The 55,390-nt window shown below is 60.8% G+C and carries 57 protein-coding genes, 1 tRNA gene and 1 pseudogene (1 of these 59 cut by a window edge); 27 read left to right on the top strand and 32 right to left on the bottom strand.

The window, feature by feature from the left end; all coding sequences use genetic code 11:
* Positions 1–135: nicotinate-nucleotide--dimethylbenzimidazole phosphoribosyltransferase (locus tag EOC94_RS28740; protein ID WP_185928343.1), on the top strand; the 135-nt coding region annotated here is incomplete at its 5' end.
* Between the two features lie 4 nt (positions 136–139).
* Here EOC94_RS28740 and EOC94_RS28745 read toward each other — a convergent pair.
* Positions 140–1,660 carry a HAMP domain-containing sensor histidine kinase gene (locus tag EOC94_RS28745; RefSeq protein WP_127294862.1) on the bottom strand — a complete coding sequence of 507 codons (1,521 nt, stop codon included), beginning with the start codon at positions 1,658–1,660 and terminating at the stop codon, positions 140–142.
* A 75-nt stretch (positions 1,661–1,735) separates the two neighbouring features.
* Between EOC94_RS28745 and EOC94_RS28750 the strand changes: the two genes are divergently transcribed.
* From EOC94_RS28750 to EOC94_RS28765, 4 genes and pseudogenes are all read left to right on the top strand, one after another.
* On the top strand, positions 1,736–2,359 hold the full coding sequence (locus tag EOC94_RS28750) for a thermonuclease family protein (protein ID WP_127294863.1): 624 nt from the start codon (positions 1,736–1,738) through the stop codon (positions 2,357–2,359).
* A gap of 44 nt (positions 2,360–2,403) precedes the next feature.
* Positions 2,404–3,015: a glutathione S-transferase gene (locus tag EOC94_RS28755; protein ID WP_127294864.1), complete on the top strand. Its 612-nt coding sequence runs from the start codon at positions 2,404–2,406 to the stop codon at positions 3,013–3,015.
* Positions 2,955–3,649, top strand: a pseudogene (locus EOC94_RS28760) (uracil-DNA glycosylase family protein). The gene EOC94_RS28755 and the pseudogene EOC94_RS28760 overlap by 61 nt, the downstream one beginning before the upstream one ends.
* A gap of 119 nt (positions 3,650–3,768) precedes the next feature.
* The gene (locus tag EOC94_RS28765) at positions 3,769–4,260 is read left to right on the top strand and encodes an Lrp/AsnC family transcriptional regulator (RefSeq protein ID WP_006333679.1); all 492 of its coding nucleotides are present in this window, start codon (positions 3,769–3,771) and stop codon (positions 4,258–4,260) included.
* 11 nt (positions 4,261–4,271) lie between these two features.
* Here the strand turns inward: EOC94_RS28765 and EOC94_RS28770 are convergent, their stop codons facing one another.
* From EOC94_RS28770 to moaA, 11 genes are all read right to left on the bottom strand, one after another.
* Positions 4,272–4,844, bottom strand: a complete 573-nt coding sequence (locus EOC94_RS28770; RefSeq protein WP_245465675.1) for a DUF3299 domain-containing protein — start codon at positions 4,842–4,844, stop codon at positions 4,272–4,274.
* 44 nt (positions 4,845–4,888) lie between these two features.
* Entirely contained in the window at positions 4,889–5,470 is a 582-nt protein-coding gene (locus EOC94_RS28775) for a GNAT family N-acetyltransferase (RefSeq protein ID WP_127294866.1), read from the bottom strand.
* The gene (locus tag EOC94_RS28780; RefSeq protein ID WP_127294867.1) at positions 5,430–6,134 is read right to left on the bottom strand and encodes a DNA alkylation repair protein; all 705 of its coding nucleotides are present in this window, start codon (positions 6,132–6,134) and stop codon (positions 5,430–5,432) included. Before EOC94_RS28780 ends, EOC94_RS28775 begins: the two co-directional genes overlap by 41 nt.
* An 8-nt stretch (positions 6,135–6,142) precedes the next feature.
* Positions 6,143–7,012 carry an NAD(P)-dependent oxidoreductase gene (locus EOC94_RS28785; RefSeq protein WP_127294868.1) on the bottom strand — a complete coding sequence of 290 codons (870 nt, stop codon included), beginning with the start codon at positions 7,010–7,012 and terminating at the stop codon, positions 6,143–6,145.
* Between the two features lie 64 nt (positions 7,013–7,076).
* Positions 7,077–7,892 carry an ABC transporter permease gene (locus EOC94_RS28790; protein ID WP_127294869.1) on the bottom strand — a complete coding sequence of 272 codons (816 nt, stop codon included), beginning with the start codon at positions 7,890–7,892 and terminating at the stop codon, positions 7,077–7,079.
* On the bottom strand, positions 7,889–8,602 hold the full coding sequence (locus EOC94_RS28795) for an ABC transporter permease (RefSeq protein ID WP_127294870.1): 714 nt from the start codon (positions 8,600–8,602) through the stop codon (positions 7,889–7,891). Before EOC94_RS28795 ends, EOC94_RS28790 begins: the two co-directional genes overlap by 4 nt.
* 117 nt (positions 8,603–8,719) lie before the next feature.
* Positions 8,720–9,502, bottom strand: a complete 783-nt coding sequence (locus tag EOC94_RS28800; protein ID WP_127294871.1) for an ABC transporter substrate-binding protein — start codon at positions 9,500–9,502, stop codon at positions 8,720–8,722.
* Positions 9,503–9,705: 203 nt separating this feature from the next.
* Positions 9,706–10,215 (bottom strand): molybdopterin-guanine dinucleotide biosynthesis protein B, encoded by a 510-nt coding sequence (gene mobB, locus EOC94_RS28805; protein ID WP_095486847.1) that lies wholly within the window; start codon positions 10,213–10,215, stop codon positions 9,706–9,708.
* On the bottom strand, positions 10,212–10,838 hold the full coding sequence (gene mobA, locus EOC94_RS28810; protein WP_095486845.1) for a molybdenum cofactor guanylyltransferase MobA: 627 nt from the start codon (positions 10,836–10,838) through the stop codon (positions 10,212–10,214). Before mobA ends, mobB begins: the two co-directional genes overlap by 4 nt.
* Positions 10,839–10,897: 59 nt before the next feature.
* Positions 10,898–11,818, bottom strand: a complete 921-nt coding sequence (locus EOC94_RS28815; RefSeq protein ID WP_095486843.1) for a DMT family transporter — start codon at positions 11,816–11,818, stop codon at positions 10,898–10,900.
* A gap of 149 nt (positions 11,819–11,967) precedes the next feature.
* Positions 11,968–12,963: a GTP 3',8-cyclase MoaA gene (moaA, locus tag EOC94_RS28820; protein ID WP_127204547.1), complete on the bottom strand. Its 996-nt coding sequence runs from the start codon at positions 12,961–12,963 to the stop codon at positions 11,968–11,970.
* A gap of 193 nt (positions 12,964–13,156) precedes the next feature.
* On the opposite strand from moaA, the gene EOC94_RS28825 reads away from it, so the two are divergent.
* From EOC94_RS28825 to EOC94_RS28840, 3 genes are all read left to right on the top strand, one after another.
* Positions 13,157–13,516: a DUF971 domain-containing protein gene (locus tag EOC94_RS28825; RefSeq protein ID WP_185928347.1), complete on the top strand. Its 360-nt coding sequence runs from the start codon at positions 13,157–13,159 to the stop codon at positions 13,514–13,516.
* Between the two features lie 183 nt (positions 13,517–13,699).
* Entirely contained in the window at positions 13,700–14,338 is a 639-nt protein-coding gene (locus tag EOC94_RS28830; protein WP_127204546.1) for a glutathione binding-like protein, read from the top strand.
* A 422-nt stretch (positions 14,339–14,760) separates the two neighbouring features.
* Positions 14,761–15,372 carry a pyridoxamine 5'-phosphate oxidase family protein gene (locus EOC94_RS28840; protein ID WP_095486833.1) on the top strand — a complete coding sequence of 204 codons (612 nt, stop codon included), beginning with the start codon at positions 14,761–14,763 and terminating at the stop codon, positions 15,370–15,372.
* Between the two features lie 20 nt (positions 15,373–15,392).
* Here EOC94_RS28840 and EOC94_RS28845 read toward each other — a convergent pair whose 3' ends face one another.
* Complete coding sequence (locus EOC94_RS28845; protein WP_091590958.1) at positions 15,393–15,845, bottom strand: MarR family transcriptional regulator; 453 nt, start codon at positions 15,843–15,845, stop codon at positions 15,393–15,395.
* A gap of 47 nt (positions 15,846–15,892) precedes the next feature.
* Here EOC94_RS28845 and EOC94_RS28850 point away from each other — a divergent pair, with 47 nt between their 5' ends.
* Positions 15,893–16,804, top strand: coding sequence for an alpha/beta fold hydrolase (locus EOC94_RS28850; protein ID WP_127294873.1), 912 nt, complete (start codon positions 15,893–15,895; stop codon positions 16,802–16,804).
* A 63-nt stretch (positions 16,805–16,867) separates the two neighbouring features.
* Here EOC94_RS28850 and EOC94_RS28855 read toward each other — a convergent pair whose 3' ends face one another.
* Entirely contained in the window at positions 16,868–17,482 is a 615-nt protein-coding gene (locus EOC94_RS28855; protein ID WP_127294875.1) for a TetR/AcrR family transcriptional regulator, read from the bottom strand.
* 101 nt (positions 17,483–17,583) lie between these two features.
* Here EOC94_RS28855 and EOC94_RS28860 point away from each other — a divergent pair, with 101 nt between their 5' ends.
* Together EOC94_RS28860 and EOC94_RS28865 are read left to right on the top strand one after the other, a co-directional pair.
* Complete coding sequence (locus tag EOC94_RS28860; protein ID WP_127294877.1) at positions 17,584–18,330, top strand: 3-oxoacyl-ACP reductase family protein; 747 nt, start codon at positions 17,584–17,586, stop codon at positions 18,328–18,330.
* Positions 18,331–18,541: 211 nt separating this feature from the next.
* On the top strand, positions 18,542–20,494 hold the full coding sequence (locus EOC94_RS28865; RefSeq protein ID WP_127294879.1) for a murein L,D-transpeptidase: 1,953 nt from the start codon (positions 18,542–18,544) through the stop codon (positions 20,492–20,494).
* Between the two features lie 23 nt (positions 20,495–20,517).
* Here the strand turns inward: EOC94_RS28865 and EOC94_RS28870 are convergent, their stop codons facing one another.
* The 7 genes from EOC94_RS28870 to EOC94_RS28900 all read right to left on the bottom strand — a co-directional run bounded on the left by EOC94_RS28870 (position 20,518) and on the right by EOC94_RS28900 (position 27,613).
* Positions 20,518–20,994, bottom strand: coding sequence for a hypothetical protein (locus EOC94_RS28870; protein WP_127294881.1), 477 nt, complete (start codon positions 20,992–20,994; stop codon positions 20,518–20,520).
* A 164-nt stretch (positions 20,995–21,158) separates the two neighbouring features.
* Positions 21,159–21,410, bottom strand: coding sequence for a PepSY domain-containing protein (locus tag EOC94_RS28875; protein ID WP_127294883.1), 252 nt, complete (start codon positions 21,408–21,410; stop codon positions 21,159–21,161).
* A gap of 130 nt (positions 21,411–21,540) precedes the next feature.
* Positions 21,541–22,611, bottom strand: a complete 1,071-nt coding sequence (gene ugpC / locus EOC94_RS28880; protein ID WP_127294885.1) for a sn-glycerol-3-phosphate ABC transporter ATP-binding protein UgpC — start codon at positions 22,609–22,611, stop codon at positions 21,541–21,543.
* A gap of 150 nt (positions 22,612–22,761) precedes the next feature.
* The gene (locus EOC94_RS28885; protein ID WP_127294887.1) at positions 22,762–23,637 is read right to left on the bottom strand and encodes a carbohydrate ABC transporter permease; all 876 of its coding nucleotides are present in this window, start codon (positions 23,635–23,637) and stop codon (positions 22,762–22,764) included.
* 1 nt (position 23,638) lies between these two features.
* Complete coding sequence (locus tag EOC94_RS28890; RefSeq protein WP_127294889.1) at positions 23,639–24,706, bottom strand: sugar ABC transporter permease; 1,068 nt, start codon at positions 24,704–24,706, stop codon at positions 23,639–23,641.
* Between the two features lie 69 nt (positions 24,707–24,775).
* The gene (locus tag EOC94_RS28895; protein WP_127294891.1) at positions 24,776–26,038 is read right to left on the bottom strand and encodes a sugar ABC transporter substrate-binding protein; all 1,263 of its coding nucleotides are present in this window, start codon (positions 26,036–26,038) and stop codon (positions 24,776–24,778) included.
* A gap of 678 nt (positions 26,039–26,716) precedes the next feature.
* Positions 26,717–27,613, bottom strand: coding sequence for a hypothetical protein (locus EOC94_RS28900; RefSeq protein ID WP_127294893.1), 897 nt, complete (start codon positions 27,611–27,613; stop codon positions 26,717–26,719).
* Between the two features lie 262 nt (positions 27,614–27,875).
* On the opposite strand from EOC94_RS28900, the gene EOC94_RS28905 reads away from it, so the two are divergent.
* Genes EOC94_RS28905 through EOC94_RS28915 form a run of 3 tightly spaced genes read left to right on the top strand, consistent with a single transcriptional unit; the run spans position 27,876 to position 29,254 of the window.
* Entirely contained in the window at positions 27,876–28,556 is a 681-nt protein-coding gene (locus tag EOC94_RS28905) for a DUF5343 domain-containing protein (protein WP_127294895.1), read from the top strand.
* Complete coding sequence (locus EOC94_RS28910; protein ID WP_127294897.1) at positions 28,553–29,029, top strand: TIGR02391 family protein; 477 nt, start codon at positions 28,553–28,555, stop codon at positions 29,027–29,029. The genes EOC94_RS28905 and EOC94_RS28910 overlap by 4 nt, the downstream gene beginning before the upstream one ends.
* 30 nt (positions 29,030–29,059) lie before the next feature.
* On the top strand, positions 29,060–29,254 hold the full coding sequence (locus tag EOC94_RS28915; RefSeq protein ID WP_127294899.1) for a hypothetical protein: 195 nt from the start codon (positions 29,060–29,062) through the stop codon (positions 29,252–29,254).
* Between the two features lie 97 nt (positions 29,255–29,351).
* On the opposite strand, the gene EOC94_RS28920 is transcribed toward EOC94_RS28915, so the two are convergent.
* Both EOC94_RS28920 and EOC94_RS28925 read right to left on the bottom strand, forming a co-directional pair.
* Positions 29,352–29,426: transfer RNA gene (locus EOC94_RS28920), tRNA-Val, on the bottom strand.
* Positions 29,427–29,552: 126 nt separating this feature from the next.
* Positions 29,553–30,236 carry a phosphoglycolate phosphatase gene (locus EOC94_RS28925; RefSeq protein ID WP_095486814.1) on the bottom strand — a complete coding sequence of 228 codons (684 nt, stop codon included), beginning with the start codon at positions 30,234–30,236 and terminating at the stop codon, positions 29,553–29,555.
* Between the two features lie 154 nt (positions 30,237–30,390).
* Here EOC94_RS28925 and rpiA point away from each other — a divergent pair, with 154 nt between their 5' ends.
* From rpiA to gor, 3 genes are all read left to right on the top strand, one after another.
* The gene (gene rpiA / locus EOC94_RS28930; RefSeq protein WP_126106582.1) at positions 30,391–31,119 is read left to right on the top strand and encodes a ribose-5-phosphate isomerase RpiA; all 729 of its coding nucleotides are present in this window, start codon (positions 30,391–30,393) and stop codon (positions 31,117–31,119) included.
* Positions 31,106–31,672 carry a DUF2059 domain-containing protein gene (locus EOC94_RS28935; RefSeq protein WP_127204534.1) on the top strand — a complete coding sequence of 189 codons (567 nt, stop codon included), beginning with the start codon at positions 31,106–31,108 and terminating at the stop codon, positions 31,670–31,672. Before rpiA ends, EOC94_RS28935 begins: the two co-directional genes overlap by 14 nt.
* Before the next feature lie 153 nt (positions 31,673–31,825).
* Positions 31,826–33,214, top strand: a complete 1,389-nt coding sequence (gor, locus tag EOC94_RS28940; RefSeq protein ID WP_127294901.1) for a glutathione-disulfide reductase — start codon at positions 31,826–31,828, stop codon at positions 33,212–33,214.
* A gap of 55 nt (positions 33,215–33,269) precedes the next feature.
* Here gor and mgtE read toward each other — a convergent pair whose 3' ends face one another.
* From mgtE to EOC94_RS28960, 4 genes are all read right to left on the bottom strand, one after another.
* Entirely contained in the window at positions 33,270–34,634 is a 1,365-nt protein-coding gene (mgtE, locus tag EOC94_RS28945) for a magnesium transporter (protein WP_127294903.1), read from the bottom strand.
* 356 nt (positions 34,635–34,990) lie between these two features.
* Positions 34,991–36,877: an ABC transporter ATP-binding protein/permease gene (locus EOC94_RS28950; RefSeq protein ID WP_185928345.1), complete on the bottom strand. Its 1,887-nt coding sequence runs from the start codon at positions 36,875–36,877 to the stop codon at positions 34,991–34,993.
* Between the two features lie 606 nt (positions 36,878–37,483).
* Positions 37,484–38,164, bottom strand: coding sequence for a DsbA family protein (locus EOC94_RS28955; RefSeq protein WP_127294907.1), 681 nt, complete (start codon positions 38,162–38,164; stop codon positions 37,484–37,486).
* A gap of 116 nt (positions 38,165–38,280) precedes the next feature.
* Positions 38,281–40,101, bottom strand: a complete 1,821-nt coding sequence (locus tag EOC94_RS28960; RefSeq protein WP_127294909.1) for an extracellular solute-binding protein — start codon at positions 40,099–40,101, stop codon at positions 38,281–38,283.
* 231 nt (positions 40,102–40,332) lie between these two features.
* Between EOC94_RS28960 and EOC94_RS28965 the strand changes: the two genes are divergently transcribed.
* Positions 40,333–40,962, top strand: coding sequence for an invasion associated locus B family protein (locus tag EOC94_RS28965; RefSeq protein WP_095486806.1), 630 nt, complete (start codon positions 40,333–40,335; stop codon positions 40,960–40,962).
* A gap of 99 nt (positions 40,963–41,061) precedes the next feature.
* On the opposite strand, the gene hspQ is transcribed toward EOC94_RS28965, so the two are convergent.
* Together hspQ and EOC94_RS28975 are read right to left on the bottom strand one after the other, a co-directional pair.
* The gene (gene hspQ, locus EOC94_RS28970; protein ID WP_164547210.1) at positions 41,062–41,385 is read right to left on the bottom strand and encodes a heat shock protein HspQ; all 324 of its coding nucleotides are present in this window, start codon (positions 41,383–41,385) and stop codon (positions 41,062–41,064) included.
* 206 nt (positions 41,386–41,591) lie between these two features.
* Positions 41,592–42,803 carry a UbiH/UbiF family hydroxylase gene (locus EOC94_RS28975; protein ID WP_127294911.1) on the bottom strand — a complete coding sequence of 404 codons (1,212 nt, stop codon included), beginning with the start codon at positions 42,801–42,803 and terminating at the stop codon, positions 41,592–41,594.
* Positions 42,804–42,866: 63 nt separating this feature from the next.
* Here EOC94_RS28975 and EOC94_RS28980 point away from each other — a divergent pair, with 63 nt between their 5' ends.
* The 8 genes from EOC94_RS28980 (at position 42,867) to EOC94_RS29015 (ending at position 51,152) form a co-directional block, all read left to right on the top strand.
* Positions 42,867–43,805 carry a DUF2182 domain-containing protein gene (locus EOC94_RS28980; protein ID WP_095486804.1) on the top strand — a complete coding sequence of 313 codons (939 nt, stop codon included), beginning with the start codon at positions 42,867–42,869 and terminating at the stop codon, positions 43,803–43,805.
* 14 nt (positions 43,806–43,819) lie between these two features.
* Positions 43,820–44,434: a DUF1326 domain-containing protein gene (locus EOC94_RS28985; RefSeq protein ID WP_095486803.1), complete on the top strand. Its 615-nt coding sequence runs from the start codon at positions 43,820–43,822 to the stop codon at positions 44,432–44,434.
* The gene (gene pcsA / locus EOC94_RS28990; RefSeq protein WP_164547211.1) at positions 44,431–45,249 is read left to right on the top strand and encodes a phosphatidylcholine synthase; all 819 of its coding nucleotides are present in this window, start codon (positions 44,431–44,433) and stop codon (positions 45,247–45,249) included. Before EOC94_RS28985 ends, pcsA begins: the two co-directional genes overlap by 4 nt.
* A 35-nt stretch (positions 45,250–45,284) precedes the next feature.
* Positions 45,285–46,262: a quinone oxidoreductase gene (locus tag EOC94_RS28995; protein WP_095486801.1), complete on the top strand. Its 978-nt coding sequence runs from the start codon at positions 45,285–45,287 to the stop codon at positions 46,260–46,262.
* A 164-nt stretch (positions 46,263–46,426) separates the two neighbouring features.
* Positions 46,427–48,004 (top strand): ABC transporter ATP-binding protein, encoded by a 1,578-nt coding sequence (locus EOC94_RS29000; RefSeq protein WP_164897464.1) that lies wholly within the window; start codon positions 46,427–46,429, stop codon positions 48,002–48,004.
* A complete protein-coding gene (locus EOC94_RS29005) occupies positions 48,001–49,113 on the top strand; it encodes an ABC transporter permease (RefSeq protein WP_127294915.1) in 1,113 nt (370 codons plus the stop codon). The genes EOC94_RS29000 and EOC94_RS29005 overlap by 4 nt, the downstream gene beginning before the upstream one ends.
* Positions 49,113–50,033, top strand: a complete 921-nt coding sequence (locus EOC94_RS29010; protein ID WP_095486799.1) for an ABC transporter permease — start codon at positions 49,113–49,115, stop codon at positions 50,031–50,033. The genes EOC94_RS29005 and EOC94_RS29010 overlap by 1 nt, the downstream gene beginning before the upstream one ends.
* A 51-nt stretch (positions 50,034–50,084) precedes the next feature.
* Entirely contained in the window at positions 50,085–51,152 is a 1,068-nt protein-coding gene (locus EOC94_RS29015; protein WP_095486798.1) for a BMP family ABC transporter substrate-binding protein, read from the top strand.
* 96 nt (positions 51,153–51,248) lie between these two features.
* Here EOC94_RS29015 and EOC94_RS29020 read toward each other — a convergent pair whose 3' ends face one another.
* Positions 51,249–52,442 (bottom strand): beta-propeller fold lactonase family protein, encoded by a 1,194-nt coding sequence (locus tag EOC94_RS29020; RefSeq protein WP_164897465.1) that lies wholly within the window; start codon positions 52,440–52,442, stop codon positions 51,249–51,251.
* A 224-nt stretch (positions 52,443–52,666) separates the two neighbouring features.
* Between EOC94_RS29020 and EOC94_RS29025 the strand changes: the two genes are divergently transcribed.
* Complete coding sequence (locus EOC94_RS29025; protein WP_185928346.1) at positions 52,667–53,575, top strand: LysR family transcriptional regulator; 909 nt, start codon at positions 52,667–52,669, stop codon at positions 53,573–53,575.
* A gap of 129 nt (positions 53,576–53,704) precedes the next feature.
* On the opposite strand, the gene rimO is transcribed toward EOC94_RS29025, so the two are convergent.
* Both rimO and EOC94_RS29035 read right to left on the bottom strand, forming a co-directional pair.
* Complete coding sequence (rimO, locus tag EOC94_RS29030; RefSeq protein ID WP_127294917.1) at positions 53,705–55,018, bottom strand: 30S ribosomal protein S12 methylthiotransferase RimO; 1,314 nt, start codon at positions 55,016–55,018, stop codon at positions 53,705–53,707.
* A 136-nt stretch (positions 55,019–55,154) separates the two neighbouring features.
* Positions 55,155–55,390 carry the end of a TerC family protein gene (locus EOC94_RS29035; protein WP_095486794.1) on the bottom strand. Its footprint extends 424 nt past the window's final position, so 236 of the gene's 660 nt are visible here — the last part of the coding sequence; the start codon falls outside the window, past its right edge; it ends in the stop codon at positions 55,155–55,157.

A 55,390-nucleotide genomic window follows, 5' to 3' on the forward strand; every position in this document is an offset into this window, starting at 1 on the left:
GCCGGACGGCTCGACCTGCGCCCGCTGCTTGATCTCGGCGTGAGCCACGGCGAGGGGGCAGGGGCGGCCCTTGCCGCGGGTCTGGTCAAGGCAGCCGCGCTCACCAGTTCGGGCATGGCGGCGGCGGTTCGTTAGGCGACTAGCGCCGCCGGGCGGCAACCGCCTTGGTCGGCAGTGCAGGCAATTCCTCCATTACCCGGCTCAGCGGGAAGATGGCGATGGCCTCGGTGCCTTCACGCAGTTTGGAATGGAGTTCGAACTCGCCGCCATGCAATGCGAGCAGGCTCTGGACGATCGGCAGGCCGAGCCCGGTGCCCTGTTCGGCGCTCTTGATGGCGATCGAGCCCTGGCCGAAGGCGGACAGCACGACCGGAATCTCGTCTGCCGGTATACCGGGCCCATTGTCCCTAACGGAGAGGTATTGACCGCCGCCCGCCGTCCAACCGACACGCACGCGGACTTCGCCGCCAGTCCCGGTGAACTTGATGGCGTTCGACAAAAGATTGAGCGCGATCTGTCGCACCGCGCGTTCGTCGGCGAACAGGCGCGGCAAGGCGCTTTCGAAATCCTGGACGATACGGATGTCCTTATTGCGCGCCTTCAGCTCCATCATGTGACAGCAATCCTCGACGACGGAGAGGAGCATCATCGGCTCCTCGTTGAGCTGGTAGCGGCCCGCCTCGATGCGCGAGAGGTCAAGGATTTCGTTGATCAGATCGAGCAGATGCTGGCCAGAGTCGTGTACGTCACGAGCATAGTCGCGATAGGTCGGATTGCTCATCGGTCCGAGCACCTCGTTCGCCATTACCTCGGAGAAACCGAGAATGGCGTTGAGCGGCGTCCGCAGCTCGTGGCTCATCGAGGCCAAAAACCGCGACTTAGCCAGATTGGCGTCTTCCGCCCGTCGCCGCGCTTCGTCCGACATCGATTTCGCCGTGTCCAATTCGGCGATAAGCGCGTCTTTTTCGGAGCGGAACGAGAGCAACATCAAGGACGAGCGATTGAGTTGGCGCGCCACATAGACGAAGAAGGGCAGCGAGACGATTAGCAAACCGGCCATGATCAGCTCGACCGGAATCCACTGCCTCGCACCGGCATAGGCATAGACCGCCACCGGAACGGCAAAGGTCGACAGCAGCGCACCGCGCAGCGATGACGCAGTAATCGCGGTCGCCGCCATGGCAAGCAGCAGCACCACCGCCTTGATCAGCTGGAACTGATCTACCTGGCAAGCGTCGCAACCGAGCCAGGCGAACCAGGCCCAGCCCAGGCCGCAAAGGAAGTGGCCGATCAGGAAATCACTGTGCGTTTGCAGCGGGTTGAGTTCGGCAGCTTCCGTTTGGTCGACGCGCCTCGCCATGAACACGACGATGGTGTAGCAGATGAGCGTAAAAAGCGCCCAAACGCCAATTTCGTTACCCACCCCAGCAAACAGACCCGTCGCAGCGGTCGCCAGGACGAGAATCGGAACGATGGTCGCGCTGCCTATCATCGCACGGGCGTGGAGTTTTAAGAGCTCGCGGTCGAAATCAAGATTTCCGACCTGCTGCGAAAGACGGTCGCGCGTCTTGCGCACCGCGCGCGCCACATCGCTGTTGCGGTGGGGTTTCCTGCGGTCCACAATAAACTTGTCCGCTGTGGTCGAGCGTTGCGAGGGCATGGAGACTTCAATTTATGCGGGCAGCGGTTTCAAATTGTTAAGCTACGTTCGAATGATTAACCAACGGTTTGCCATATGAGCCGTTCGTGGTCGTGGCGGCCGCCACAGCGATACGTGCCGCCGCGGCCGCGAAGCCTTTGGCGCCGGCTGGTGGACTACGCACTGGCCGTCATCGTCCTCGGTCTGCTGATCCTTCTGGCAGCGCGCCTTGACCCGATCGAGACGCGCAAGGCGGAGGGTGCCGCCGTCGTCAATGACGGCGATACGATCACGCTTGGTACCGACCGCATCCGCATGCGTGGCATTGACGCGCCCGAATATTCGCAAATCTGCCGCAGGGACGGCGCCGACTATGCCTGCGGCAAGCTGGCGCGGCAGTCGCTGGTGAGGCTGATATCAGGCAAACCCGTCTCCTGCACCGGCTGGCAGCGCGATCGCTACGGCCGGCTGCTCGGCGATTGCAAGGCCGGCGGCAAGGATCTCAACCGCGCCCAGGTCGAGGCCGGCTGGGCGGTTGCCTATGGCGATTTTGAAACCGACGAAGCCGCCGCTCGTTCCGGCAAGGCCGGCATCTGGGCCGGCACTTTCGACGAGCCGCACAATTGGCGCGAGAGCCATGGTCACGAGGTTGTCGAAAGAAAGCACGGTAGTTTGGCTTCGATCGGCGATGCCTTGCGAGAAATTTTTCGCTTCTGGTGAGCAGCAACGTATAATTTGTCGGATCAACCCGGAGGATGGATGGAATGAAACTCTTCGACGGCGGCCGCGCTCCCAATCCACGGCGGGTACGCGTCTTCCTCGCCGAAAAGGGTATTCAGGTTCCGCTGGTGCCCGTCGATATGGGCGCGATGGAGCACAAAGAGCAGACGATCAGCTCGCGCAACCCGCTGCAGCGCCTGCCGGTGCTCGAACTCGACGACGGCACCGTCATCACCGAATCCGTAGCCATCTGCCGCTACTTCGAGGAACTCCATCCGGAACCGGCTTTGTTCGGGCGCGGCGCGCTTGGCAAGGCGCTGGTCGAGATGTGGCAAAGACGCATGGAGCTCAACCTGCTCGGTTGCGTCGCCGCCGCGTTCCGGCACATCCATCCGGCGATGAAGGAATGGGAAGTTCCGCAGATTCCCGAATGGGGCGAGGCCAACAAGCCGAAAGCCATCGAATTCCTGAAAATCCTCGATGAGGAACTGGCGAACAGGGAATTCATCGCCGGCGAAACCTATTCGATCGCCGACATCACCGGGTTGATCGCTATCGACTTCATGAAGCCGGCGCGCATCAGGGTGCCGGAGGAGTGCAGCAATGTATTGCGCTGGCATCAGGCAGTCTCCAGCCGGCCGAGCGCCGCCGCCTGACAATGAGTCCCGGAGAATGAGCGAGGAGCTGGAAAACTTCGCGGCGACGGTACGCGCCTGCCGTATCTGCGTCGAAAACCCGATCGGCCGGCCGTTGCCGCACGAGCCGCGCCCGGTGCTCAGGCCGTCGTCGAGCGCCCGCATCCTGATTGCCAGCCAGGCACCGGGTACCAAGGTGCATGTCACCGGCATGCCGTTCACCGACGCCTCCGGCGATCGATTGCGAAATTGGCTGGGCGTCAGCAGCGAAGAATTCTACGACACGACAAAGTTCGCCATCGTGCCGATGGGTTTTTGCTTTCCCGGCCAGGATGCCAAGGGCAGTGACCTGCCGCCGCGCCGCGAATGCGCACCGGCCTGGCGCGCGCCACTGATGGCACTGATGCCCCAGGTCGACGTGGTGCTGACGATCGGCCTCTATGCGCAATCGTGGCACATGGGCGCCGCGCGTCGTCCGTCGCTGACGGAGACGGTGATGGATTGGCGCACCATTTGGGATGCGCCCGGCAACCCGAAAGTGCTGCCGTTGCCGCATCCGTCGTGGCGCAACACCGGCTGGCTGAAGCGCAATCCGTGGTTTGAAATGGATTTGCTGCCATTTCTGAGATCGGAAATCCGCTATCGCCTCGGTTGAGGCGATAGCAAGAAATCACTCGCTTTTCCGCCATTTGGCAGAATTTCTTTCTTGTGAACGGCCTAAATAAGAAGGACTATAGCCAATCTATTCCTAATCTATTCCCGTGGGAGCACCCAATGGACCGCCTTGACAGAAAAATCCTCCGCCTCTTGCAGGAGGACGCGACGCTCGCGGTCGCCGATGTCGCCAAGAAAGTCGGGCTGTCGACCACGCCCTGCTGGCGGCGCATCCAGAAGCTCGAGGAGGAAGGCGTCATCAAGCGGCGCGTCGCCATCCTCGATCATGAAAAGGTCAATGTGCGCGTCACCGTGTTCGTGTCGATCCGCACCAATTCGCACAGCCATGAATGGCTGCGGCGCTTTTCGGAGGTCATCCAGGAATTTCCGGAAGTGGTCGAGTTCTACCGCATGAGCGGCGACGTCGACTATCTCTTGCGGGTGGTGGTGCCCGATATCGCGGCTTACGACGCCTTCTACAAGCGGCTGATCGCCAAGATCGAGATCCGCGACGTGTCGTCGTCGTTTGCCATGGAGCAGATCAAGTACACGACCGAAATGCCGCTGGACTATATGGTGCTGGACAAGGAATCGGGCGCGAACGCTGCCTGAGGAAATTTTCCTTAGTTCTTCTTTTTGTTTAGGAAACTCCAGGGCGAGTTTACTGGCAGCGTGATGGTGTCCGGCACCTTATCGACGCCCATCACCTCCGCCTTGCGCACGGTGTAGCCAGACTGGATGACGCTGGCGCCGTCGAGGATGAAGAGCTGACTTTTTTCCATGCCCGGCTCCAATGCGCCGGTCACGGAAACGGGCTGGTAGGCCTGCGACATCCGATACGGCTGGGCGGGCGTGACGAGCACGATCTGGTTGGGCGGCGGCGTCGGCATGTGGCTGCACGCACCCGTCCACGGCACCAGAAGGAACTGGTAGACGAGATCGCCCTCGCGATCGACCGGCAGCGCATATCCCGCCAGTTGGATGGTCTTGTCCTGCAGATTGAGAGACAGCGTCTCGCCATGATCAGGCATTTTTGCCGCGATCATCGGCAATCCGACACTTTCGGCAGCGGGCTGGGTTGCCGGGCGCAGGTCCTTCCAGAATATGTGCGCGGTTTCGCCGGAAGCGCTGCCCGCCGCGATGGAAATCAGCACGGCCGCCAGCGCCGCTGTCGATTTGAGACGATTGCTCATCATGTGCTCTCCATTTGACAGGAGTTAAGCTGCCGTCGCCGACAGCGTCAACGTTCAAGCCGCATCACATGGCGGCGCGAGCCGGCCATGCCGATCTCGTGGAATCCGCGGGCGACGAACATGTCTCGAAAGCCCATGAAACGGTAACTCGGCGATTCCTGGTCGACCGGATAGGCCTCGATCGTCCTGGCGCCTTTGGCGAAGGCGTGATCGATGGCCGCGTCGAGCAGTGCGGCCGCCAGCCCGCGGCTGCGCAATGCCCTCGGCACATAGAAGCAGGCGATCGACCAGATGCCCGTCTCGCTGTCGTCCTGCTGAGGCGACAGTTTGCGGTAGGTTTCGCGTGGTGCCACCGAGCACCAACCTATGGTCTTGCCTTCCGCATGAGCGACAATGCCGACCGGTGTGCCGGCCGCGATGAGCGCCATCATCGCCCGTTTCCTCTCATCGTTGGACACATGCTCGCGGTTTTCGAGATGGCGCCAGGCCATGCACCAGCAGTATTTTGGTGCGCCATGCTGCTCGAACAGGTTCTCGAAATCGGCGCGCGTCGAACGCGTCACCTCCGCAAAGCGAATCTCGGTCCGATCAAACTTTTCTGGCGGCGAGCCGCTCGAGCGTTTTGGCATCGGAAAGTTCCCTTGCAGCATCCTTGCCGATCCAGCGTGCCGTCTTGTCGGTCGAGGCAGCCAGCTTTTGTGCCAGCGCAAGGGCAGGGCCGTGCAAATTTGTCGATCGTTTGCCGATCGAACGAAGCGCCCAGTTCACCGCCTTCTTCACGAAATTACGGCCGTCGGTGGCATGCGCTTCAATGGTCGGCAGGAAGTCGATAAAGGTCGCCTCTGGTTCCTTCTTCCGGTGGACCACCGACCAGGCCATCATGGCAAAAGCCGTGCGTCGAACGAATTCCCGTTCGTCGGCCGCGAACTCCTCTATCAGCTCCCTCCAGCAATCCGTGTCGACAAAGAGATCGGAGACGCCGTCGACGATATCCCATGAGTCGAAGGTCGCCGCCCATCGCCTTGCATCCGCGGCAGAAAACCGCTTCGGGTCGGCCGTGACGGAAGCGATGAACTGCGCTTCCATGATGCCCGACTGCCATAGCTCGAAGGCACGTTCATGGTTGCGCTTGATTTTCTTGGCAATCTGCCTCTGCACGCCGTGCGAGATACCGAGCGCACGTTCGATCTTGATGCCGTAGCGCAGCATGCCAAGGCGATTCTCCTCCGAGCCGATCGAGCGCAGATGGGCGACAATTTCCTCGGCGCTGGACTGAGGCGACAGCTCGGCCACGACAAAGCCTATTTTTCCAATCGCGCCAGCAGCGAAGACGTATCCCAGCGCTTGCCACCCATCCCCTGCACATCCTTATAGAACTGATCGATAAGTGCCGTCACCGGCAGCTTGGCGCCGTTGCGATCGGCCTCCGCCAGGCAGATGCCGAGATCCTTGCGCATCCAGTCGACAGCGAAGCCGAAATCATACTTGCCGGCATTCATCGTCTTGTGGCGGTTCTCCATCTGCCACGAGCCGGCCGCGCCCTTGGAAATCACCTCGATGACCTTTTCGATGTCGAGTCCGGCTTTTTTGCCGAAATGGATACCCTCGGCCAGCCCTTGGACAAGACCGGCGATGCATATCTGGTTGATCATCTTGGTGAGCTGACCGGAGCCGGCCGGGCCCATTAGCCCGACCATGCGGGCATAGGCATCGATGGCGGGCTTTGCTTTATCGAAGGCTTTCTGCTCGCCGCCGACCATAACCGTCAGCACGCCGTTTTCGGCGCCGGCCTGACCGCCGGAAACCGGTGCGTCGAGGAACGAGAACCCGCGCAGTTGCGCCTTCTCCGCCAGTTCGCGCGCGACTTCAGCCGACGCTGTGGTGTTGTCGATGAAGATGGCTCCCGTCTTCATCGTCTGGAACGCACCCTCGGCCCCGATCGTCACCGCACGCAGGTCGTCGTCATTGCCGACACAGGAAAAGACAAAATCCTTGCCGTCGGCGGCTTCGGCCGGCGTGTTGGCGACACTGCCGCCATGCTGGGCAACCCATTGCTCGGCCTTTGCTTTGGTGCGGTTGTAGACGGTAACGTCGTGGCCGCCCTTGTTCCTGAGATGCCCGGCCATTGGATAGCCCATGACGCCAAGACCGAGAAATGCCACCGATGCCATGTTTTTCGAATCCCTTATAAGCCTGCTTCCGGCCTTCTTAGCGGATCAGGCAGAGCTATGGGAGTCAGCGGTGCAGATGTATCGTGATGCGCCGTTCTATCCACTCGACCGCGTGGCGCAGTATCTCGACAATGATCAGATAGATGATCGCCGCCCAGACATAGGACTGGAAGTCGAAAGTGCGCGAATAGGTGAGTTTCGTGATGCCCATCAGATCATAGACGGTGATGATCGCGACAATCGCCGAGCCCTTGATCATCAGGATGATCTCGTTGCCGTAGGGTCGCAGCGCCACGATCAGTGCTTGCGGCAGTATGACCTTCCACATCGTCTGCAATTTGTGCAGGCCGAGCGAGGAGGCGCCCTCCCACTGGCCCCTGGGCACGCTTTGGATCGCGCCGCGCAGGATTTCCGCCTGATAGGCGGCAGTGTTGAGCGAGAAGGCGAAGATTGCGCAGTTGAACGCCTCGCGGAAAAAACCCCAGAGGCCGACCATCTCGAGTTGCGGCCTGAAGGAGCCTACGCCGTAATAGACAAGGAAGGTCTGGGCCAGCAGCGGCGTGCCGCGGAAGAAATAGACATAGGCATAGGCAAGACCTGAAAGAACCCGGTTCTTCGACATGCGGGCATAGGCGATCGGCACCGACAGGATCGCACCGAGCACGATCGAGATGGCGACAAGCAGCAGAGTGATGCCAAGTCCCGATACATAGCCGGGCGCGTATTTCGCGAAAAGCTCGCCGTTCCAGGCGAGAATGAGGTAGGCGGCGATCCCGGCGAGAAAAGCGATCCACAGACAGACCAGCGCGTAGCCGAGAATACGTTGCCGGGACCAGCCGCGTGGCAGAGCCGGCGGTCGGTCGATGGCGGCTACGCTCATCGCTGCACCTGCTGGCGGCTGACCGCACGTTCGATCGCGTTTATGCCGAAGGACGATATGATGGCGAGGAGCAGATAGATGAGGGCGGCGACACCGAAAAACAGGAAGGCGTGCTTGGTGACGCGGGCGGCGACGCCCGCTTGCCGCAATATGTCGGTAAGACCTATGGCGGACACCAGGGCCGTGTCCTTGAGCAGGATGAGCCACAGATTGGCAAGGCCCGGTAGCGAGATACGGATAAGCTGAGGTAGGACCACAAGTCGCATCGTCTGCCAGCCCGACAGGCCAACAGAATAGCCGCCCTCATACTGTCCCTTCGGGATGGCGCGGAATGCGGAGAGGAAGACCTCGCTGGCGTAGGACGAGAAGACGACGCCGAGCGCGATCATGCCGGAAACAAAAGCGTTTACTTCGACCGCGGCGGTCGGGTCATACAGGCGCATCACTTGCTGGATGCCGATTTGCGCGCCGTAAAAGATGATGAACAGCGTCAGCAGCTCGGGCAATCCGCGAAAGATCGTGGTGTAGATGTTGCCGGCCAGCCGCAGCGACGGCTCGTCGGATTGCTTGGCCAGTGCGACCAGAAAGCCGATCACCAGACCGACAGGCAGGGTCGCGGCTGCAAGCGAAACGGTGATGAAAACGCCATAGGCAATGTCGTCGAGCCAGCCTTCGGGGCCCCAACTGAGCAGCGTCCAAACGCTTTGCATCCGCCTGCCTGTTCTCCTTTATGGGCTCTTTGAGAGCAGCGCGGCGTCACCCCTCGTGCGCCGCCCCTTGTGCGAACGGCGGGAATGTCCCGCCGTTCGCTATCAGATCCATAAGGATCAGGACTCGCCGCCGTAGACGTCGTACTTGAAGTACTTGTCGTTGATTTCCTTGTACTTTCCGTTGGCGCGGATGGCGTCGATCGCCGCATTGAACTGGTTGACCAGCTCGGTCTCGCCCTTACGCACCGCGATGCCGGCGCCCGGACCATGGATCTTGATGTCAGGCCTGATCGCACCGATCACCTTGCAGCAGGCGCCCTCAGGCGTGGCAAGCCAGCCTTCGAGAACAGTGATATCGTCGTTGACCGCATCAACGCGGCCATTGGCGAGATCGAGCTGGTATTCCTGCGCGGTGGGGTAAGGCTTGATCGTGCTGTCGGTGTAGGTTGCGGTCGAATAGTTGAAATGCGTGGTCGAACCCTGCACGCCAATCGTCTTGCCGGCCAGGTCCTCCTTGGTCACGCCCTTGATGTCGCTGTCCTTGGGCGCGACGATTGCCGGTGGCGTGTTGTAGTATTTGTGGGTGAAGTCGACCTTCTCGGCACGCTCCGGGGTGATCGACATCGATGCGACGATTGCATCGAACTTGCCAGCCTGGAGCGCCGGGATGATGCCGTCCCAATCTTGCGCGACGAATGTGCACTTCACCTTCATCTCGTCGCAGAGTGCCTTGGCGATGTCGATGTCGAAGCCCACGAGCTGGCCGTCGGCGGTCAGGTTGTTGAACGGAGGGTAAGCGCCTTCGGTGCCGATCCTCAAAGTCTTTTCCTGAGCCTGGGCAACGCCCAGCGTCAGCAGCGCGGCCGATGCGGCGAGCGCTATACGCAATGCAATACGCATGATGGTCCTCTCTGTATGTCCCGGCCGTCGTTCCAAACGGCTCTGTGGGCGGTGCTTTTGACCGCCCGCTGGCGCGATACTCCCACTCTTTCCCCAAAAAAAGCAACTGCAAAAACCGTTGCTTCCGGGATTTGCATTCGTGGATAATGATGACGTTGGGGCAGGCCTAATAGCGGCGAAATAGGGCCCCTTCGCAAATGCCCTCAGCGCTTCATGCCTGTCGCGCGCTCGATGAAGTCGGCTATCGATTTCGTGTCGTCGAGATCAAAGACAGGCAGGCTTTCGCCCGCTATGGCGAAGTCGGCGGCGATGGCGACGATATGCGGATCATTTGCCGAAAGCGGTGCCCGGTCCTTGGCCTCCAGCCGCCGTGTTTCGATCTTGCTGTGCGCCTCGCGCTTGTAGCCTTCGACCAGCACGATGTCGAAGGTGCCGAGCCGCGACAGGATCGTGTCCAGCGTCGGCTCGTCCTCGCCGCGCAATTCATGCATCAGGGCCCAGCGCCTGTCTGACACAATGGCGACTTCCGTGGCTCCGGCCTGCCGATGGCGAAAGCTGTCCGCTCCCGGCTTGTCGATGTCGAAATCATGATGGGCGTGTTTTACCGTCGAGACTTTCCAGCCACGCCGGACAAGTTCGGCGACCAGCTTTTCGGTCAGCGTCGTCTTGCCGGAATTCTTCCAGCCCGTGATGCCGAAGACGCGTCTCATCATGGCCTCATGGTCTGCAACAGACGTTCGGCTTCGGCAAGGTCGTCGGGCGTATTGATGTTGAAGAAAGGATCAATCTCGTGCCCACCGGAGTTCCACATCGGAAATTCGACATCGACAAAGCCGTGCCGCTCGATGAAGGCGAAAACCCGCCTATTGTCTTCATTGACCAGGAAACGTCGCAACGCGTCGTGCAGACCAAGCGGCCAGAGCGCGAACGTCGGATGCCGCTTGCCACCCGAACTGGCGACAGCGATCGCGCCGGGACGTTCCTTGACCACCGCGGCCAGCCGCCCGACCACATCCTCGGGAAAGAACGGCGTGTCGCCAGCGACAGTGACGACCACACTGCAAGCCATGGACGCCCACTCGAGGCCGGCAAGGATGCCGGCAAGCGGTCCCGCGTAACCCTCGACCGTATCGGCAAGCACCGGCAGTCCGAACTTGGCAAAGCGTGTCGGATCGCCGTTGGCGCTCAGCGCCAGCGGTCCGACTTGCGGGGCAAGGCGCGCGACGACATGGTCGAGCACGCGGCGGCCTCCCAGCGCAAGCAAGCTTTTGTCGCCACCACCCATTCGCCGCGACTGGCCACCGGCCAGAATGATCCCTGCAATATCTCGGTTCATCGTCTGCTGTCTTCTCGCCGGCCCCAAATCGTCAGGTTCTAGCGACCCTCGGGGCTCGTCTATATGCCGTCCGGCGCCATATCAGGTCCAGCGCTTTCGGCGGCTGTCTTTCGCCGGCCGACGATCCGTTCGCGGTAAAGTGTGTAGAGGCCGGAGCCGACGATGACGGTGGCGCCGAGTATCATCGGCAGGTCGGGGACGTCACCGAAGATGAACAGGCCAAGCAGGATCGACCAGAGCAGGGCTGTGTAGCGGAACGGCGCGACGAACGAGATGTCGCCCACCCGCATCGCCATGATGATGAACTGGTAACCGATGACCACGAGCACTGCCGCAAGCGCTAGCAGCGCCGTGCTTTTTCCCGTCATCGGTGTCCACCCACCCATTGGCGAAAGCAGTGCCGCGCCCAGCACTGTCATGGCAAGTGCTGTGGCGGTAGACACCAGCAATGTCGGAACGGCCTGCGGTATTCGCGTGGTGGCGAGATCACGCACCGCGCAACAGGCGACGCAGGCCAGCGCCAGCAGGGAATAGATGCTGAACCCCTCGAGGCCGGGCCGCACAATGATCAGCACGCCGGCAAAGCCGATGGCGATGGCCAGCCAGCGCCGCCAGCCGACGCCTTCATTGAACACAAGTGCTGCGCCCATCGTCACCGCAAGCGGCAGCGCCTGCAGCACGGCCGAGACGTTGGCAATTGGCAGATGGGCAAGAGCAATGAGAAACGACACGGTAGCACCGGCTTCGCCGGCGACACGCACCGCAACCATCGGCTGCAACATCGAGCCGGGCAGGGCAAGCGCACCGCGTTGCCAGGCAAGCAGGCCTATAAAAAGCGAAGCGAAGGCGCCGCGGATCAGCATGACCTGCGCCATGTTCATGGATTCCGACGAGAATTTGCTGATCGCGTCGTTGAGGGTGAAGCCACTCATGGCCACCATCATGAACAACGCGCCGCGCAGGTTTGGCGAAAGAGGCAAGGGCGTTACCGGTTGTGGTTCTGCATCAAGCCTCTAGCAGCCGGCTGCAAAACAGCAACGTCAAAGGGCTAGTCCACAGCCGTTCCGTGGCCCGTTACATCCTCCTCGCAAGAGCGGCAGGATTTATTTCGGCGGTGTGAGCGAGAAGATCAGCCGCCGGTGACGCTCATGTGCCGCGACACCGATGGACGGTTGGTGCGGCGGTCGATGATGAAATCATGGCCCTTCGGCTTGCGGCCAATGGCTTCATCGATGGCGTCGGCGACCAGTTCATTGCCTTCGGAGGCACGCAACGGCGCGCGCAGGTCGGCGGCATCTTCCTGGCCGAGGCACATATAGAGCGTGCCGGTGCAGGTCAGCCGGACGCGGTTGCAGCTTTCGCAGAAATTATGCGTCATCGGCGTGATGAAGCCGAGCTTGCCACCAGTCTCGGCGACGTGGACGTAGCGGGCCGGACCACCGGTCTTGTAAGGAATGTCGGTCAGCGTGAACTGCCGCTCCAGTGCTGCGCGCAGCAGCGACAGCGGCAGATACTGGTCGGTGCGGTCGGCATCGATTTCACCCATCGGCATGGTTTCGATGACCGTCAACTCCATGCCGCGGCCGTGCGCCCAGCGCAGCATTTCCGGCAGCTCGGCGTCATTGAAATCCTTCAGCGCCACCGCATTGAGCTTTACCTTCAGCCCCGCCGCCTGCGCAGCGTCGATGCCATCCATGACCTTGTCGAGATTGCCCCAGCGGGTGATCTGGCGGAATTTTTCCGGGTCCAGCGTATCCAGCGAGACATTGATGCGCTTGACCCCGCAATCGGCGAGCTCAGCGGCAAAGCGGGAAAGCTGCGAGCCATTGGTGGTCAGCGTCAGTTCTTCCAGCGCACCACTTTCGAGATGACGCGCAATCTGGCGCACGAGATGCATGATGTTCTTGCGCACCAGCGGCTCGCCGCCGGTAAGACGCAGTTTCCTCACACCCTTCTCGATGAAAACCGTGCACAGCCGGTCGAGCTCTTCCAGCGACAGCAGATCCTTCTTGGGAAGGAACGCCATATCTTCGGCCATGCAATAGGTGCAGCGGAAATCGCAGCGGTCGGTGACCGACACGCGCAGGTAGCTGATCGTGCGACCAAAAGGATCGATCATGTCCATGCTCGTGCGTTTCCCGTGGCTGCGAACGGCATCGTTATATATGGCTATGTGATACGATCCAACCTGCTATTCAAGATAAGAGGTCTCGATCTTTGGTAACATCGCGCCGCCGACAGATTGCGTCGGAAGTTTCGAAGCGGCCTTTTCCCGTTGCGCGAAGCGGCGTAGGGAAAGGACAGATGATGCGGAATCTATCACCATGACGGCGCCGAAGGAACTGAGGGTCTCGAAGGACCGCAAGCTGCTTACCGTGACCTTCCCTGACCATCAGCCGTTCGAATTGCCGGCGGAGTTTCTGCGTGTTGTCTCGCCATCGGCCGAAGTGCAGGGCCATTCGCCCGAACAGCGCGTGACCGTTCCCGGCAAGCGCAATGTTGCGATCCTGAAGATTGAGCCGGTCGGCAACTATGCCGTCCGCATCACCTTCGACGACTTCCACGATACCGGCATCTTCACCTGGAATTACCTGCATACGCTGGGCCATGAGAAGGAGGCACGCTGGGCCGCCTATCTCGCCGAGTTGGAAGACAAGGGGCTAAGCCGCGATCGTTGAATGGTTCCCGCACGACGCCCTGGTCAACGCAGGATCGCCAGTATTTCGCTGGTGTCGTGATAAAACGGCGTGCCTTCGATCAACCGGTCATCCTTGAAGCATAAACCTCTTTCAGGTCCAGCCAAATGCCATTCGCAACCAGTGCATAGTGAAACAAGAAAGATACGGTTTTCGGAGGAACTAATGCATTACACACTTTATGCTGCGCCAGGCTCATGCTCTTTTGCGCCTCACATCGTCATGGAGGAGATTGGAAGACCATATTCGCTAGCGTTGATGTCTCCCGGCCATCCCGAAACCAAAACCGACGAATTCCGTCGATTCAATCCGAAAGGGCGAATCCCTGTTCTCATTGCCGAGAATTTCACTCTCACTGAAGCGCCGGCAATTTTGTTGCACCTGGGCCTGACGAACCCAGACACGGGACTCCTGGGAGCGGATGCAGCAAATGTCGTCCGTTCCATCGAATGGTTTAACTGGCTATCCAGTGCGGTTCACGCGGTCGCCGTCCGAATGATCTGGCGCGCCGACTTTTTCTTACCGGATGAAACGATGTACGCGCCGTTGGTTGAAAGAGGAAAGGAGCATTTGGCCTCCGCATTTGCTCTTATAGATACCAAGATGAAGGACCGAGTTTGGGCAATAGGAGAGTGCTACTCAATCGTTGATCCATATTTGCTCGTATTCTATCGGTGGGGAAATCGTATGGCCATTGATATGCAAAATACTTATCCAGCTTGGACCACTCATACTCGTCGACTGGAGGAACGTGCGGCTGTGCAACGAGCTATAGCGCAAGAAGGAATATCCCTCTGGGAGTAGCTGTTGCATTGCCGAATCCAAAGATTGGCAAGGCCACCGATCAATACTCGCTCGTGCTTTAATCTGGTAGCGTTGTTTATCGGGAAACCAACGCTATGGCCTCGATAGGGCAAGGACTGCGGCTCATGCACGACAATCTCGGCATGAAATGCGCTAGCAAGCGTGTCGAGGCTCGCCGGCCCTGATTGCAGGAAGCGCATTTCAACCTCGAACATGTTTTCAAGAAGTTCCATGGCGGTGCGTCGCCGATCGAGTGGTTTATCCATTTCGGTCTCCGTGATCAGTATCGTACGGTTGACGCGACTTGCCCCTTATATCGTTGGTTCGACACCCGTTTCCAGACAACCGAAAAGACGTGCAGCACGTGTCGTCAAAACGTCACGGATATGGAGTAGCGGCGGCGGATACTCGGAGACGAAAACATGCCCGTCATCACCACGGTCGAACAGCTCGAAGCGCTCTATGGCCTGCCCGGCGAGACCTCGCTGGTCAAGGAACTCGACCATGTGATCCCTGAATACGCTGCCTTCATCGAAGCCTCGCCCTTTGTCGCGCTCGCGACCAGCGGGCCGGAAGGGCTGGATTGCTCACCGCGCGGCGATCTCGCCGGCTTTGTTCGCATCCACGATCCGAAAACCCTGATGATGCCGGACCGGCGCGGCAACAACCGTGCCGATTCGCTGAAAAACATCATTCGCGATCCGCGCGTCGGCCTGTTGTTCCTGGTCCCAGGCTCCGGCACGACGCTGCGCGTCAACGGCCGCGCCCATATCACCACCGACGCCGCGCTCTGCGCCTCGTTCAGCGTCGACGGCAAGCCGGCACGCTCAGTCACGGTCATCGATGTCGATTCGGTTTATTTCCAGTGCGCCCGCGCCATTGTCCGGTCGGAACTGTGGAACCCGGCGAGGCATGTCGATCCGAAATCGCTGCCGACACCTGGAACAATCCTGGAAATCACCAGCCGGAAAGGCATCGACGGCGAGGCCTACGACAAAGAGTGGCCGGAGCGCGCGAAAAAGTCGATGTGGTGAGCGGATCGCTACCGGCCCCGTCACGCTTCCTTGAGAACGTCGGCAATCTTGCGCATCTGCTCGCCGATCATGTCGCATTGCTCCGGCGTCGACTGGCTCATCGCTTTCTCGATCAGCGCCATATGGACCTTCAGCGCCTGCATCAGAAGTTCCGTGCCGGCTTCGGTCAAGGTAAGCCGCAGCACCCGCTTGTCCTTCTGGTCACCTTCGCGGCGCAGCAGGCCGCGTGTCTCGAGTTGCGGCAAAAGCATGGTGATGTTGGAACGGCCGACCAGCAGCCGGCGGGCGAGATCATGCTGCGACATGCCGGGATGGCGGTAAAGGTTCATCAGCACGTCGAGTTGCGCCGGCTTGAGGTCCAGCGGCGCGAGCTTCACCGCCAGCGTGCGCTCCAGCACATGGCAAGCGCGCGCCACCGCGACCCAGTTGCGAAAACGCGGGTTGTCCCAGGGTAGCTCTTGTTTAATGTTCATGTTTGAACTATTATGTTCATGCTTGAACGAATGGATGGATCGCCACTATGGCATCATTTGGATTGAAGGTCATCCGGGGCGTGTTTGCCGCTGCCGAACACGTGGCTCCCCGCCTTACCGGGCGTGCGGCGTTCGAACTGTTCTGCCGCACGCCGAACGCCAAGATCCTCAGCGACGGCGAGCGACGCGCCGTCGACCGCGCCGCCGGCTTCATGGCCGAGGCGCGCCATCATCGGCTGAAGACCAAAAACGGGTGCGTCATGGCGCATGAATTCAGGCCAGAGCCGGGCAGGCGGGCCGTCGGCACGGTGCTCGTCATCCATGGCTGGCGTTCGCGCACCGAATATATGCGCACGCTGATCGAAGGCTATCGTGACGCCGGTTACAAGGTTGTCTCGCTCGACCTGCCGGGGCACGGCCAGTCGCAGGGCCGCCGACTCACACTGGTCAGTGCTGTCGAAGCCGCACGGCTGACCGGCGAATGGTTCGGCCCGTTCGTGGCGGTCGTCGGCCATTCCTTCGGCGGCGCCGTCGCCGCCAATGCCGTCGTCGGTTCGGTCAAGAACATTACGCCGCTGGCGGCCGAGCGGCTGGTGCTGATCGCGGCCCCGAGCTCGCTGCCGGCGATCTTCAACGATTTCAGCCGCATGCTCAGTGTCGGCCCACGCTCGCAGGCCGCCATGGCGGACCGGGTCGAACGCATCGCCGGCCGGCCGCTGCACGAATTCGTCGGCGACCGCCAGCTTGCCCGCACGCCAGTGCCAACGCTGGTCATCCATGCGCCGGACGACCGCGAAGTGTCCGCCGACCATGCGAGGCTCTATGCCGGCGCCGGCGACCACGTCACGCTCTACTGGGCGGACGGGCTCGGCCATCGCCGCATTCTCGCCGACAAGGGCGTGGTCGAGCGCGCGATCGGCTTCGTTGCCGAACACCGAGAACCGTCGCTGCTGCATTGACCTGAATATCTCGTTTCTCCGTACCGGGATCGGGAGTGCGGTCCCCATCACAGTCGGCATTTGTCACGCCGCGTCGGTGCCGGCCATCACCTTCCACGCGGCCATAGCCCCGGCCACCGTCGCCAAAAGGGCGGCGCGCGATGCGCCGTCGCGCGCCTGGATCGACATGCCGTGCTGCACGGTCGCATAGAACGTCGCAGCCGTGCGGCTGTCGAAATTTTCCGGCAATTCGCCTTCCGCCACGCCACGTTCCAGCCGTCTGAGCAAGGCTGCGCGGTTTTCGGCGCGGCGACGGCGCAGGTCATCGCAGATGGCGCCGCGGCTTGAGTCCTGGTGCAGCGCACCGAGCGCGATCAGGCAGCCTTGCGGACGATCGGTCTGCGAATAGGCCTTGGCCGTCCGACGCAGAAAACGCTCGACAGCCTGGCGTGCCGTCGGCGCCTTTTCCAGAGCGGACCAGATATCGGTGCCTTCGACCTGCGTGTAGAACTCGACCGCTTCGAGGAAGAGCGCCTCCTTGCAGCCGAAGGCGGCGTAGAGGCTGGGTGAGTTGATGCCCATTGCGGCGGTCAGGTCGCTGATCGATGCACCTTCATAGCCTTTAACCCAGAACACCTCCATCGCGCGCCGCAAGGCAGCGGTTCGATCGAAGGTGCGGGGGCGGCCTCGTTCCGGCATGGTATCCATTTCTGTGTTGATTGATACATAAATCAGTTGACACGCTCGGGCAAGGCTGGCAGACATTTATGTATTGATCGCTACATATAAGGAGTAAACAAATGTCTTCCATCGGCTTGAACGGCAAGGTCGCGCTCGTCACCGGCGGCAGCCGCGGCATCGGCGCAGCCATTGCGCGAAGGCTTGTGGCCGACGGCGCCAATGTCGCGCTCACCTATGTGAACGGCGAGGAGCAGGCCCGTGCGGTCGTGGGAGAAATTGAGGCAGCAGGCGGTCGCGCCATTGCCATCAAAGCCGATAACCGCGACGCCGCCGCAATCCAGGGGGCGGTCAGCGAGACAGTGAAGGCCTTTGGGCGGCTCGACATCCTCGTCAACAGCGCCGGCATCTGGCGCGCCGCGCCGATCGACACATTATCGCTCGCCGACTTCGATGAAACCATGGAGGTCAATGTCAGAGCCCCGTTCGTGGCCTCTAAGGCGGCAGCCGTGCATATGGGCGAGGGCGGCAGGATCATCTCGATCGGCAGCAATCTGGCGGAGCGTGTCACCGACACCAGCCTCAGCGCCTACTCGGCCAGCAAGGCGGCATTGGTCGGCCTGACCAAGGCATTGGCGCGCGATCTCGGTTCGCGCGGGATCACCGCCAACGTCGTTCATCCGGGCTCGACCGATACCGATATGAACCCGGCCGGTGGCCCGCATGCCGAGCACCAACGACAGAAGATGGCGACCCCTCGCTTCGGCAAGGCTGAAGAGATCGCCGGCATGGTCGCCTGGCTGGCAGGCCCCGAAGGGCGCTTCGTGACAGGCGCCGCACTGACTATCGACGGCGGCGCCAACGCCTGACCCGTGCGCCAATTCCTGGAACCGGAGCGGAACCAGTTCGCTCCTGACGTCACGGTGTTGTGAAACTGTTCTGCAACAGACTTTCCGAAATTTATGGAAGCTTAACGAAATCGGTATGAATCAGTATAGTCGCGTCTTACACCCGTCATACGGTGGGCGAGACCGTCAAGCGTGCGGAACGGGAACCGGTTGCAGCCGGAGCGGGTGATCCATGAAATTCCTCGAAAACAAAGCAACCGTGATGCCGCTTGCGGTGATCGCGGCTATGCTGGCCTTCGGCATGCCGCAGGCAGACGCCCAAGGGCTTTTCGAGAGGCTTTTCGGCGGCGGCATCCGGCACACGCCGCAAGGTGATTTTCCTCGGCCGCCGTCGAGGCAGAAGTCACGATTTAAGCCAAGCGCAAAGGCGCCGGCCGTTTCCCGAAGCGCAGGCAACAAGCGCAGCGGAGGAGGGGGCGGTGCCGTCCAAATCAGCAGCCCGTCCTATTACACCTACAGGAGCGATCCGCTGGTGCGCGTCGACTTCTCGACGCTGTCGGTAACGCCGGAGCCGGCAATGCCACAGGATGCCGCCTTCCAGCCGTCTTCCGCCACTCCATCTTCAGTTACTGGCGCCGCCTTCCGCGGTGCGATCGCCGGCCTCGGTGACTACGAGCTCTACGCCGAAAAAGATATCGCCAAGGCGCTCGTTGCCTATTACTCGGCCAATCCTGATTTTATCTGGGTAACCCGAGCCAGTGCCAACAGCCGCGCGCAGGATGCGGTGCGGGTGCTTGGCGAGTCGGCGAGCTATGGCCTTACACCTGCCGACTACACCGTAGAAGTGCCCACCGCTAGCGCATCGACCAGCGATGCCGATGCGCGGCTGAAGGAGCTCGTCCGCTTCGAGATGGCACTGTCGGCGCGCGTCCTGCGCTATGTCCATGATGCGCAAAGCGGCCGCGTCGATCCCAATCGCATGACCGGATATTATGATTTTCCGGCCAAGCCGCTCGACATGGAAGGCGTGCTGAAAACGCTGGCACGCACCCAGCAAGCGCGCACCTATCTCGAATCACGGCATCCGCAGAACGTGGAGTATCAGGCGCTGCGCGTCGAACTGGAATCGCTTCAGGCCAGCGCTGAAGACGAGATCGTCGTCGATCCCAAGCTGTTGCTGAAGCCAGGCGAGACCAGTCCCGAACTGCCGAAGCTTCTGGCGAAGATCGCGCGCAACCTCGACGACGAGATGGGCGGCGCCTATGGCGAGATATTGGCCCGGCTCGCTACCAGCGAGGTCTATGATCCGGAACTGGTGCCGGTTATCAAGGCGGTGCAGAAGAAGGCCGGCATGAAGGGCGACAGCGTCATCGGGCCGCGCACCGTGGCGGCGCTGGCCGGAACGTCCAAGGTCGACAAGATCCAGAAGGTAAAGGTCGCGCTGGAAGAGTTGCGCTGGCTGCCATCCGATCTCGGCAGTCCGCGCGTCTTCATCAACCAGCCGGCCTTCACGGCGAGCTACATCGAAAATGGCGAGGAGAAGCTGAAGACCCGCGCCGTCATCGGCAAGACCACCAATCAGACATCCTTCTTCTACGATCAGGTAGAGCAGGTCGACTTCCATCCCTATTGGGGCGTTCCGCAGTCGATTCTCGTCAACGAGATGCTGCCCCGGCTGCGCCGGGATCCCGGCTACCTGGACCGCGCCGGCTACGAGGTGGTCAATGCGCGCGGCAAGCGCATTCCCTCCTCCTCGGTCAATTGGGGCGCTTATGGCGCGAAGATACCTTACGGCGTGCGCCAGCTGCCGAGCGAGGCCAATGCGCTGGGCGAACTGAAGATCCTGTTCCCCAACAAGCACGCAATCTACATGCACGACACGCCGCAGAAGTCGTTTTTCCAGCGTGACATGCGCGCACTCAGCCATGGCTGCGTTCGTCTGCAGGATCCGCGTGGCATGGCGGCTGCCGTGCTTGGCACCTCGGTCGACTATATCGCGGAGAAGCTGAAGCACGGACATTCGACCGAAAGGGTGGCGCGCACGATCCCGGTCTATGTCGCCTATTTCACCGCCTGGCCTGATATGTCCGGCAATGTCGAATACTTCCATGACGTCTACGACCGCGACACGCGGCTGCAGCAGGCGCTGGACAGCACGGAAGCGGTGCGCTCGCCGGCAAGCTGAGACTAAGCCTTAGTCGATCCGTCCTAACGCTGGGAGAGCGGGCGTCGGAAGCCGGCTTCGCGCCCTGCGATCAGCCAGTAGACCAGACCGGCGACAAGACCGGCGGCGGCGATGATGCCGACATCGGCCCAGCGCTCGGGGCTAATGTCCTCCGGCGCGCTGGGCCAGATCAAGGCGAAGCCGGCAGCCGCTGCCGCGGCGCCGAAGACCATATGCAACAGGAAATTGCGCAGCGAAAACAATTCGGCGATCAGCGCGAAGATCAGCGTCTGCAGGCCGGTCAGCACGATCGTCAGGAAATAGATGAACATGCCGAGCGGCGGCACGACCAACGCCGCGATGGGGGTGACCCCCATGAAATCGAAGTACGCCGGCGCATTGGACAGCGAACTCAATGCACCATAGATCGTGGCCACGGCGATCAGCCCGACCAGCACCGCAACGAAATAGCCGGCGAGCACCATCAGAACACGTTTCGCCACATGCTTTACCGTCGCCATGCCCACCCCCGTGCGGCTCAATGATAACGCCGCAGTCAGCCATCAAAGGCGCATTGGCGCAAGGGGGACGCCGAAAAGCGTACAGGAAGCCCTTCCGAGTGATCGTCGCCAGGATTCTTCAAGAGAAGCCGGCCGCGCATCGCCTGGAGGAAGATGGCCGCGATTTATTTCGGCTCGGCAGTCACGGGATCATAGGTGATTTCGACCTTCGCCTTGTCGGTCGTGTAATAAGTAACAGTGTAGGCTCCGCTGTCCCAGCCGACCTCGTCAACGTAACGAAAGTCGTCGCGCTGCTCGACCTTGGCGATTATTTCCGACAGTTTCCTGGCATTCTGGGGCGGCAGCGGACTTTCGTCCGCGGCAAATGCCGATCCGCCGACAAGCGCCACGGCGGCCGCCAAAACAAATCTGGACATGGCTTTCCCTCACACTTCGACAAGTAGAAACTCGCGGCCATGCAAGTTTGTTCCGGGGTTCTGGATGCACCCTCGCAAATCGCGCCGATGCATCGCGTTGTCGTCGCTCACGTCACGGCGTCTGCAGCGCTCATTCCTCCTCGGGGAAGAGATGGGCCAAGGCCGTGTCGAACGCGAGTTCCAGAGCGTCACCCGGTTGAAAGATCTTGTCTTCATTGAAGGCCGCAATGAGCTCGCGATCGTCGCGAAGCGTCAGGTCCACAACCGTCTCGCTGCCCAACCGCTCGGCATGTGCCACGACGCCGTGCAGCATGCCTTTTTCAGATTGCACCGCCTGGAGGTGCTGCGGACGGATGCCCAGGATGGCCTTACCGTCTTTCCGGAAGGGGCGTCTTCTGGTCGCCACCCTGATCGGCTCCAGGGATCGGTTGCCAACCGTTGCCGCTTCGCCATCAAGGTCGAGGACGTCGACTTTCAGGAAATTCATCGAGGGAGCTCCCAGAAAGCCGGCTACGAACCTGTTGGCCGGCTCGTGATAAAGCTCCATCGGCGCTCCGATCTGCATGACTTGACCGTCCTTCAGGACGACGATCCTGTCAGCCAGCGTCATCGCCTCGACCTGGTCGTGGGTGACATAGATCATCGTTGTGCCGAGTTGCCTGCGCAGCCGGCCGATTTCCATGCGCATGTCCATGCGCAGCGCGGCGTCGAGATTGGAAAGCGGCTCATCAAACAGGAATACGGCCGGTTTGCGCGTGATTGCGCGCCCGATAGCGACTCGCTGGCGCTGGCCGCCTGAAAGCTGACTTGGGCGGCGGTCGAGCAAATGTTCCATTTGTAGGATGCGCGCGGCCTCGGCGACCTTCTGCTGCTTTTCCTGCTTGGAAGCGCCTGCGATCGTAAGACCGAACGCGATATTCTCGCGCACGGTCATGTGCGGGAAGATGGCATAGCTCTGGAAGACCATCGCGACACCGCGCTCCTTGGGTGGGAGCTCGTTGACCACCCGGCCTCCGATCTCGAGGATGCCTTCGGTCATGTCCTCGAGCCCGGCGATCACGCGCAGCAAGGTGGACTTCCCACAGCCGGACGGTCCGACAAAGACGACGAACTCGCCATCGTTGATGTGGATATCGACGCCTTTGATGACGTCGACGCGGCCATAGGATTTCTTGATGCCCTTGAGCGAGACCTCAGCCATGAGCGATGGCTCCCGTTTCCTGGTTCATGTGTCGCAATTCGGGGTCACCGGTCGTTTTTTCGTCCTTGAGGAAATAGCCGTGCCAGCGCTTGCCGTCATGGGCATACACGCTGTCCCAGACCCGCTATCTTGAGCGCGACAACCATGTATTCAGCCCTTCACGCCGGTAGAGGCGATCGATGCGATGAAGGCGCGCTGCAGGAAGAGATAGAAGATCAGCACCGGGACGGTGATAAGGGTGAGATAGGCCATGACCTCGCCCCAGGCGACGTTGAGTTGAAAGAAGTAGCCGAGACCGACCATGACCGGGCGATAGTTTTCCTGCTGCACCACGATGAGCGGCCAGAGATATTGGTTGTACATGACGAGGAACTTCAGGATGGCGGCAGTCGCCAGAACCGGTCCTGAAAGCGGCATGACAATGCGATAGTAGACCTGCCACCAGCTCGCGCCCTCCACCCGGCCCGCCTCGATCAACTCGCCCGGCAGCCCTTTGAAATACTGGACGAACAGGAAGATCGTCAGGCCGTCGGCGATCCAGGGGATGATCTGCACCCGGTAGGTATTCAGCCAGCCCCATTGCAGCCCCTCAAGCCCGATCCAGGGCAGTTTCGAGACCAGGAGCAGGAGCGGGATAGCGATGGTCTCGAATGGGATGATCAGCGTCGCGATGACGATCGAGAGCACCACGTCGCGCCCCTGCCACCGCAGGAAAGCGAAGGAGAATGCGGCCAGCGAACAGATAAGCAACGAGAGAAGGACGGTCGCCCCGGTGACTAGGACCGAGTTCAAGACGAACAGGCTGACCGGCGCCCGCCGGAACGCTCCGAAATAATTGTCGAGGCTGATGTCCCCGACGGGCAGGAAGGCACGCAGGCTGGAGGTGTCCGCGAGGAGCTGATTGTCGGGCTTGAAGCTCGAGTTGATCATGAACACGAGCGGAAAGATGAAGATCAGCGCGATCAGGCACAGCACCAGGTAGCGGACGAAGAGCCTCAGGCCGTAATTGTCGGGATCAAAAGCCATCTTAACGCTCCCGAGTCAGCCAGCGCTGGATGAGTGAGATCGCGAGCACGATCGCGAAAAGGATGACCGAGATGGTCGAGCCGCCCGAGATGTCCTGCTTGCCATAACCGCGCTCGACCGCCTGGAAGACGAGGGTTTGGGTGCTGTCTCGCGGACCGCCATTGGTCATCACGTCGATCTGGGCGAAGAGCGCGAAGCCCTGCATGGTGATCACGACAAGGACGAGCACGGCGGTGTTGCGCAGGCCCGGCCAAGTGACATAGCGGAAGGTCTGCCATTTCGAAGCCCCCTCGATAGCGGCGGCCTCGTAGAGCGTGGGGCTGATCGTCTGCAACCCGGCCAGCCAGATGACCATATGGAAGCCGACGGCCTGCCAGATCGACATGGCCATGATCGCTGGTAGCGCAGTCGAGGAATCGCCCAGCCAGTCGACGGGCTGAAAGAGGCCGAAGCTGAGACCCTGGAGGATGCTGTTCAACAGCCCGTTCTGGCCGTCATAGATGAACCGCCAGAGAAGCGAGACCACGACGATGGAGACCACCACCGGCATGAAGTAGATGGTCCGGAATACGCTGATGCCCCTGAGCTTCTGGTTGATCAGCAAAGCAAGCATAAGCGCGAGGCCGCCCTGCAACGGCGCCACGACCAGGACGAACAGGAAGGTGTTTACCAGCGCCTTCATGAACACAACGTCCCTGGCGATGACGACCATGACGTTCTCGCCGGACTGCCAGCGAAACCACTCACGCATGCCGCGATACTGGGGATAGTCGTCGCTACGGGTGATCGCACGCAGGCGGGGGTACTGGATTTCGCCGGCCTCGTCTCGGACCACTTCGCCAGCCTCGTTGCGCTCTGGCTCGAGGGTCACCACTGCAAGGCCCAGGAGCTGACGATAGTTTTCCAACCCGACGAACTGGGTGGGGTTCGGTGACAGCAGCCGCTGATTTGTCAATGAGAGACCGATCGCGAAGAAAAACGGCAGGACGATGAATGTGAAGATGAGTGCGAAGCCCGGCAGGGCGAATGTCCAGCCCGTCCGGTTCGACAGGGTTAGTTTCGACGCCATTTGCGATATCCGCCCAGGAGGCCAGAAAGCGTGGAGTCCGCGGCCGGCGAGGACCCCGTCGCGACAGAACTACCGATGGCCGTAACCGCCGTTGCTTTCGATGTCGGCGTCGATCTCGTCGACCGCCGCATCAAGCGTGTCGGCCACATCGGCACCATTGGCAATGTCGGCCAGTGCCTTGGTGAAGACCTTGGCCTGGACCACGTAGCCCGGGGTCACCGGGCGCACCAGAGCTTGTGCTTTGGAGAGGTCGAAGAACATCGCGAGCGGGCCGCCATCCTTGTAGTTCTTTGTCATCTGTGCCGCCGAGGGCGTGGGCGGGATCAGGCCGATGCCGTCGGAGAAGGCGGCCAGATATTTGTCCTGCGCGGCGAACTTGATGAACTCGGCAGCACCTTCCGGATGCTTGGATTTGGCCGAGACGCCGAACTGCCATGAGCCCGCGCCGATCTTGTTGCCCGCGCCGAAGTCGGGTGCTGGAAGGAAAACAACGTCATCCACGGCCGCCATCGTCGCCACCGCGCGCCAGTTGCCGTTCCACTGGAAGGCGAACTTGCCGTCGATGAAGCCGGTCTGCTGATCGGCGGGGTCCTCACTGGTGCCAGGCGCATAGCCTCCGCTGAACAGCGATTGCCACCACTTGCCAAAGGCCTGTGCAGCCTCGCCGTTCAGCGCGCCTTCCGCGGTCCGGTAGGTCGAACGGTCGACGATGTCCCCGCCGAAGCTCTGCAGGAACGGCGAGAAGGCATAGGAATACCACTCGGCTTGGTCGTTCATGCCGAGATCGAGGGCAAATTCATACTTGCCGGAGGCCTTGGCGGCATCGAGCGCGGCCATGAATTCCTCACTCGACCAGGGCTTGTCGACGGTCGGGGTACGCAGGCCCAACTCGTCCAGTGTCGATTGGCGTGCAAAAAGCGCCACCGCCGCGTCCCACAGACCGACCGAATAGAGCTTGCCGTTCCACACACCTTTGGTGCCGGGCAGGAAGTCGGCGAATTCGCTCTCGTCGATCGGCAGTGGCTGCAGATAGCCGGCCCAGGCCCAATTGGGCATGATGGGCCCGTCCACATCCAGGATGTCGGGCAGGTTGCCCGCCAGCGCCGCCGCCGCGACGGAATCGTTATAACTCTTCTCTGGGAAACTCTCGATGCTCACCGTCCAATCGGACTGGCTGGTGTTGAAGTCTGAGATGATCTGGTTGAGCGTTCGCGACTCCACCTCGTTGCCGGCGCCGTGATACCACATGGTCAACTTCGTCTGCGCCAGCGCGGGCATACACAGGCAGGCAGACGCGATCATCACACCGGCGAGGTGTTTTGTCAGGTTCATTGGCTATTCCTCCCTTTTGACGGACGCTGACTGAATTCAAGGTGCATCCCCGAGGCCCGCCAGGACACCGGGCCGGAAGCCAGCGTCTTGGTTTCGGGTCGGCCGCTACGGGCCCTTGATGGGATTCAGCAATGTTTGCGGAAGCCGGAAGCATTTGCAACTGCGCTGTTTCACCTGGTCGGAGCAGGAGGTCGACGGCGATTTCCTCTCGTCAATTCCCGGGATACCACTATTGAGATAGCAGCTCACCTAGGACGATTTCGTCGTCCGTCAACTTTCTCCTAGGCCGCGTTCAATATGCCGCTTGAGTGATTCTAAAGGTGGATGGCGCTTTGTGATGCGCCCCAACCGCTTGGCACATCGCAGGAACCAGGCCGTGGCAAACCTGGTGATGAGGCGGAACTTCGGAACGTAGGCGGTTGCGAAGCGGATGGCAGCTTTGTTCCGGGAGCGGATATTGGTGGGCGATGCAGGGATTGAACCTGCGACCCCACCCGTGTGAAGGGAACCGACACCCCAAGAATGCCGGTCTTCTGCGGTTTACAGCGTTCACCCGTAGGCGCAACGACTCCTATCGGGGCAGGGCGAGGCGGTATTTACGCGCCAGTTACGCGCCATCCATCCTCCACTTCTATTGGTTGGTTCGAGGAGGACAACCCCGCCGCAAGGCGGGTATCTCTACCCCTTAGATGGAAGTGCGATCGAAGCGGAAATTACGGCTCCGATAGGTCCGGAGCGCCGTTCGATTAGCCGCCCCATAATTTCTTCACGCCCGCGAGTGAACTCCTGCCCGACCTTACACCGCAAGAGCAAATCAGCCGCCCATTCCTCCAGACGCCAATTGCTATGAGTCCCCGCGCCATCAATCATTCGAAACGTCGGGGCGACGCCGCGTTTCAGGCGCGCAAGAACCGCATTTATTTCCTTCGCCGAGAACACGCGGCAACCGAGAGGGGGATTAGATACTTGCTGGAAAGCGGTGACCGGATAAATCGTTGTCGATGGGAGGGTCGGTGGATTGTAGAAAAGATAATAGACCGAGTCTCCGAACTCTGCGTTTAAGAGCTCTATCGATTCAGTTTGCTCACTTTCAGCTTCGAGCGATCCGTAACGACTTAGACGATTGAATTCGAATCGTCGGTTCAATTTCCCGATCGGTGACCTGGGGTCTTTATGTAAAAGGCCGTTAAGACCGTAGTCGAATGTAATTGGGTCATCGTAGTCAACTTCCTTGTTGTGCGGAAAGAGTCGTTTTGACTGGAGAAAGCCAATCTTCTGGCCGATCATTTTACCAACGTGGTAGACGTAGACGACGACAGCGATATCCGCCGTCTCCCATTTTCCGTAGCGCCGAAGACCGCCTATGTTGTGCACATGCATCTGCACAACCGCGTTAGAAGGAAGCAGGCGGGGTGGTGTGAAAGGGATAATTGCCTCGACAAGGCCATCATCCAGCGATGTTTCCCTTATGTTGGGGACGTTAAGCAGCCGTTCTGTAACTCGGCTATTTGCGTTAGCAAAAACTTCGCGGAACCAGCTGACCACATCATCGGGAATATCTGTCCAGACTGTCATCGTACTCCCCCCCAAAATCGACAGTTATACGATTGGCGGTGCCAGTAAAATAGACTCGTTGGCTCTTCTACATGCGAAAGCGACTAGGCTTGACCAGCACTCGTTTGCGGAGAAGAGCACCTTTCGAAGGCTTTGTTTTACGGTATCCATGCCAAAGAGATGTGAACACCTAGACGTTTACCGTCAATAATCCCCATGTCAGCGTTGACCCCAAACCAGAGTCGGTAGAGTTTGGCGCCGTTATCTACTTGAGGGGGATAAGATGGCCAACCATCCGTATATTTCCGGCGCAGGCAACATTACCCAGATGATCGGGTATCTGCGCAAGAATTTCCCGGCCACGGTCACGGCCGACACGGTCAAGAAGCTCGGGCTTGCCTCCAACAACGAAAGCTACGTCATCAACGTGCTCCAGTTTTTGGGCCTGATAGACGGCGAGGGCAAGCGCACGGACGTCGGGCACGAAGCGTTGACGAAGCATAATGAAGAAGAGTTTCAAACGGCGTTCGGCGAGATGGTAAAGGCGGCTTATTCCGACCTTTTCTCGATACGCGGCGATGATGCCTGGACCATGAACCGGGACGCGTTGATTGGCTATTTCCGCAGCGCTGACAAAACCAGCGACATCATCGGAAGTCGGCAGGCCGGGGTGTTCGCGGCGTTGCGCGAGCTGGCAGGTCATCACATCGAGGAAGCGCCTGCTGCCAAACCGAAGGCTGCATCGCCGAGAAGGGGGCCGCAGCCCCCCAAGAAAGCCTCGAAAGCATCAGCTGCCCCGAGTTTCGAGCAGATGGTGAACGAAGCGCCTGCTGCCACGGTATTGAAGGGGCAAAAGGGTGACGTTGCGCTAACCGTGCGCATCGAGATTAACCTCCCTGCCGGGGGTACCCAAGAAACCTATGACGCAATTTTCAAGAGCATCAGGGCCAACCTCTTCCCATGAGCATCGCGTTTGAAATTTTTGAACGGGTCGCGCGGGCGAGTAAAGACGTCGGCCAGGCACCTGCTGCGCCGAGCCGGGACGTTCACCCCTTCGATGAGCGCAACATCCACCCCGAAATCTCGACGGTATCGAAGAAACTTTTCGATGATGGTCACTACTCACAAGCCACCTTCGAAGCCTTCAAGTTCTTAGATAATAAGGTCAAAACCCTGTCCGGCATCCAGGAAAGCGGGTTCAGCCTGATGATGAACGCCTTCAACGAAAAGGGGCCGAAGATCCAGCTCACCGACCTCGCCACAGTCAGCGAGAAGGACGAGCAAATAGGCTACCGGTACATTTTCGCGGGCACGATGGCGGGCATCCGCAATCCGCGGGGCCACGAAAACTTGGTGGACCCCATCGACCTTTGCCTTGACCACCTATCCTTGGCGTCAGTCCTTATGCGCAGGCTGGACGTCCGGAAGACGCCCTAGTTTATTCGGCTTGGCGGGCGACACGATGAGATGAAGGTGCGTAGCCGCGAGGGCGCCCGCCACATCAAGCCCTGTGTCGGCAGCCATGAAGGGAATGCATCTCGCGAAGCGGTGCTCGACTGCTTTGAGCTTTTGCAGGATGCAATTGCAAAGCTTTTTGGACAGCAGAGATCGAAACTCGCATCGATGAAGCAGCGGCTCATAAACGCCAAAGGTAGGTTATGACGGTGGAATGCAGCGAGGCTTTTCCAGTTACGCGCCAGTGCCGTTTTTCGGGGATTTCCGTAGGAGCCAATTCATCCAACGTTTTGAAGGGGTTAGATGGTGGGCGATGCAGGGATTGAACCTGCGACCCCACCCGTGTGAAGGGTGTGCTCTCCCGCTGAGCTAATCGCCCGCTCGTTACCCGAAGGCCAAGCGCGCCGCGATATAAGGGAGGCAGCCCGGGGAAGTCAAGGCGATGTCCTGGCGTTCCGACGAAGACCGAATGCAACCCCCACCGGGAGCGGCCGGTCGCCGTCGCTCAACGCCCCGCAGCGGCAATCAGGCGTTCTGCCAGGCCAAGCGTCAGCGCATCGAAATGCGAGATCACCGCTGACGGTTCGAATTCGCGCACATGGCGGTCGGTATAGCCGAAATCGACCGCCACCACGGGAATGCCGGCGGCTTTCGCTGTATCGATGTCGGTCTGCGAATCACCCACCATCAGCGCAAGATGTGGATTGCCGCCGGCCAGGGCGATGGTTTCGGTCAGATGGCGCGGGTCGGGCTTGCGGAACGCAAACGTGTCCTGACCGCAAATCGCTGCGAAATGCTTCGCCAGGCCGAGCGCCTCGATCAGTGCCACCGAGTTGGCTTCGTATTTGTTCGTGCAGACGGCCAAGAGATAACCGGCTGCCTCGAATCGGGCGATCGTCTCGACGACGCCGGGGTAGGGGCGTGATTTGCCCGGGATGTTATCGGTGTAATGATCGAGAAACAGTTTCAGCAGCCGATCATGCTCCTGGCTTTCCAGCGATCTCTGCTGCGCGGCATGGGCGCGCTCGATCATCACCCGTCCGCCATGGCCGACGAAGCGCCTGAAGCCGACCTCATCGACGGCTGCGAGTTCGCTGGCGGCAAGGCTGTGGTTGAGGCTGTCGAGCAGGTCCGGCGCTGTGTCGATCAGCGTCCCGTCGAGGTCGAACACGATGATCGGTCGGGTCATGGCCTGTCCTGTGGCGATTGCTTCGTTGGCAGGCGATAGCCGCTGCGATCCATTCAGGCAAGCCGGCTCAGTCAATCCACAGCCAAGGTCTTTGACCGGACTTGCAAAAATGCTAGGAGCGCCGAAACAAATTTTTTGGGGCGCGACACGCAGCATGGATGCGAGGCAACTGAAGGTCGAAGCCGCACGGGCAGCACTTGCCCATGTGAGCGACGGCATGCGGCTGGGCATCGGCACCGGCTCGACGGCGGAAGAGTTCGTGCGGCTGCTCGCCGAAAAGGTCGCTACCGGCCTCACTATTGTCGGCGTGCCGACCTCGGAGCGCACCGCCATCCTTTGCCGCGAGCTTGGCGTGCCGCTGTCGACGCTGGAGGAAACACCTGAACTCGACCTTACCGTCGACGGCGCCGACGAGATCGATCCGGCGCTGACATTGATAAAAGGCGGCGGCGGTGCGCTGCTGCGCGAAAAGATCGTGGCGGCGGCTTCCGCCCGCATGATCGTCATTGCCGACCGTTCGAAGATGGTCGAGACGCTCGGCCGTTTTCCGCTCCCCATCGAGGTCAACCCATTCGGCCTGCGTGCCACGGAAATCGCGGTCGCCGCGGCGGCCGGAAGGCTCGGCCTTTCCGGTCCCGTCACATTGAGGATGACGGAGCGCGAGCCTTTTGTTACAGACGGCGGCCATTTTATCCTCGATGCATCTTTTGGCCGCATTCCGGATACAAGAGCGCTTTCGAATGCTCTCCATGCCATTCCGGGCGTGGTCGAGCATGGTCTTTTCATCGGGCTGGCATCAACGGCTATCATCGCGGGCGACGGCACCCAAACCGTCTATGCCGCCCGAAAACCAGGGAGTTCTATCGATCATGATGTTGCATAACCGGGTTCGCCGTTTTTCTGCCGTTCTGGCAGCCTCAGCCGTCTTTGCGTTTTCATCGCCGGCGTTTTCGCAGGACGTCACCGACGGGCATCTGAAGGCGGCGCGCGCCGCGGTCGCGGCTATCCACGCCACGGACCCGTTCGACAACATCCTGCCGCAGGCCGCCGCCGCGCTTCAGCAGCAGCTTATCCAAAAGAATCCGGACATGCAGGAGCTGATCGGCAGGACCATCAGCGAAAAGGCGATGGCGCTGGCCTCGCGCCGCGCCGATCTCGAGAAAGAAGCAGCCATGGCCTATGCCAAGGTATTTTCCGAAAAAGAGCTTACCGAAATCGCCGCTTTCTACAATTCCGATTCCGGCAAGAAGCTGCTCGACAGCGGCCCGGCCGTGACGCGTGAACTGCTCAAGGCCGCCGATATCTGGCAGAACGGTGTCGCTCGCGATCTCGCCCAGCAGGTCGGCGAAACGCTGGCCGCGGCGGCAAAGGCCGCAGCACCGGCAAATGCCGCGGCTCCTGCTGACGGCACGCAGCCGGAAGCACCGAAGAACTGAGCATATTTTCCGGCGGCGTTATCGCTGCTGGACCGGAAGCCCGGCCGCCGTTGCGCACATCCGACAGCATGCGTGGCGTGGTGGTCCGGGCTTTTCTTTTGATGGTTTGCAGCCTACCTGTCTCAGACATTTTGAAGGGCAAGGAGCCGCACCATGGCCGGTTACGACTACGATCTTTTCGTTATCGGCGGCGGCTCCGGCGGGGTGAGGGCGGCGCGCATTGCGGCAGCACTCGGCAAGCGCGTCGGCATTGCCGAGGAATACCGCTATGGCGGCACCTGCGTCATTCGCGGCTGCGTGCCGAAGAAGCTCTATGTCTATGCCTCCCAGTTTCCCGAACACTTTGCCGACGCCGCCGGTTATGGCTGGACCGTGCCGCAGGCGAGCTTCGACTGGCAAACACTGGTTGCCAACAAGGATCGCGAGATCAGCCGGCTGGAGGCTATCTACAGGAAGAATGTGCAAGGCGCCGGCGGCGAGACGTTTCAGTCGCGCGCCATGCTGGTCGATCCCCATGTGGTGCATCTTCTCGGCGAGGACCGCACCGTCACCGCCGACCAGATTCTTATCGCCACCGGCGGCCGCCCGGCACCGCACCCCGCTCTGCCCGGCCATGAGCACTGCATCTTTTCCAACGAGGCCTTCGACCTGAAGGAATTGCCGAAGGCAATCATGATCGAAGGCGGCGGCTATATTGCCGTCGAATTCGCCAACATCTTTCACGGCCTCGGCGTCGACACCACGCTTGTCTATCGCGGCAAGGAGATCCTCTCCCGCTTCGACATGGATCTGCGGCGCATGCTGCACGAGACGATGGAAAAGAAGGGGATAAGGATCCTTTGCCATGCTGTATCCGAATGGGTGAGGAAGCGCCCGGACGGACGGCTAGACGCCGTCGTCACTGGGGGCGAGGTGCTGACGATCGATCAGGTCATGCTCGCCATCGGGCGTCTGCCCAACACCGAGAACATGGGTCTGGAAGGTGTCGGCATTGAATTGTCGAAGACCGGCGCGATCCATGTCGACAAATACTCCCGCACTAATATCGACAACATCTGGGCGATCGGCGACGTCACCAACCGCGTGCAGTTGACGCCAGTGGCGATCCACGAGGCGATGTGTTTCGTCGAGACCGTCTTCAAGGGCAACCCGACCGCGCCCGACCACGATACGATCGCCACCGCTGTCTTTTCGCAGCCCGAGATCGGTACGGTCGGCCTGTCGGAAGACGAGGCCATAAAGCGTTTTTCCGACATCGAGGTCTACCGCGCCACCTTCCGCCCGATGCGGCATACACTGTCCGGTCGCGACGAAAAGATGCTGATGAAGCTGGTGGTCGACGGCGCCTCGAAAAAGGTGCTCGGCGCCCATATCCTCGGACCGGATGCCGGCGAAATGGCGCAGCTTCTCGGCATTCCGCTGAAGGCGGGGCTGACCAAGGATGACTTCGACCGCACGATGGCCGTGCATCCGACCGCGGCGGAAGAACTCGTCACCATGTACAAGCCGACCTACCGGGTGAAGGACGGCGATCGCGTCTGACGCGCCAAGAACCCATCGCGGCAGCGAGATTGCCGCGATGGAAGCGCGAGAGTTGTTACAGCAGCGTGCCGCGCAGGATCACCAGCGCCACCGAAAAATAGATCACCAATCCGGTGACATCGACAAGCGTGGCGACGAACGGGGCCGACGCGCTGGCCGGATCGAAGCCGATCCGCTTCAGGGCGAACGGCAGCATCGATCCCGACAGCGAGCCGAAGGTGACGATCCCGACCAGTGCAGCACCGACGGTTGCGGCGATCAGTTGCCAGTGCGGGCCGTAATCATAGAGGCCTAGATACTGCCACAACGTGATGCGGCAGACGCCGACGACGCCGAGGAGCGATCCAAGCACCAGTCCGGCCGGCAGTTCGCGCAGGGCCACCCGCCACCAGTCGTCAAGGCCGATCTCGCGTAACGCCAGCGCTCTGATGACCAGAGAGGTCGCCTGCGAGCCGGAATTGCCGCCGGAGCTCATGATCAGCGGAATGAACAGGGTCAGCACAACAGCCTTCTCCAACTCGCCTTCATAGCTCTGCATCGCATTGGCCGTCAGCATCTCGCTGATGAACAGCGCGCACAACCAGCCGGCGCGTTTCTGGATCATGGCGAGAAAACTCATCTTCATGTAGGGCTCTTCCAGAGCCTCCATGCCGCCGAAACGATGGACGTCCTGCGTCGTCTCTTCGATCATCGTGTCGATGATGTCGTCGACGGTGACGATGCCGAGTATCTCCCCGTTCTCGACGACCGGGACAGCGAGCAGGTCATACTTGGAGATGAGGTGCGCAACCTTTTCGCGGTCGGTCAGCGGCGAAACGGTCACCGGCAAGCGATCTGGAGCGATCGCCATGATCGGATCGTCCGGCTCGCCGGTGATCAGCCGGCGCAGGCCGGTCGAGCGCACGAGGACGTGCGTCCGCGGGTCGACGACATAGATCGCGTAGACGGTCTCGCGGGTCCGCTCCACTTTGCGGATATGGTCCAGCGTACGGCCCACGGTCCAGTCCGAGGGCACGCTGACATATTCCGTCGTCATGATGGAGGCGGCGCTGCCTTCGGGATAGCCAAGAATCGTTAGCAGCGTCGCGCGCAACGGCGGCGCGAGGCCGTCGAGCAGCTCGCTACGTGCCGGCTCCGCCAGATCGCGCGATATGTCGGCGGCGCGGTCGACCGACATGGCGGCGAGGAGTCTACCTGCTTTGACACGAGGCAGCGCCTCGACGAGTTCGGACGCACCATCAAGCTCGGGCTGGTCGAATATCTCGACCAGCCGCTCGAAAGGCACTTCACAGAGCAGTTCCGTCGCTGTTTCGCGAGGCTCCCGGTTCAGTGCCTCGACAATGTCGGCGACATGATCGTTTGCGAGGATACGGGCGATCGCGGTGGCATCGCCGCGCGCTACGAGGGAAGATTCGTTCATGGCTCACTCCTTGCCGCCGGCAGGACGTGAACCGGTCAGGTCACGTTCAGGCGGACGGCGGTTGCGTTCGACTGTGACTGTCGCCAGGCATGGCGCGGTGACCTTTCTGCTCGCGGGTCAAGGCATGACCCCGAAAATCGAATTCGGCTTTCGGAAGAGGATCATGCCCAAAATCAAAAGTGCTACAGCGTCATTTGCGCTGCAAGCCGGCGCAACATAGGAGGGCGCCCGGCCGAGTCAATCGCAATGGCGGCTGAAAACGGCTGCGGATGGGTCAGATCGCAAGACTGTGATCGCTGTCGGATGCGCTGCGGCGAGGCAGGACCCGACAATGGGCAGCAATCGTCATGTCGCCGCTATTTCTGCCTCATGCGGCGAGGGAAGCGCAGCCATTTTTCCTCGACCGGCCTTGGGTGCGCGAGGATGGTGGTGAGCTCGAGCGGCAGGCTCGGCGCCAACGGCTTCTTGGTCGCGACACCGTCCGCGATGGTAACGATGCTGTGGTAGAATTCGGCGCCCGAAAGCGACCTTGGCGGCACGGCCTCGTGCATGATTGAGATCACCGTGACGTCTGGACAATTGTCCTTGATCGCCTGATGGAAAGCGATCTTCCCTTCGGGATCGAGCGCGCCGGTCGCTTCGTCGAGGAACAGCAGGCTCGGCTGCTGCAGGACGATACGAGCGACAACCAGCTTCTGTTTCTGGCCACCCGAAAGCACCTGGTCCCAGTTCATTCCCTCACGGGTTTCATCAGCCATGTGTTCGATGAAATCGCCAAGGCCCGCTCTGTGCAGAGCCGACGCAACCTGCGCGTCGGTGTGATCGTGCTCTGAGCCGGGCAGGCAGATCAGTTGCTTCAGCGAGACCTGCTGCAGCTTGACCTCCTGGGCGGCATAGAAACTTTCGACCCCTTCCGGGAATACGATGGTACCGCGGCCATAGGGCCACAAGCCGTTGATCGCCTTGATCAGCGATGTCTTGCCGCAGCCTGATTCACCCTTCAGGAACGTCCACTCGCCGCGTCGGAAGCGCAAATTCGCGGCGCTCAGGAAGGGCGAGGCGTCCTCGCCCTGATGGGTCAGCTCCAGCTTCTGGATGGTCAAGCCGAAAACCGGGTTTTGGCGGTCGTAGCGGAAATCGGAGCAGCCGGTGAGACTGTAGAATTCCTGCGGATGCTGGACATTTTCGATCGCGTTGGCGAGTTCAGTCACGCGTTGGCTGTTAGCCCGCAGCGCCGCGATGGAAGGCATGACATGGATGAACCACGAGCATTGACTGATCAGCGAGTTGACCATCTCTGAGCCGGTTATGTAGCCCTTGAGGTCGAAACGGTTGTGGATGTAAGGCACGAGGCCCGGCCCATAGGCGACAATGCGGGCGCCGATGAAATTGTAGATCAGCTCGAACGAACGGTAGCCGGTGTTGACGATGTTCAGCCGCGCCCAGGTGTGGTCGATGTCGACATAAAGCCGGTCGTGCATCGTCTTTTGCACATTTTCGCCCTGTGACGCGGCGACGTGGAAACTGCGGCGCAGGAACGTGGTCAGCTCGCCGCGATAACTGCCTTCGGACTGCTGCATCCTGATATTGAGCCGTTCCAGCAGTCTGCCGACCTTCACCGCGATCCAGGTGTTCAGTGGCACGTATATGGCGACCGCCAGGAAAGCCAGGACCGCGCTGCCATAGCTGCCGAGGAACTCAAGCCCTTTTACCTCTACCGAGGTTTCAAGCAGTTTCTGGCCGACGAAATAAAGCGATGTGGCGACAGCCATGACCCCAATGGCGAGGCCGATGGCTCCGCCGGTCATGTCCTTGATCGATTCCTGGACGCGCTGGTCGATGTTGTCGGGAGCGGCGGCGCCGGAGGACCCATGCTGGGCGTGGAAATGCGTATGATTGGTGTCGAGAAGCGCTTCGTTGAAACGGCTGTCCAGCCAGCCGCGCCATTTGCGATGCAGCGTCGCCGAGACAAAGGTGCGGATGCCGGTAAAGCCCGCGTCCTTGAGCACGACCAGAAGGATGAGCATGCCGGCGTTGGTAAGCAGCGATGCGAGCGGCGTGGTGTTCGCGGCATCGTGATAAAAGGCGATCGAGTTGACCAGTTCCCCGGATGCTTCAGCGAACCAGACGCCGGCTTTGCTGGAGAGCGCGGTGAACAGCGCGATGACCAGCGTCAGCGTCCAGGCCTCCACCCAGCGGTCCGAGAACCAGTAGGCCCGCATCAGTCCCCAGAAGCTGCGCATCGAGGAAACCGGTGTCAGGAGCGGCGGCCTTGCGGCACCGCGGAGCCATTTTTCCGATATTGAATGTCGCTCTGGTCTACCGACCCGAATCACTATCCGCCCAAACCTCTTTTAGTTTTGTTACAGACAGTAACACCAATTGATCATTTTCCATTATCTTTTCTCGGCCTACCGGTGGATTGACCCACTCGGCGTTGCCATCAAGCAACAGAATTCAGGACCGCCATGTCATGCGGTCTCGTTCCCGAAGGCATATTGTCCCTATAATTTCAATGGCTTGTCGGCCCACATATGCGAACGCGAGCACTTTCCCTTAGGGAAGCCCTTCACACAGCTTTGTGAAAAGTCGATCAGCCGATTTTATGCTGCGGAAGACAGAGGCGCGCAAAAACGTGCCGTCTTCGACACGTCTTTGTTGGCATGTCGACCTGGCGGCGGCCGAAAAAGTGACCGGAAATGGCGCTGGCTGAAGCGCTGCTGCAGCGATGTCGCCAAGCTCGCCCACGGAAACAGCCGGAGCTAGGGGCCGTTTCCTGCAAGTCAGTCAGCCAAGGGATTGACCCGCACCAGCAGCAACGGCCACCGATTTTTAAGGTGACGGTGTATTCAGTTCGCCTTCTCCATCTCACCCCGCGCCTTGGCCGCCGCAACCTGGCGAATGGCGTCGGTGAGCGTATCGATGTCTTGCGCGCCCATCACCGCATACTTGCCTTCAAGCAGGAAGCACGGCACGCCCGTGATGCCCATGTGCGAAGCGGTGGCGATTTCGGTGCGCACCGCCTCGACATCGGCGTCCGTCGGCAAAAGCGTCTCGACCACGGATGCATCCATGCCGGCCTCGCGGGCGGCGTTGATCAGCACGAGATGGTCGCCGAGATTGGCGCCTTCCTCGAAATTCAACTGGAACAGACGTCGCACCAGCCGGTTCTGCATGACCTCGCCGGCGGCACCAGCCCAGCGGATGACACGGTGCGCGTCCAGCGTGTTGGGCGCGACCTTGATGGCGGCGAAGGCGAAGTTGATCCCCTCGGCTTCGCCCAGTGGCTCGATGCGGGCGTGGATCTCGCGGATGCGTTCGTCGCTGCCGAACTTGGCCACCATGTATTCGCGGCGATCCTTGCCTTCGGGGGGGATGGTCGGGTCGAGCTGGAACGGCCGCCAGCGTATATGCACGTCGATATCGCTTGCCGCGGCAATCGCCTTGTCGAGCCGCTTCTGGCCGATGAAGCACCACGGGCAGACGACGTCGGACACGACGTCGACGGTGATGGAGTTCAGTTCGCTCATCATGATCTCCTGTCAGGAGGGCAAGCTTTTCTTTTGGGCATGACCTCATCCGGAGGTCGGCAAGCAGAACCGGGGGTCTAGTTTTCGCTGACGCGGACCTTCGGTTCGGATTGTGTTCAGTTCGCCTTGCGCCACCACGTCGGCAGTCGATAGCCTGATATGGGCGTCTTTTCAGGATGTTCCAGGTAGCTCCAGTAGGCAAGCCATTGCTGCGTGTTGTGCTGCATCGGAACCATGTAGTTGCCGGAGATCAGCAACCTGTCGAGAACCCGGACGGCGGCAACATAATCTTCGCGGCTGCGGGCGTTGAGCATCGCCGCAAGTGCGGCATCTATTGCCGGATCGGCGACGCCGGCGAGGTTGAATGACCCTTCGGCATTGGCGGCAGCGGATCCCCAGCGCCCGACCTGCTCGATGCCGGGCGACAGCGAGTTCTCGAAGCCGCTGGTGCCGATCAGCACCTCGAAATCGAAACGTTGCTTGCGCGACTGGATCTGGTCGCCGTCAAGGCTGCGGATGGTGACATCGATGCCGATCTTCGCCAGCGTGCGCTGGTAGATGGCGGCAAGGCGCTCCTCGTTCTGCGAGGCGGTCAGGATCTCGAAGCCGAAGGGTTTCCCCTCTGGATCGTGCATCGCTCCATCCTGCAACGTATAACCCGCGCCTTTCAATATATCGAAGGCGGCCTTCAGCACCTTGCGGTCCTGACCCGAGCCGTCGGCGACGGGTGGCCGCCAGGTGCCGTCCATGACATCGGCCGGCACACGGCCCGGGTAGGGTGCCAGAAGCGCCTTTTCCCTATCGTCGGCCGGATGGCCGAGCGCGGAAAGCTCGGAATTCTGCCAATAGCTCATGGTGCGCATGTACTTGCCGCCGAACAAGTTCTTGTTGGCCCATTCGAAGTCGTAGAGCATGCCGAGCGCGCGTCGAACGACCGGACTGGAAAACTTCGGCAGCCGTGTATTGAACAGGAACCCCGTCACCACTGGCGGGATGCCGGTGTCGAACGTTTCGGCGATCACGTCGCCCTTGTGGAAGGCCGGGAAGTTGAGATCGCGCTCGCGCTTGACCGGATCGCTGTCGTCATCGATGGCGCAAATGCCTTTCTTGAAAGCTTCCAGCTTGGCGTTGGCGTTGAGGAAATATTCGATGGTGATCTGGTCGTAATTATCGAAACCGCGCTTGGTGGGGATGTCCTTGCCCCAATAATCTGGGTTGCGCTTGAACACGATACGCTGGCCGGGCGCCACCTGCGCTACGGTGTACGGGCCACTGCCGATCACAGGTTTCAGCGTGGTCCTGTCGAAAGTCTCCTTGTTGAAAGCGTGCTTCGGCAGAATTGGCGTCAGCGCGATAATCAACGGAGTCTCGCGGTTGGCCTTGTCGTTGAATGTAAAGCGCACGCTGCGGTCGCCGGTTTTTTCGAGTTTGGCGACCATGCTCATACGGGCGCTGTAGGGTGGCCGGCCTTTTTCGGTAAAGACGTCGTAAGTGAATAGCACGTCGTCCGCAGTCACCGGTCGGCCATCCGACCACTTGGCCTTCGGATCAAGATGGAATTCGATGCTCTTGCGCTCTGGATCCATGTCGGCAGTGTCGGCAAGCAGGCCGTAAAGACTGAAGGCTTCATCGTCATTGCGCTGCATCAGCGGCTCGAAGACGAGATTACCGAAGATCTTATCCATCATTCCGCGCGCCGTCGTGCGCAGGCTCTTCAAGATGAACGGGTTGAGATTGTCGAAGCTGCCGACGACGCAATAGGTGATGCTGCCGCCTTTGGGCGCATCGGGATTGACGTAGTTGAAATGCGTATAGTCGGCCGGCAGCGCCGGCTCGCCTTGCATGGCGATCGCGTGTTTCGGCTCCGACAGAGCTGGCTGAAGCGAAAGGGTGATAGACGAGATCGCGGCGATCAGCCAAACAAGAACGCGGCCCATGACCGTCTCCTTACTGGGTCGGCTTGATGATTCGGAGCGCACCCTAACATGAGCCGGCCACCTGGCGGCCAATCGCGAGTTCAAGAATTGCGAGTATCGGGCTGGATTCGGCACCACTTGCGGTGTAACACGCCGTCCGAGTCATTCTGTTGCCTCATTTTGGCAACAGGTAGCTGGACCACACGGCGCGAAAAAGCCGGCCCTGGGATTATTTGAGAGGAAGTTCACGATATGACGAGCCTGAACAGCAACGCGTACCGCCTGTCGGTCCTGGCCGCTGGCGTGGTCGGCTTTTTGGGCGCACAACTTCCTGCTGCTTTTGCGCAGCAGCAACAGCAGATTCCGCAGGGCTGGTTCAAAGCCTGCACCAAGCAGGAAGACGTCGACATCTGCAATGTCCAAAACATCACCACTGCCGGCAACGGCCAACTCGTCACCGGCGTCAGCCTGATCGAGTTGAAGGGCAAGGTAAACCGCAAGGTGTTTCAGGTGACGGTTCCGACCGGTCGCCTGGTTCCTCCCGGCATTGGCCTTCAGATCGATACCGGAAAGGCGCAGAAGCTCGATTATGTGATCTGCTTCCCCGACCGCTGCGTGGCGGAAGTGCCGCTGACCGACCAGCTCGTCGCCTCCTTCAAGAAGGGTTCGAACCTGACGCTGACCTCGGTCAATTTCCAGAACCAGCCGAACCCTATCAAGATCGCGCTGACCGGCTTCAGCGGCGCCTTCGACGGGCCGCCGCTGCAGCAGTCGGATATCGAGGATCGGCAGAAGAAGCTTCAGGATTTTGTTGCCAAGAACAACCAGGACTTCGCCAAGAAGCTCAAGGAAGAGCAGGACAAGGCGAAGACCGCCAACTGATCGCGCCCAAGCGAACAAGAAAAAGCGGGGTCATGCCCCGCTTTTTTTCGTTCCGGCCGGCCATTTCCTGATCCCAGTCAGGCCCGCAATCTCGCCATGTCAATGTCTTGACTGGCGTCTCGGCGCGTAGCGCCCGTCCGGCCTCTTGTCGAACATCTCGCCGATCTGCGGATGCCGCACCGGTTCGCCAGACTGATCCTCGAGCAGGTTCTGCTCAGACACATAGGCGATGTATTCCGTTTCCGAATTCTCGGCGAGCAAATGGTAGAAGGGCTGGTCCTTGCGCGGCCGCACATCCGCGGGGATCGCCTCGTACCATTCGTCGGTGTTGGCGAACTGAGGGTCGACATCGAAAATGATGCCGCGGAACGGAAACAGCCGGTGGCGAACCACCTGTCCGATCGAGAATTTGGCTGTCTTCATCGTACTCACCACTAAGTCCCGGGAATGCCGTGCGGCCTTGGAATGCGCAGACTCCCTAAGACCTTGAATTTACGCATTACGCTACAAAAATCGAGCCCGACTTTAGGGCTGATGCCTGGCTCTATTTGGCGCAGACGCCGCGTCAATTCAATGCCGAAGCGCTTGACGCCCCGTCGATCTACGGGCTAGCCCCGCCCGAGGGCGTGCTACCGCCGGATTTGTTTCCTTAATCCGCCGGCGAGCGCCGCAAAACCACTGCCGGGCAGCAAGCCCTCGCGCATGAAAAAGGCGCGCAGCGGCGCGAAGCCGCCGAGCACGCCGAGGCCGGCACTTCGGGCCATCTGTGCCGGCAGCATGTCCGAGAGCAGCGACTTGTTGAGCAGGTTGACCGCGCTGCTGCGTGCCACAATGTCGGGCCGACGCCTGAAATCATAAGCTGCAAGTGCCTTGACGGCGCCTGGATCGGGCCTGTTTTCGCAAGCAATTCCAATCAGATCGTCGATGTCCCTGATACCAAGGTTGAGACCTTGCGCGCCAATCGGCGGGAACACATGGGCGGCTTCGCCGACAAGCGCCACCCGGTTACGCGCGAAGCACCGCGGCGTCACGCCCGAAAGCGGGTAGATCTGCCGGCCGGGCTCGACAGACACCCGGCCCAGCATCGATTGCATCCGCAGTTCGACCCGCGTCGAAAGCGTCGCGTCGTCCAATGCGGCGAGTTCCTTCGCTGTTTCCGGTTCTACCACCCAGACAAGGCTGGACCGGTTGCCGGGCAGGGGAACCTGGGTGAACGGACCGGTCTCGGTGTGGAATTCGGTCGAGGTGAAAGCGTGATCGCTGCGGTGGCCGAAATTGAGAACCAATGCCGCCTGCGGGTAGGAACGGGCGGATGTCGAGATGCCGGCAGCCTCGCGGGCCGGCGACAGACGCCCGTCGGCAGCGACCGCCAGCGATGCCGCGATCTCACTGCCGTCAGACAGGACCGCATGGGCATGATCGGCGTCGAGGCGCCAGCTCTCCACCATCAATTTTCGCCATACGATGCCGGAATGCGCGGCAACAGCCCCGGCAAGCGCGGGGTTGAGCGCGCTGTTGGGTAAATTCAGCCCGAACTGCTCCTCGCCGATTTCGCTGGCGCGAAAAATGACCACCGGGCTGCGGATCAGCCGGCTGGTTGCATCGACGATGCGCATCACCTTCAGCGCTGCGGCCTGGGATCTCACCTCGTCGAGGACGCCCAACCGCTCAAGCATCTTCAGGGCCGGGTTCATCAAGGCCGTCGTTCTGCCGTCTTGGCCATTTGCCTCAGGTCCGACGAGCGTCACCGGAAAGCCGGCATCTGCGAAGCCAAGCGCCGCAATCAGCCCTGCCGGGCCGCTGCCGGCAACCAGTATCCGTGCTGTCTCCCGATGGTCCAAATTCGGCTTCCCGGTTGCGAGGCGAGGCGGTCGGTCCGACCTGATAGGCATATAGGTCAGATCATGCGGCTTGATCAACGCGGCGATTCGGCCCATTCGATTGCCATGACCGGCCAAGACCATGATTTCAGCCATCTCGACCGTGTCGGCCGTGCCACGGCAAGCGTCTCGCGCAATCCTCGACTGACGGTGAACATCGTCTTGGGGGCAGGCGTCCTCCTGGCATGGCTGCTTCTTGGCGCCATGGCGATACGTGGCGCCGAAAGCCGGGTTCCCGGCATCGATGCACCCGGCGACACGATGCTCAGATATCTGCCGGAGCTGCCGCTGCCGGATTTTCTCGAGCGCTTCTTCACCCTTTGTCTCGCACCCGCGCCGCTCGACGGAGGCGTCGGCGCGCAGGCCGGAGCGTTCATCGTCATGTGGTTCCTGATGGCGATCGCCACCATGCTGCCCTCGGCGGCGCCGATGATCCGTACCTATTGCGAGATCGCCGATACTGCGCGGATCAAGGGCGAACCGGTCGTCCATCCGCTGGTCCTGGTCGCCGGTTACCTCAGCGTGTGGTTGGCTGCGTCGGTAGTGTTTGCGGCGCTGACGCTCGCCGTCCACACCTTCGCCTCATCTGTGCAGATGCTCGATCCAGTGGTCGGAGCGACCGGAGCAGCCGCGCTTTTGGTTGCCGGCCTCTACCAGTTCAGCGGCCTGAAGGAAGCCTGCCTGACAAAATGCAAAAACCCGTTCTCGATCCTGTTTTCGAACTGGAGCGCGAGGCCCGGCCGCATTTTCCGGCTCGGCATGGAGCAGGGCGTCTGGTGCCTCGGCTGCTGCTGGGCGCTGATGCTGGTGATGTTCGCTGTCGGTGTGATGAACGTGTTCTGGATGGCGCTGATCGGCCTGTTCACCTTGATCGAAAAACAGACGGCGGGCAGGCTGCCAACCCGGGTCGCCGGTGCGATACTGCTTGTCTGGGCAACCGCCCTGCTAGTAGTCTCGGCATAAGGGGAGAGAATTCGATGGCAGATCAAAGCTGGGCAATGAAAGGAGAGCTGGTGCTCTCCTGCAATTGCACGGTTTTTTGCCCTTGCGTGCTGTCTCTCGGCAATCATCCGCCGACCGAGGGCTATTGTCAGACCTGGGCAGGGTTCCGCATCGATGCCGGCCATTTCGGCGAGGTCGACCTGTCCGGTCTCAACCTTGGGCTGGTCATGGAAATCCCCGGCTATATGAGCCGCGGCAACTGGACGGCCGGACTGTTCATCGACAAGCGCGCCTCGGTCTATGCGGTCAAGGCATTGACGAAAATTTTCACCGGCAAGGCCGGCGGAACCACCTCACTGCTCTCCATCTTGGTCGGAAAGTTCCTCGGCGTCGAGCAAGCGCCGATCACTTATGAGACGCGCGACAGGACGCGGGTCTTCCAGATACCGAAAATCATCGATGGGGCGGTGACGCCGATTGCCGGCAAGGACCGCGACAAGGACACGGTGATCAGCAATTCGGAGTACTGGATCGCACCGGAAATCATCGTGGCCAGGTCCGACAAGAGCAAGATGCGGGCCTTCGGCCGCAACTGGAATTTTGCCGGCCGCTCGGCCGAAATCTGCAAGCTGGACTGGCGGGGCCCGTGAGTAAAAAAATAACGGCCAGGAAAATCACGGACAGGATTCCAAGGCCGAAAAAGAAAGTCACGTGGCCGCAGGCACGCGCGTTTTCGGTCCACCTGCTGACCGCGTCGGGGTCGTTCCTGGCATTCCTGTCGCTGGTGGCTGCGAGCGAGCAGCGCTGGACAGCGATGTTCTGGTGGCTGGGACTGGCGCTATTCGTCGACGGTATCGACGGGCCGATCGCCAGGAAACTCGAGGTCAAGGAAATCCTGCCGACGTGGTCGGGCGAACTCCTCGACAACATCATCGACTACGTGACCTACGTGCTGATACCGGCCTTCGCGCTTTATCAGCGTGGCTTCATGGGCGAGGGCCTGTCGTTCCTGTCGGCGGCGATCATCGTGGTATCGAGCGCGATCTACTATGCCGACACCGGCATGAAGACGAAGGAAAATTTTTTCAAGGGGTTTCCGGTGGTCTGGAACATGGTGGTGTTCACGCTGTTCGTCATCGATCCGGGACAATGGGTTTCCTTCGCCGTGGTCGTGGTGGCCGGCATCCTGACCTTCATGCCGATCTATTTCATCCACCCGGTGCGGGTGGTGCGGCTGCGCCCGATCAACCTTGGCATGACGCTGCTATGGTGCGCTTTCGGAGCGCTGGCCCTGGCGCAGGCAGCTCTTGCCGCTTTCTACGACCAGATCGGCGTTTTGGGCGAGCAGGTGAGTGTCTTCACCAAGATCGGCATCACGGTCACCGGGCTTTACCTCGCTTGCATCGGCGGTATCATGCAGCTCTTTCCAAATCTCGGCGCAAAGCCGGATGACAAGAAAGCCTGATCCCCAAGAGCGCCTGATCCCGAGAGAGCCAGAAAATGTCCAAAGCGATCCGTATCCACGTCAATGGCGGTCCGGAGGTTCTGACCTATGAGGACGCCGAGCCGGGCCAACCCGGCTCGGGGCAAATCCTGGTCAGACACACGGCGATCGGCCTCAATTTCATCGACGTCTATCATCGCTCCGGCCTTTATCCTCCGCCAGGCGGTTTCCCGCTTATACCCGGCAGCGAGGCGGCCGGATTGGTGTTGGAAGTGGGCGCGGATATCGACTGGCTGAAGCCGGGCGATCGCATCGCCTACGCCGTGACGACTGGCGCCTATGCCGAGCAGCGCGTGATCGCCGCCGATCGCGTCGTGAAGGTGCCGGACGGCATCAGCGACGAACAGGCGGCCGCCATGATGCTGAAAGGGATGACGGCGGAGTATCTGCTGCGCCGTACCTTCAAGGTGAAGGCGGGCGACACGATCCTGTTTCACGCGGCGGCCGGCGGTGTCGGGCTGATCCTCGGCCAATGGGCAAAGCATCTTGGCGCAACCGTGATCGGCACCGCCAGCTCTACCGACAAGATCGAGCTCGCCAAGGCGCATGGCTTCGACCATGTCATCAACTACCGCGAGCAGGATTTCGTCGCCGGCGTCCTCGCCATCACCGGCGGCAAGAAGTGCGACGTCGTCTATGATTCGGTCGGCAACGACACCTTTCCTGCCTCGCTCGATTGCCTGAAGCCGCTCGGCATGTTCGCCAGCTTCGGTCAATCGTCAGGCCCGGTCCCGCCGTTCAGCATGTCGTTGCTGGCGCAGAAAGGTTCGCTGTTCGCAACCCGTCCGACGCTGTTCGTCTACAACGCCAAGCGCGAAGACCTGGAAGCATCCGCCGCCGCGTTGTTCGAAATCGTGCTCAGCGGTGCGGTCAAGATCAAGATCAACCAGCGCTACGCGCTTAGGGATGCCGGCAGGGCGCATTCCGACCTTGAAGGTCGCAGGACGACCGGAACAACCATTCTTATCCCATGAGCCTACGCATGGTGCTTTTCCGAAAATCGATTTCGATTTTCGGGCCGATGCGCTAGGTTTCCGCTGAAATTCTTGAAGCTCTTTCAAGACGGGTGCCGCTTTGCGACGACAGCAGGCCGCGCATACCATGCCTGCGGGAACACAGAACATATCTGGCAAACCAGATGGGAGGCACTGTGAGTGCAAATCAGGACGGCGCAACCTTGCTTGAGGTTCGTGGCCTCACCAAGACGTTCGGCACGCTGACAGCGTGCGACCATGTCGATCTCAACGTCGCGAAAGGCGAAATCCACGCGCTGCTCGGCGAGAACGGCGCCGGCAAGTCGACGCTCGTAAAAATGCTGTTCGGAACACTGGAGCCCAATTCGGGCGAGATTTTCTGGAACGGTCAGGCGGTCACGATCACTAATCCCGGCTTTGCGAAGAAGCTTGGCATCGGCATGGTGTTCCAGCATTTTTCGCTGTTCGAGGCACTGACGGCGGCCGAGAACATCGCCCTGTCATTGGACGACGGTTCGCCGATCAGCACGATTGCCGCGAAGGCGAGGGCGCTTTCCTACAGCTATGGCCTGCCGCTCGACCCGCAATCGCTGGTCGGCGACCTGTCTGTCGGTGAGCGCCAGCGTATCGAGATCATCCGCTGCCTTCTGCAGACGCCGCAGCTCATCATCCTCGACGAGCCGACTTCGGTGCTGACGCCGCAGGAAGCCGACAAACTGTTCGAGACGCTCGAACGGCTGCGCTCGGAAGGAAAGTCCATCCTCTACATTTCGCACCGCCTTGAAGAGGTCAAGCGCATCTGCGACCGCGCCACCGTGCTGCGCCACGGCAAGGTGGTTGGCCATTGCAACCCGCGCAAGGAAACCGCAGCATCACTGGCGCGCATGATGGTCGGCAACGACGTGCAGGCCGTGGTGCGCGCGCCGGCCCAGGGTATCGAGACCGCGCAGCCGCTGCTTGAAATCCGCGCGCTCAGCCGCAAGCCGGCAACGCCGTTCTCGATCCCGCTCAGGAACATCAACTTGACGGTGCGCGCCGGCGAAGTGATCGGCATTGCAGGCGTCGCCGGCAACGGCCAGGGCGAGTTCTTCGAATCCGTTTCCGGCGAGGCGCCGCAGCAGGATGCCGCTTCGGTGCGCATCCGCGGCAAGGATGCCGGCGGCCTCAGCATCACCGGCAGGCGGTTGATGGGCGCTGCCTTCGTGCCGGAAGAGCGGCTCGGCCACGGTGCGGCGCCGCGAATGAAGCTCTCGGAAAACCTGCTTCTGTCGCGCCATGCCACCGATGGAAAGGTGTTTGTCGGCGCCGGTGGAATGGTCAAAAGCGACGCGATCTATGCCGCTGCCCAGCGCATCATCAAAGCGATGGATGTGCGCAAGAGCGCTCCGGATCCAGAGGCGGCAGCGCTTTCAGGCGGCAATCTGCAGAAATTCATCGTCGGCCGTGAACTCGACCGCAGGCCAAGCGTGATGGTCGTCAATCAGCCGACATGGGGCGTCGACGCCGGTGCTGCCGCCCACATTCGCCAGACGCTGATCGAACTGGCGCGCAGCGGCTCGGCAGTGCTGGTCATCAGCCAGGATCTCGACGAATTGTTCGAAATATCCGACGCGATCGCGGTGATGCACAATGGCGAATTGTCGAAGCCTTTGCTGATCGCTGAGGCCACGTTCGAAAAGATAGGACTGCTGATGGGCGGGGCCGAGCCCGGCCACGCCGAACACGCTCTGGAGACGTCATGATGCGCCTCGAACTCGTCAAACGGCCACAGCGCTCGATGCTGTTCTCGGCGCTGTCGCCCTTCATTGCATTCGTGTTGACGATCATTGCCGGCGCCATCTTGTTCGCGCTGCTTGGCGTTAATCCTTTGAAGGCGTTCCAAATTTACTTCCTCGAGCCGGTCAGTCAGGTCTGGCAGCTGCATGAGCTGGCGATCAAGGCGGCACCGCTCATCCTGATCGGGGTTGGCCTGTCGGTTTGCTACAGGGCCAACATCTGGAATATCGGCGCGGAAGGCCAATTCATCCTGGGCGGCATCGTTGGCTCAAGCATTCCAGTGCTATTTCCGCAGTTTGAAGGTCCGCTGGTGCTGCCGCTGATGCTGCTGTTCGGCATGATCGGTGGTGCGGCCTACGCCGCCATTCCGGCTCTGCTCAAGACGCGCTTCAACACCAACGAGATCCTGACCAGCCTGATGCTGGTCTATGTCGCGCAGCTGTTTCTCGACTGGCTGGTGCGTGGTCCCTGGCGCGATCCTAAGGGTTTCAACTTCCCGCAGACGATACAGTTCAACGACTCGGCCATCTTGCCGGAATTGATGCCGGCCTCCGGCCGCGCCAATTGGGGTTTTGTCTTTGCGCTGGTCGCGGCGGTGCTGGTCTGGATCCTGATGAGCCGCATGCTGAAAGGCTTCGAGGTCCGCGTGCTCGGCTCAAGTCCCAGGGCAGGGCGCTTCGCTGGCTTCGGCATCAACCGGATGGTGTTCTTCGCCTTCATGTTGTCAGGTGCGCTGGCCGGACTTGCCGGCATCTCGGAAGTCTCCGGCGCCATCGGCCAGTTGCAGCCGGTCATTTCGCCCGGCTACGGCTTCACCGCCATCATCGTGGCGTTCCTCGGCCGGCTCAATCCACTAGGCATCGTCGCGGCGGGCCTGGTGCTGGCGCTGACCTATCTCGGCGGCGAGGCGGTGCAAAGCGCGCTCGGCATCTCCGACAAGGTGGCGCGCGTGTTCCAGGGCATGCTCCTGTTCTTCGTGCTCGGCTGCGACACGCTCATTCACTACCGCATTCGTCTGATTGGCTTTGCCGCGCCGAAGCTTGAATCCGCACCGAAGCTGGAGGAGGCCCGCTGATGGACATCACCGTCAACATTCTTTTGACCATCGCAACCGCGGCGACGCCTTTGCTGATCGCGGCGATCGGCGAGCTGGTGGTCGAACGTTCCGGCGTGCTCAATCTCGGTGTCGAAGGCATGATGATCATGGGGGCGGTCGGCGGTTTCGGCGCCGGCTATCTCACCGGATCGCCGTGGATCGGGTTGTTGGCGGCGATCGCCTTGGGTGCGGTGTTTTCGCTGCTGTTCGCCGTCATGACGCTGTCGCTGGCCACCAACCAGGTGGCGACCGGTCTGTCGCTGACATTGCTCGGCCTCGGCCTTTCCGGCATGATGGGCACCAGCTTTGTCGGCCAGCCCGGCGCGAGGCTGCCAAACCTCGATATTCCCGGCCTGACAGCGATCCCGGTCATCGGCAGGTTGTTGTTCGGCCAGGACCCGATCTTCTACATCTCGATCGCATTGACCGCCGCCGTCATGTGGTTCCTGTTCAAGACCCGCACCGGACTCACGCTGCGCTCGATCGGCGACAGCCACACATCGGCCCATGCACTTGGCATCCAAGTCATCCGCTACCGCTATCTCTCAGTGATCTTCGGCGGCGCCTGTGCAGGCCTTGCCGGGGGCCACCTGTCGTTGGTCTATACGCCGCAATGGGTAGAGAACATGACCGCCGGGCGCGGCTGGATCGCGCTGGCGCTGGTCGTGTTCGCATCATGGCGGCCATGGCGGGTGCTGGCCGGCGCCTATATCTTCGGCGCGGTATGGATCGGCCAGCTTCATGCACAGGCTTTTGGCATTCCGGTTCCTTCGCAACTGCTTTCTTCGTTGCCCTATCTGGCAACCATCGTGGTTCTCGTTCTAATCTCGCGCAACAAGCGTTTGACGATGATGAACACACCGGCTTCCTTGGGGCAGCCATTCGTTCCGGATCGTTGATAATAAAAGACAGCCGGGAAGCTCCAGGGCTTAACTCAGAGAGGTAACACGATGAAAAAACTGCTTATTGCGCTGATGGCCACGGCGGCAGCATTGTCGCTGGCGGCGACCGCCGAAGCACAGGAAAAGCTGAAAGCCTGTTGGGTCTATACCGGCCCGATCGGTGATTTCGGCTATTCGTACCAGCATGACCAGGGCCGCCTGGACGTAGAGAAGGCGCTCGGCGACAAGGTCGAGACCGCATACCTGGAGAACGTCTCCGAGGGTCCCGATGCCGATCGTGCTTTCGAGCGTCTGGCGCGCGAAGGATGCAAGATCATCTTCGGCACTTCCTTCGGCTTCATGGACCCCGAAGTGAAGGTCGCCAAGAAATTCCCCGACGTTAAGTTCGAGCACGCGACCGGCTACAAGACGTCGGACAATCTCGGCATCTACAATGCGCGCTTCTATGAAGGCCGCTACATCCTCGGCCAGATCGCCGCCAAGCAGTCGAAGTCGGGCGTCGCCGGCTACATCGTTTCGTTCCCGATCCCCGAAGTGGTTATGGGCATCAATTCCTTCATGCTTGGCGCCCAGTCGGTCAACCCGGACTTCAAGGCGAAGATCGTCTGGGTCAATTCATGGTTCGATCCGGGCAAGGAAGCCGATGCCGCCAAGGCTCTGTTCGACCAGGGTGCCGACATCATTGTCCAGCACACCGACTCGACCGCTGCCCTGCAAGTCGCCGAAGAGCGCGGCCTGCAGGGGTTCGGCCAGTCTTCGGACATGATCAAGTTCGCTCCCAAGGCGCAGTTGACCTCGATCGTCGACGATTGGGGACCCTATTATATCAGCCGGGTGAAGGCCGTGCTCGACGGCACATGGAAGCCCGGCAACGTCTGGCTGGGCATCAAGGACGGCGCCGTTAAAATGGCGGCTTACACCAATATGCCCGATGACGTGAAGGCGATGGCGCAAGCCACCGAGAAGAAGATCGTCGAGGGCTGGAACCCCTTCACCGGGCCGATTGCCAAGCAGGACGGCACGCCATGGCTCAAGGACGGCGAAGTCGCCGACGACGCTACGCTGCTCGGCATGAACTTCTACGTCAAAGGCGTCGATGACAAGCTGCCGCAGTAAGCGCAAGCACTGGGGAGGGCGCCTTCGGGCGTCCTCTTTTCATGCGCAGAGTTTCGAAGGTTAACCTGCCCGACTGCGAGTCCCACTCACGAAAGTTCAGCGGGCGATTATCGTATGGACGCCCGCGGGCAGCCTGATGCGATCCGATGTGGGAGCGAGCGCCGGGCGCCCTTCCGTCGTGATCTGCCATATCTCGACGGCGCCGCCAAGGGGCGCTTCGTCATTGCGGTAACGGTTCACGCCGACGAAGAGCTTTTGTCCCGTGCGATCAAAAGCGAGTCCTTGCGGCAGCACACCTTCGAGCGGCCATTCGCCGTGCGGTGACAGCCGTCCTGTTTCAGTGTCCAGCTGATAGAGGCTGAGCGACGCGTGCTCCGTCCAGTCGCGCGAGCCGTCTGGCTTGCCGGTGCCGCGAAGATTGGACGTGACAAGAAAGCGGCCGTCAGGGCTGAAGGCGATCGTCTCGGCGCCCCAGCCACCAAGCGCGATGTGAGGCACGGTGTGCCTTGCCGCGTCGCCCGTCGCGCCGACATCGGCAAGCCGGACTGTGGTGAGAATGCCCTCCTGAACGCCATAGAAGCCAGTTGTATCGATTCCCCACTGAACATCGGAGGTGATGTAGTAGCGGCCGTCGGGCGAAAAGCGGCCGATAAAGGGGAACTTGTTCGTCTGGACGCGATTGCCCCAGGGACGAATAGCAGAAACCGCCCCGTCCTTTCCGCGCAGCACCTCATAGAAGGCAACCTGACCACGGTCGACGAGATTGACCCCAATATACCGGCCGCTTGGATGCCACTGCACCCAGGTCGCCTTCAATGGAATGAAACCCGTTGACGGCTCAAGATCGAGACCGAAGCTGGATACGGGCCCGAACCGACCCTCCCTGACCGGTACGAAAGTGAGTTCGTGTTCGGCGTCGACAGTAATCGCGGCGATAAGATCGCCTGCAGGATTGAGATGAATCGCCTGCGGCTGGATTCCGATCCTCACGCTGTCGACCGCCGACGAGTGGCCGCCATCGAGCCGGAGCGATCTGATCGTGTCGCCTTGCTGCAACTCGTCGAGGCGGGTCGCCCGTTCGGGCCGTTGACGGAAAGTTTCGGCGACGAAAACGAACCGGCCATCCAGGGAGACGTCTAGTGCTCCGGGCGGCCCATAGGTTGAATTCGAAACCTCCATCATCGCGACAGAGCGAGACCGCTCCGTCGGCGAGGTGATGATGGACAGCGTATCCAGATAGTGAGGGTCTGGAGGCCCGAGCTCGCCCGTCTCGTAGACGGTCGGCACCATATCGAGATCCGACAACACGAAGACGGCCCCTCCGTGACCTTCGGCCGGCTGAGCACTTGAGAGGCTCGGCATCAGGAATAGAACGATAGCAGCGAGAGAACAGCGTCGCATCCATGTCTCCATATCTATTGGAAGGCGCCTATCTTCCGGGTTCGCTTTCAGTCGTCCAATCGATATTTGACATCTCAATATTCCCTTCAGTAATAAACTGTCGGAGGCCCAGTGTGAATCTAGCTGCCGTCGATCTGAACCTGCTTGTCGCCTTCGACGCCCTCCTCAGTGAAGGGAGCGTGAGCGCGGCGGCAGCCCGCATCGGGCTCAGCCAGCCTGCGATGAGCAAGCGCCTCGCCCATCTGCGTCGGCTTTTCGCCGATGATCTCTTCGTTCGTCATGCCGATGGCGTGCGGCCGACCGAAAAGGCGCTCGATCTCGCCGATCCGATCCGGGCCGCGCTACGCCAGATCCAGGATGCGTTGGGAGGATTCGGCCAGTTCTCGCCGGAGCGATCGGGTCGCATCTTCAGGATCGCGACCACCGATCACATCGCGGCGACTTTGATGCCCAGACTGATGCCGGTGCTTCGTTCAGCGGCGCCTAGAGTTTCGATCGTCTTGCGCAGCTTACATCGCCAGGAGATCGTTGATTGTCTCGAGAAGGGCTCGATAGACCTTGCGATCACCATCCTGCCCGATGCGCCGACGACGATCAAACGTGCATCGCTCTTCCACGTGAACTGGATATCGATCGTCTCGGCCGAGCATCCTGAGATCCGCGACGCGCTGACGCTCGAGCTCTTTCTGAAGTATCCGCACTTGCTGGTCACTCATGTCGGCGATCTGAAGGGCTACATCGATCGTCTGCTGGACGACCGCGGCCTGAAGCGGACCGTTGCAATGAGCCTGCCTTATGCGCTCGCCGTGCCGGCGATCATCGCCGAGACGGACATGATCTGCACCTTGTCGGCAAACGTGATCCGGCTTACGAATTGGCCGCGCGTGCGCTCTTTTCCGCTGCCCTTCGACTATTTCGGTTATCAGGAAACTCTGCTGTGGCATCGGAGGAACGACAGCGATCCCGGTCACGCCTGGCTCAGGCGGATGCTTATCCGTGTAAGCGAAACGGTCACGTCCTAGAGCCCTTTGTGTTTGGTCGAACCAAAACCGCGCTCTAACTCTTTATTTTAACGCCTTTTGTCGGCCGCCAAACGAAGACGTTTGGCTGCAAAATGCTCTAGCAGGAGAGGTCTTCACCCCGCCCAGCTATCAAACCGCCGAGCCATAGAGATCGTAGGCGTCGGCGCGGTCGATCTTGACGGTGACGATGTCACCGGCGCGCAACGGGCGCCGCGACTGGATATGCACCGAGCCGTCGATTTCGGGCGCGTCATATTTGGTGCGGCCCTTCGCCGAGGTGCCGTGCGCCTTATCGATCAGGACAGGCAGGCGCTTGCCGACCTTCCTGGCGAGCTGCGTCGCCGAGATCTTCTGCTGGCGCTGCATGAAGCGGTGCCAACGCGCTTCCTTGATCTCCTGCGGCACCTGTTCGAGGCCGAGGTCGTTGGATCGGGCGCCTCGGACCGGCTCGTATTTGAAACAGCCGGCGCGGTCGATCTTGGCTTCGTCCAGCCAGTCGAGCAGCATTTCGAAATCGTCGTCCGTCTCGCCGGGGAAGCCGACGATAAAGGTGGAGCGGATGGCCAGATCCGGACAGATTTCGCGCCAGCCGCGAATGCGATCGAGGGTCCTTTCACCATGGGCGGGCCGGCGCATGTTCTTCAGCACCTGCGGCGAGGCGTGCTGGAACGGGATGTCCAGATAGGGAAGGATCTTTCCTTCGGCCATCAGCGGGATGACATCGGCAACATGCGGGTAGGGGTAGACATAGTGCATGCGCACCCAGATGCCGAGCTTGCCGAGTTCCTCCGACAGATCGAGGAACTTTGCCCGCACTTCGCGATCGCCGAACATGCTGGTCTGGTATTTGATGTCGATGCCATAGGCGCTGGTGTCCTGCGAAATGACCAGGATCTCCTTGACGCCGGCCTTGGCCAGTTTCTCGGCTTCGCGCAACACGTCGGCCGCCGGCCGCGAGACGAGATCGCCGCGCAGCGCGGGGATGATGCAGAAGGTGCAGCGATTGTTGCAGCCTTCCGAAATCTTGAGATAGGCATAGTGGCGCGGCGTGAGCTTGACGCCTTGCGGCGGCAAAAGGTCGACATAAGGATCGTGGCTCGGCGGCGCGGCCTCATGCACGGCAGCCATCACGCTCTCGTAGGCCTGCGGACCAGTGATGGCGAGAACGTTTGGGTGTCTTTCGCGGATGACGTCCGGTTCGGCGCCGAGACAACCGGTGACGATGACCCTGCCGTTCTCCGAAAGGGCGGAGCCGATGGCATTGAGCGATTCGTCGCGTGCCGAGTCGAGAAAGCCGCAGGTGTTGACGACGACCAGATCGGCGCCGTCATGCTTGCGCGCGATTTCGTAGCCTTCGGCGCGAAGGCGCGTGATGATGCGCTCTGAATCAACTAGCGCTTTCGGGCATCCAAGGCTGACGAAACTGACGCGAGGGGCAGACATAGAGGTTTTCCGGCTTTTCAGGATTGGCGGCGCAGTACCACACTTATTGCGGCATTGGTATGGGCCCGCGGCAACCGCGACGAAACGCACGATGAATGTATCGGTGCCGACGACGGAAACGGCGGGACAGGCGGCGTCAGCTCACCGCGTTGTTCACATGCGGCCAGACTTCCAGCGCGCCTCGATAGACCATGTCGAGCGCGACATACAGAATGATCAGCAGGCCGATATAGGCAATCCAGCGGTGGCGGTGCAGCAGCTTGGCGATAAAGGTTGCGGCCAGACCCATCAGCGCGATCGAGAGAACGAGGCCGATGATCAGCACGGAGAAATGATCGCGCGCCGCACCAGCGACCGCCAGCACATTGTCGA

This window comes from Mesorhizobium sp. M6A.T.Ce.TU.016.01.1.1, from assembly GCF_003997065.1.
GTDB classification, from domain to species: Bacteria; Pseudomonadota; Alphaproteobacteria; order Rhizobiales; family Rhizobiaceae; genus Mesorhizobium; species Mesorhizobium mediterraneum.

What these genes read in the sequence shown, in the direction of transcription:
- EOC94_RS28745 (WP_127294862.1), bottom strand. Translation starts at nt 1,660, where the DNA reads ATGCCCTCGCAACGCTCGACCACAGCGGACAAGTTTATTGTGGACCGC.
- EOC94_RS28750 (WP_127294863.1), top strand. Translation starts at nt 1,736, where the DNA reads ATGAGCCGTTCGTGGTCGTGGCGGCCGCCACAGCGATACGTGCCGCCG.
- EOC94_RS28755 (WP_127294864.1), top strand. Translation starts at nt 2,404, where the DNA reads ATGAAACTCTTCGACGGCGGCCGCGCTCCCAATCCACGGCGGGTACGC.
- EOC94_RS28765 (WP_006333679.1), top strand. Translation starts at nt 3,769, where the DNA reads ATGGACCGCCTTGACAGAAAAATCCTCCGCCTCTTGCAGGAGGACGCG.
- EOC94_RS28770 (WP_245465675.1), bottom strand. Translation starts at nt 4,844, where the DNA reads ATGATGAGCAATCGTCTCAAATCGACAGCGGCGCTGGCGGCCGTGCTG.
- EOC94_RS28775 (WP_127294866.1), bottom strand. Translation starts at nt 5,470, where the DNA reads ATGCCAAAACGCTCGAGCGGCTCGCCGCCAGAAAAGTTTGATCGGACC.
- EOC94_RS28785 (WP_127294868.1), bottom strand. Translation starts at nt 7,012, where the DNA reads ATGGCATCGGTGGCATTTCTCGGTCTTGGCGTCATGGGCTATCCAATG.
- EOC94_RS28790 (WP_127294869.1), bottom strand. Translation starts at nt 7,892, where the DNA reads ATGAGCGTAGCCGCCATCGACCGACCGCCGGCTCTGCCACGCGGCTGG.
- EOC94_RS28795 (WP_127294870.1), bottom strand. Translation starts at nt 8,602, where the DNA reads ATGCAAAGCGTTTGGACGCTGCTCAGTTGGGGCCCCGAAGGCTGGCTC.
- EOC94_RS28800 (WP_127294871.1), bottom strand. Translation starts at nt 9,502, where the DNA reads ATGCGTATTGCATTGCGTATAGCGCTCGCCGCATCGGCCGCGCTGCTG.
- mobB (WP_095486847.1), bottom strand. Translation starts at nt 10,215, where the DNA reads ATGATGAGACGCGTCTTCGGCATCACGGGCTGGAAGAATTCCGGCAAG.
- mobA (WP_095486845.1), bottom strand. Translation starts at nt 10,838, where the DNA reads ATGAACCGAGATATTGCAGGGATCATTCTGGCCGGTGGCCAGTCGCGG.
- moaA (WP_127204547.1), bottom strand. Translation starts at nt 12,963, where the DNA reads ATGGACATGATCGATCCTTTTGGTCGCACGATCAGCTACCTGCGCGTG.
- EOC94_RS28830 (WP_127204546.1), top strand. Translation starts at nt 13,700, where the DNA reads ATGCATTACACACTTTATGCTGCGCCAGGCTCATGCTCTTTTGCGCCT.
- EOC94_RS28840 (WP_095486833.1), top strand. Translation starts at nt 14,761, where the DNA reads ATGCCCGTCATCACCACGGTCGAACAGCTCGAAGCGCTCTATGGCCTG.
- EOC94_RS28845 (WP_091590958.1), bottom strand. Translation starts at nt 15,845, where the DNA reads ATGAACATTAAACAAGAGCTACCCTGGGACAACCCGCGTTTTCGCAAC.
- EOC94_RS28850 (WP_127294873.1), top strand. Translation starts at nt 15,893, where the DNA reads ATGGCATCATTTGGATTGAAGGTCATCCGGGGCGTGTTTGCCGCTGCC.
- EOC94_RS28855 (WP_127294875.1), bottom strand. Translation starts at nt 17,482, where the DNA reads ATGCCGGAACGAGGCCGCCCCCGCACCTTCGATCGAACCGCTGCCTTG.
- EOC94_RS28860 (WP_127294877.1), top strand. Translation starts at nt 17,584, where the DNA reads ATGTCTTCCATCGGCTTGAACGGCAAGGTCGCGCTCGTCACCGGCGGC.
- EOC94_RS28865 (WP_127294879.1), top strand. Translation starts at nt 18,542, where the DNA reads ATGAAATTCCTCGAAAACAAAGCAACCGTGATGCCGCTTGCGGTGATC.
- EOC94_RS28870 (WP_127294881.1), bottom strand. Translation starts at nt 20,994, where the DNA reads ATGGCGACGGTAAAGCATGTGGCGAAACGTGTTCTGATGGTGCTCGCC.
- EOC94_RS28875 (WP_127294883.1), bottom strand. Translation starts at nt 21,410, where the DNA reads ATGTCCAGATTTGTTTTGGCGGCCGCCGTGGCGCTTGTCGGCGGATCG.
- ugpC (WP_127294885.1), bottom strand. Translation starts at nt 22,611, where the DNA reads ATGGCTGAGGTCTCGCTCAAGGGCATCAAGAAATCCTATGGCCGCGTC.
- EOC94_RS28885 (WP_127294887.1), bottom strand. Translation starts at nt 23,637, where the DNA reads ATGGCTTTTGATCCCGACAATTACGGCCTGAGGCTCTTCGTCCGCTAC.
- EOC94_RS28890 (WP_127294889.1), bottom strand. Translation starts at nt 24,706, where the DNA reads ATGGCGTCGAAACTAACCCTGTCGAACCGGACGGGCTGGACATTCGCC.
- EOC94_RS28895 (WP_127294891.1), bottom strand. Translation starts at nt 26,038, where the DNA reads ATGAACCTGACAAAACACCTCGCCGGTGTGATGATCGCGTCTGCCTGC.
- EOC94_RS28900 (WP_127294893.1), bottom strand. Translation starts at nt 27,613, where the DNA reads ATGACAGTCTGGACAGATATTCCCGATGATGTGGTCAGCTGGTTCCGC.
- EOC94_RS28905 (WP_127294895.1), top strand. Translation starts at nt 27,876, where the DNA reads ATGGCCAACCATCCGTATATTTCCGGCGCAGGCAACATTACCCAGATG.
- EOC94_RS28910 (WP_127294897.1), top strand. Translation starts at nt 28,553, where the DNA reads ATGAGCATCGCGTTTGAAATTTTTGAACGGGTCGCGCGGGCGAGTAAA.
- EOC94_RS28915 (WP_127294899.1), top strand. Translation starts at nt 29,060, where the DNA reads ATGAAGGTGCGTAGCCGCGAGGGCGCCCGCCACATCAAGCCCTGTGTC.
- EOC94_RS28925 (WP_095486814.1), bottom strand. Translation starts at nt 30,236, where the DNA reads ATGACCCGACCGATCATCGTGTTCGACCTCGACGGGACGCTGATCGAC.
- rpiA (WP_126106582.1), top strand. Translation starts at nt 30,391, where the DNA reads ATGGATGCGAGGCAACTGAAGGTCGAAGCCGCACGGGCAGCACTTGCC.
- EOC94_RS28935 (WP_127204534.1), top strand. Translation starts at nt 31,106, where the DNA reads ATGATGTTGCATAACCGGGTTCGCCGTTTTTCTGCCGTTCTGGCAGCC.
- gor (WP_127294901.1), top strand. Translation starts at nt 31,826, where the DNA reads ATGGCCGGTTACGACTACGATCTTTTCGTTATCGGCGGCGGCTCCGGC.
- mgtE (WP_127294903.1), bottom strand. Translation starts at nt 34,634, where the DNA reads ATGAACGAATCTTCCCTCGTAGCGCGCGGCGATGCCACCGCGATCGCC.
- EOC94_RS28950 (WP_185928345.1), bottom strand. Translation starts at nt 36,877, where the DNA reads ATGCGCAGCTTCTGGGGACTGATGCGGGCCTACTGGTTCTCGGACCGC.
- EOC94_RS28955 (WP_127294907.1), bottom strand. Translation starts at nt 38,164, where the DNA reads ATGAGCGAACTGAACTCCATCACCGTCGACGTCGTGTCCGACGTCGTC.
- EOC94_RS28960 (WP_127294909.1), bottom strand. Translation starts at nt 40,101, where the DNA reads ATGGGCCGCGTTCTTGTTTGGCTGATCGCCGCGATCTCGTCTATCACC.
- EOC94_RS28965 (WP_095486806.1), top strand. Translation starts at nt 40,333, where the DNA reads ATGACGAGCCTGAACAGCAACGCGTACCGCCTGTCGGTCCTGGCCGCT.
- hspQ (WP_164547210.1), bottom strand. Translation starts at nt 41,385, where the DNA reads ATGAAGACAGCCAAATTCTCGATCGGACAGGTGGTTCGCCACCGGCTG.
- EOC94_RS28980 (WP_095486804.1), top strand. Translation starts at nt 42,867, where the DNA reads ATGCGGCTTGATCAACGCGGCGATTCGGCCCATTCGATTGCCATGACC.
- EOC94_RS28985 (WP_095486803.1), top strand. Translation starts at nt 43,820, where the DNA reads ATGGCAGATCAAAGCTGGGCAATGAAAGGAGAGCTGGTGCTCTCCTGC.
- EOC94_RS28995 (WP_095486801.1), top strand. Translation starts at nt 45,285, where the DNA reads ATGTCCAAAGCGATCCGTATCCACGTCAATGGCGGTCCGGAGGTTCTG.
- EOC94_RS29000 (WP_164897464.1), top strand. Translation starts at nt 46,427, where the DNA reads ATGGGAGGCACTGTGAGTGCAAATCAGGACGGCGCAACCTTGCTTGAG.
- EOC94_RS29005 (WP_127294915.1), top strand. Translation starts at nt 48,001, where the DNA reads ATGATGCGCCTCGAACTCGTCAAACGGCCACAGCGCTCGATGCTGTTC.
- EOC94_RS29010 (WP_095486799.1), top strand. Translation starts at nt 49,113, where the DNA reads ATGGACATCACCGTCAACATTCTTTTGACCATCGCAACCGCGGCGACG.
- EOC94_RS29015 (WP_095486798.1), top strand. Translation starts at nt 50,085, where the DNA reads ATGAAAAAACTGCTTATTGCGCTGATGGCCACGGCGGCAGCATTGTCG.
- EOC94_RS29020 (WP_164897465.1), bottom strand. Translation starts at nt 52,442, where the DNA reads ATGGTGCCGACCGTCTACGAGACGGGCGAGCTCGGGCCTCCAGACCCT.
- rimO (WP_127294917.1), bottom strand. Translation starts at nt 55,018, where the DNA reads ATGTCTGCCCCTCGCGTCAGTTTCGTCAGCCTTGGATGCCCGAAAGCG.